55 protein-coding genes and 1 tRNA gene (1 of these 56 running past the window's edge) are annotated in these 55928 nt (G+C 69.5%); 22 read left to right on the top strand and 34 right to left on the bottom strand.

Going from position 1 to position 55928, the window contains the following annotated elements; genetic code table 11:
* Nucleotides 1–454, top strand: the 3' portion of a protein-coding gene (locus tag SREC43747_RS0107120; protein WP_408005221.1) for a DinB family protein. Its footprint begins 134 nt before the window's first position; 454 of the gene's 588 nt are visible here — the last part of the coding sequence; its start codon lies off the left edge, out of view; the stop codon is at nucleotides 452–454.
* A 174-nt stretch (nucleotides 455–628) separates the two neighbouring features.
* Here the strand turns inward: SREC43747_RS0107120 and SREC43747_RS0107115 are convergent, their stop codons facing one another.
* From SREC43747_RS0107115 to iolC, 8 genes are all read right to left on the bottom strand, one after another.
* The gene (locus SREC43747_RS0107115; RefSeq protein ID WP_029720465.1) at nucleotides 629–1654 is read right to left on the bottom strand and encodes a Gfo/Idh/MocA family protein; all 1026 of its coding nucleotides are present in this window, start codon (nucleotides 1652–1654) and stop codon (nucleotides 629–631) included.
* Nucleotides 1655–1726: 72 nt separating this feature from the next.
* Entirely contained in the window at nucleotides 1727–3142 is a 1416-nt protein-coding gene (locus tag SREC43747_RS0107110; protein WP_029720464.1) for a sugar porter family MFS transporter, read from the bottom strand.
* Between the two features lie 62 nt (nucleotides 3143–3204).
* Nucleotides 3205–4155 carry a TIM barrel protein gene (locus SREC43747_RS0107105; RefSeq protein WP_029720463.1) on the bottom strand — a complete coding sequence of 317 codons (951 nt, stop codon included), beginning with the start codon at nucleotides 4153–4155 and terminating at the stop codon, nucleotides 3205–3207.
* Nucleotides 4156–4937: 782 nt separating this feature from the next.
* On the bottom strand, nucleotides 4938–6431 hold the full coding sequence (locus SREC43747_RS0107100; RefSeq protein ID WP_029720462.1) for a CoA-acylating methylmalonate-semialdehyde dehydrogenase: 1494 nt from the start codon (nucleotides 6429–6431) through the stop codon (nucleotides 4938–4940).
* 23 nt (nucleotides 6432–6454) lie between these two features.
* Nucleotides 6455–8320 (bottom strand): 3D-(3,5/4)-trihydroxycyclohexane-1,2-dione acylhydrolase (decyclizing), encoded by a 1866-nt coding sequence (iolD, locus tag SREC43747_RS0107095; protein ID WP_029720461.1) that lies wholly within the window; start codon nucleotides 8318–8320, stop codon nucleotides 6455–6457.
* Complete coding sequence (gene iolB, locus SREC43747_RS0107090) at nucleotides 8317–9216, bottom strand: 5-deoxy-glucuronate isomerase (RefSeq protein ID WP_029720460.1); 900 nt, start codon at nucleotides 9214–9216, stop codon at nucleotides 8317–8319. The genes iolD and iolB overlap by 4 nt, the downstream gene beginning before the upstream one ends.
* Before the next feature lie 17 nt (nucleotides 9217–9233).
* Nucleotides 9234–10115 carry a Cgl0159 family (beta/alpha)8-fold protein gene (locus SREC43747_RS0107085; RefSeq protein ID WP_029720459.1) on the bottom strand — a complete coding sequence of 294 codons (882 nt, stop codon included), beginning with the start codon at nucleotides 10113–10115 and terminating at the stop codon, nucleotides 9234–9236.
* 20 nt (nucleotides 10116–10135) lie between these two features.
* Nucleotides 10136–11104 carry a 5-dehydro-2-deoxygluconokinase gene (gene iolC / locus SREC43747_RS0107080; RefSeq protein WP_029720458.1) on the bottom strand — a complete coding sequence of 323 codons (969 nt, stop codon included), beginning with the start codon at nucleotides 11102–11104 and terminating at the stop codon, nucleotides 10136–10138.
* 148 nt (nucleotides 11105–11252) lie between these two features.
* Here iolC and SREC43747_RS0107075 point away from each other — a divergent pair, with 148 nt between their 5' ends.
* Together SREC43747_RS0107075 and SREC43747_RS0107070 are read left to right on the top strand one after the other, a co-directional pair.
* On the top strand, nucleotides 11253–12035 hold the full coding sequence (locus tag SREC43747_RS0107075) for a GntR family transcriptional regulator (RefSeq protein WP_051387795.1): 783 nt from the start codon (nucleotides 11253–11255) through the stop codon (nucleotides 12033–12035).
* A 282-nt stretch (nucleotides 12036–12317) separates the two neighbouring features.
* Nucleotides 12318–13193, top strand: coding sequence for a sugar phosphate isomerase/epimerase family protein (locus SREC43747_RS0107070; protein ID WP_029720455.1), 876 nt, complete (start codon nucleotides 12318–12320; stop codon nucleotides 13191–13193).
* Nucleotides 13194–13430: 237 nt separating this feature from the next.
* On the opposite strand, the gene SREC43747_RS0107065 is transcribed toward SREC43747_RS0107070, so the two are convergent.
* The 6 genes from SREC43747_RS0107065 to SREC43747_RS0107040 form a co-directional block, all read right to left on the bottom strand.
* The gene (locus SREC43747_RS0107065) at nucleotides 13431–13985 is read right to left on the bottom strand and encodes a hypothetical protein (RefSeq protein WP_037331516.1); all 555 of its coding nucleotides are present in this window, start codon (nucleotides 13983–13985) and stop codon (nucleotides 13431–13433) included.
* The gene (locus tag SREC43747_RS0107060; protein WP_029720453.1) at nucleotides 13985–14632 is read right to left on the bottom strand and encodes a hypothetical protein; all 648 of its coding nucleotides are present in this window, start codon (nucleotides 14630–14632) and stop codon (nucleotides 13985–13987) included. The genes SREC43747_RS0107065 and SREC43747_RS0107060 overlap by 1 nt, the downstream gene beginning before the upstream one ends.
* A 90-nt stretch (nucleotides 14633–14722) precedes the next feature.
* Nucleotides 14723–15571 carry an SAM-dependent methyltransferase gene (locus tag SREC43747_RS0107055; RefSeq protein WP_051387793.1) on the bottom strand — a complete coding sequence of 283 codons (849 nt, stop codon included), beginning with the start codon at nucleotides 15569–15571 and terminating at the stop codon, nucleotides 14723–14725.
* Between the two features lie 264 nt (nucleotides 15572–15835).
* Nucleotides 15836–16525: a GNAT family N-acetyltransferase gene (locus SREC43747_RS0107050; protein ID WP_029720451.1), complete on the bottom strand. Its 690-nt coding sequence runs from the start codon at nucleotides 16523–16525 to the stop codon at nucleotides 15836–15838.
* A gap of 165 nt (nucleotides 16526–16690) precedes the next feature.
* Nucleotides 16691–17473 carry an SAM-dependent methyltransferase gene (locus tag SREC43747_RS0107045; protein WP_029720450.1) on the bottom strand — a complete coding sequence of 261 codons (783 nt, stop codon included), beginning with the start codon at nucleotides 17471–17473 and terminating at the stop codon, nucleotides 16691–16693.
* A 144-nt stretch (nucleotides 17474–17617) separates the two neighbouring features.
* Nucleotides 17618–18613, bottom strand: coding sequence for a LacI family DNA-binding transcriptional regulator (locus SREC43747_RS0107040; RefSeq protein ID WP_029720449.1), 996 nt, complete (start codon nucleotides 18611–18613; stop codon nucleotides 17618–17620).
* A gap of 164 nt (nucleotides 18614–18777) precedes the next feature.
* Here SREC43747_RS0107040 and SREC43747_RS0107035 point away from each other — a divergent pair, with 164 nt between their 5' ends.
* From SREC43747_RS0107035 to SREC43747_RS0107000, 7 genes are all read left to right on the top strand, one after another.
* Nucleotides 18778–20169: a sugar porter family MFS transporter gene (locus SREC43747_RS0107035; RefSeq protein WP_029720447.1), complete on the top strand. Its 1392-nt coding sequence runs from the start codon at nucleotides 18778–18780 to the stop codon at nucleotides 20167–20169.
* Nucleotides 20166–20807, top strand: a complete 642-nt coding sequence (locus SREC43747_RS0107030; protein ID WP_029720446.1) for a nucleoside/nucleotide kinase family protein — start codon at nucleotides 20166–20168, stop codon at nucleotides 20805–20807. The genes SREC43747_RS0107035 and SREC43747_RS0107030 overlap by 4 nt, the downstream gene beginning before the upstream one ends.
* Before the next feature lie 260 nt (nucleotides 20808–21067).
* Entirely contained in the window at nucleotides 21068–22045 is a 978-nt protein-coding gene (locus SREC43747_RS0107025; RefSeq protein ID WP_081722454.1) for an esterase/lipase family protein, read from the top strand.
* 217 nt (nucleotides 22046–22262) lie between these two features.
* Nucleotides 22263–22451, top strand: a complete 189-nt coding sequence (locus SREC43747_RS21890; RefSeq protein ID WP_029720444.1) for a hypothetical protein — start codon at nucleotides 22263–22265, stop codon at nucleotides 22449–22451.
* 7 nt (nucleotides 22452–22458) lie between these two features.
* Complete coding sequence (locus tag SREC43747_RS21885) at nucleotides 22459–22797, top strand: phosphotransferase family protein (protein WP_029720443.1); 339 nt, start codon at nucleotides 22459–22461, stop codon at nucleotides 22795–22797.
* 789 nt (nucleotides 22798–23586) lie between these two features.
* Nucleotides 23587–24255, top strand: a complete 669-nt coding sequence (locus SREC43747_RS0107010; RefSeq protein WP_152528343.1) for a hypothetical protein — start codon at nucleotides 23587–23589, stop codon at nucleotides 24253–24255.
* 876 nt (nucleotides 24256–25131) lie between these two features.
* Nucleotides 25132–27366: a tetratricopeptide repeat protein gene (locus SREC43747_RS0107000; protein ID WP_029720441.1), complete on the top strand. Its 2235-nt coding sequence runs from the start codon at nucleotides 25132–25134 to the stop codon at nucleotides 27364–27366.
* Between the two features lie 327 nt (nucleotides 27367–27693).
* Here SREC43747_RS0107000 and SREC43747_RS0106995 read toward each other — a convergent pair whose 3' ends face one another.
* The 9 genes from SREC43747_RS0106995 to SREC43747_RS0106955 all read right to left on the bottom strand — a co-directional run bounded on the left by SREC43747_RS0106995 (nucleotide 27694) and on the right by SREC43747_RS0106955 (nucleotide 39407).
* On the bottom strand, nucleotides 27694–28419 hold the full coding sequence (locus tag SREC43747_RS0106995) for a sirohydrochlorin chelatase (protein ID WP_037331514.1): 726 nt from the start codon (nucleotides 28417–28419) through the stop codon (nucleotides 27694–27696).
* Entirely contained in the window at nucleotides 28416–29552 is a 1137-nt protein-coding gene (locus tag SREC43747_RS0106990) for a uroporphyrinogen-III synthase (protein WP_029720439.1), read from the bottom strand. Before SREC43747_RS0106990 ends, SREC43747_RS0106995 begins: the two co-directional genes overlap by 4 nt.
* Entirely contained in the window at nucleotides 29549–29875 is a 327-nt protein-coding gene (nirD, locus tag SREC43747_RS0106985; protein ID WP_029720438.1) for a nitrite reductase small subunit NirD, read from the bottom strand. Before nirD ends, SREC43747_RS0106990 begins: the two co-directional genes overlap by 4 nt.
* Complete coding sequence (gene nirB / locus SREC43747_RS0106980) at nucleotides 29872–32385, bottom strand: nitrite reductase large subunit NirB (protein ID WP_029720437.1); 2514 nt, start codon at nucleotides 32383–32385, stop codon at nucleotides 29872–29874. The genes nirD and nirB overlap by 4 nt, the downstream gene beginning before the upstream one ends.
* On the bottom strand, nucleotides 32382–33767 hold the full coding sequence (locus tag SREC43747_RS0106975) for an FAD-dependent oxidoreductase (RefSeq protein WP_029720436.1): 1386 nt from the start codon (nucleotides 33765–33767) through the stop codon (nucleotides 32382–32384). The genes nirB and SREC43747_RS0106975 overlap by 4 nt, the downstream gene beginning before the upstream one ends.
* Entirely contained in the window at nucleotides 33764–35839 is a 2076-nt protein-coding gene (locus SREC43747_RS0106970; RefSeq protein ID WP_029720435.1) for a molybdopterin oxidoreductase family protein, read from the bottom strand. The genes SREC43747_RS0106975 and SREC43747_RS0106970 overlap by 4 nt, the downstream gene beginning before the upstream one ends.
* Nucleotides 35832–37202, bottom strand: coding sequence for a nitrate/nitrite transporter (locus SREC43747_RS0106965; protein ID WP_081722453.1), 1371 nt, complete (start codon nucleotides 37200–37202; stop codon nucleotides 35832–35834). The genes SREC43747_RS0106970 and SREC43747_RS0106965 overlap by 8 nt, the downstream gene beginning before the upstream one ends.
* A 291-nt stretch (nucleotides 37203–37493) precedes the next feature.
* A complete protein-coding gene (locus SREC43747_RS0106960) occupies nucleotides 37494–38678 on the bottom strand; it encodes a cytochrome P450 (RefSeq protein WP_029720432.1) in 1185 nt (394 codons plus the stop codon).
* A 39-nt stretch (nucleotides 38679–38717) separates the two neighbouring features.
* Nucleotides 38718–39407, bottom strand: a complete 690-nt coding sequence (locus SREC43747_RS0106955) for a TetR/AcrR family transcriptional regulator (protein WP_051387797.1) — start codon at nucleotides 39405–39407, stop codon at nucleotides 38718–38720.
* Nucleotides 39408–39652: 245 nt separating this feature from the next.
* Between SREC43747_RS0106955 and SREC43747_RS20200 the strand changes: the two genes are divergently transcribed.
* Nucleotides 39653–40750 (top strand): pentapeptide repeat-containing protein, encoded by a 1098-nt coding sequence (locus SREC43747_RS20200; protein WP_152528342.1) that lies wholly within the window; start codon nucleotides 39653–39655, stop codon nucleotides 40748–40750.
* A 734-nt stretch (nucleotides 40751–41484) separates the two neighbouring features.
* Here the strand turns inward: SREC43747_RS20200 and SREC43747_RS20515 are convergent.
* The gene (locus tag SREC43747_RS20515; RefSeq protein ID WP_236623065.1) at nucleotides 41485–41709 is read right to left on the bottom strand and encodes a hypothetical protein; all 225 of its coding nucleotides are present in this window, start codon (nucleotides 41707–41709) and stop codon (nucleotides 41485–41487) included.
* Between the two features lie 271 nt (nucleotides 41710–41980).
* Here SREC43747_RS20515 and SREC43747_RS0106930 point away from each other — a divergent pair, with 271 nt between their 5' ends.
* Nucleotides 41981–43069 carry a helix-turn-helix domain-containing protein gene (locus tag SREC43747_RS0106930; RefSeq protein ID WP_081722452.1) on the top strand — a complete coding sequence of 363 codons (1089 nt, stop codon included), beginning with the start codon at nucleotides 41981–41983 and terminating at the stop codon, nucleotides 43067–43069.
* A gap of 137 nt (nucleotides 43070–43206) precedes the next feature.
* Here the strand turns inward: SREC43747_RS0106930 and SREC43747_RS0106925 are convergent, their stop codons facing one another.
* Nucleotides 43207–43965, bottom strand: coding sequence for a GIDE domain-containing protein (locus tag SREC43747_RS0106925; RefSeq protein WP_029720426.1), 759 nt, complete (start codon nucleotides 43963–43965; stop codon nucleotides 43207–43209).
* Nucleotides 43966–44168: 203 nt separating this feature from the next.
* Between SREC43747_RS0106925 and SREC43747_RS21670 the strand changes: the two genes are divergently transcribed.
* Nucleotides 44169–44393: a hypothetical protein gene (locus SREC43747_RS21670; RefSeq protein WP_152528341.1), complete on the top strand. Its 225-nt coding sequence runs from the start codon at nucleotides 44169–44171 to the stop codon at nucleotides 44391–44393.
* A 4-nt stretch (nucleotides 44394–44397) separates the two neighbouring features.
* Here SREC43747_RS21670 and SREC43747_RS20970 read toward each other — a convergent pair whose 3' ends face one another.
* From SREC43747_RS20970 to SREC43747_RS0106905, 4 genes are all read right to left on the bottom strand, one after another.
* Nucleotides 44398–44661 carry a hypothetical protein gene (locus SREC43747_RS20970; RefSeq protein ID WP_152528340.1) on the bottom strand — a complete coding sequence of 88 codons (264 nt, stop codon included), beginning with the start codon at nucleotides 44659–44661 and terminating at the stop codon, nucleotides 44398–44400.
* On the bottom strand, nucleotides 44631–44795 hold the full coding sequence (locus SREC43747_RS21275) for a hypothetical protein (RefSeq protein WP_160173038.1): 165 nt from the start codon (nucleotides 44793–44795) through the stop codon (nucleotides 44631–44633). The genes SREC43747_RS20970 and SREC43747_RS21275 overlap by 31 nt, the downstream gene beginning before the upstream one ends.
* 242 nt (nucleotides 44796–45037) lie before the next feature.
* Entirely contained in the window at nucleotides 45038–45265 is a 228-nt protein-coding gene (locus tag SREC43747_RS0106910; RefSeq protein ID WP_029720422.1) for a hypothetical protein, read from the bottom strand.
* 271 nt (nucleotides 45266–45536) lie between these two features.
* Nucleotides 45537–45746: a hypothetical protein gene (locus SREC43747_RS0106905; RefSeq protein WP_029720421.1), complete on the bottom strand. Its 210-nt coding sequence runs from the start codon at nucleotides 45744–45746 to the stop codon at nucleotides 45537–45539.
* 493 nt (nucleotides 45747–46239) lie between these two features.
* Between SREC43747_RS0106905 and SREC43747_RS0106900 the strand changes: the two genes are divergently transcribed.
* From SREC43747_RS0106900 to SREC43747_RS0106885, 4 genes are all read left to right on the top strand, one after another.
* Entirely contained in the window at nucleotides 46240–46473 is a 234-nt protein-coding gene (locus tag SREC43747_RS0106900; protein WP_051387785.1) for a hypothetical protein, read from the top strand.
* Between the two features lie 696 nt (nucleotides 46474–47169).
* Nucleotides 47170–47481: a hypothetical protein gene (locus SREC43747_RS0106895; protein WP_029720419.1), complete on the top strand. Its 312-nt coding sequence runs from the start codon at nucleotides 47170–47172 to the stop codon at nucleotides 47479–47481.
* Nucleotides 47482–47614: 133 nt separating this feature from the next.
* A complete protein-coding gene (locus SREC43747_RS0106890; protein ID WP_029720418.1) occupies nucleotides 47615–47944 on the top strand; it encodes a hypothetical protein in 330 nt (109 codons plus the stop codon).
* Between the two features lie 204 nt (nucleotides 47945–48148).
* A complete protein-coding gene (locus SREC43747_RS0106885) occupies nucleotides 48149–48931 on the top strand; it encodes an SDR family NAD(P)-dependent oxidoreductase (RefSeq protein WP_029720417.1) in 783 nt (260 codons plus the stop codon).
* A gap of 57 nt (nucleotides 48932–48988) precedes the next feature.
* Here the strand turns inward: SREC43747_RS0106885 and SREC43747_RS0106880 are convergent, their stop codons facing one another.
* Nucleotides 48989–49276, bottom strand: coding sequence for a hypothetical protein (locus SREC43747_RS0106880; RefSeq protein WP_029720416.1), 288 nt, complete (start codon nucleotides 49274–49276; stop codon nucleotides 48989–48991).
* Nucleotides 49277–50142: 866 nt separating this feature from the next.
* Entirely contained in the window at nucleotides 50143–51111 is a 969-nt protein-coding gene (locus SREC43747_RS0106875; RefSeq protein WP_029720415.1) for a prephenate dehydrogenase, read from the bottom strand.
* 122 nt (nucleotides 51112–51233) lie between these two features.
* On the opposite strand from SREC43747_RS0106875, the gene SREC43747_RS0106870 reads away from it, so the two are divergent.
* From SREC43747_RS0106870 to SREC43747_RS0106850, 5 genes are all read left to right on the top strand, one after another.
* Nucleotides 51234–51722 (top strand): tRNA adenosine deaminase-associated protein, encoded by a 489-nt coding sequence (locus tag SREC43747_RS0106870; RefSeq protein ID WP_029720414.1) that lies wholly within the window; start codon nucleotides 51234–51236, stop codon nucleotides 51720–51722.
* Nucleotides 51719–52189 carry a nucleoside deaminase gene (locus SREC43747_RS0106865; protein ID WP_269077858.1) on the top strand — a complete coding sequence of 157 codons (471 nt, stop codon included), beginning with the start codon at nucleotides 51719–51721 and terminating at the stop codon, nucleotides 52187–52189. Before SREC43747_RS0106870 ends, SREC43747_RS0106865 begins: the two co-directional genes overlap by 4 nt.
* 75 nt (nucleotides 52190–52264) lie before the next feature.
* Nucleotides 52265–52474, top strand: coding sequence for a CsbD family protein (locus tag SREC43747_RS0106860; RefSeq protein ID WP_029720412.1), 210 nt, complete (start codon nucleotides 52265–52267; stop codon nucleotides 52472–52474).
* 133 nt (nucleotides 52475–52607) lie between these two features.
* Entirely contained in the window at nucleotides 52608–53165 is a 558-nt protein-coding gene (locus SREC43747_RS0106855) for an RNA polymerase sigma factor (RefSeq protein WP_236623064.1), read from the top strand.
* Between the two features lie 45 nt (nucleotides 53166–53210).
* A tRNA-Ser gene (locus tag SREC43747_RS0106850) sits at nucleotides 53211–53296 on the top strand.
* An 88-nt stretch (nucleotides 53297–53384) separates the two neighbouring features.
* Here SREC43747_RS0106850 and SREC43747_RS0106845 read toward each other — a convergent pair.
* The 3 genes from SREC43747_RS0106845 to SREC43747_RS0106835 form a co-directional block, all read right to left on the bottom strand.
* Nucleotides 53385–54773, bottom strand: a complete 1389-nt coding sequence (locus SREC43747_RS0106845) for an FAD-binding oxidoreductase (protein WP_029720410.1) — start codon at nucleotides 54771–54773, stop codon at nucleotides 53385–53387.
* 145 nt (nucleotides 54774–54918) lie between these two features.
* Nucleotides 54919–55185 (bottom strand): SH3 domain-containing protein, encoded by a 267-nt coding sequence (locus SREC43747_RS0106840; RefSeq protein WP_029720409.1) that lies wholly within the window; start codon nucleotides 55183–55185, stop codon nucleotides 54919–54921.
* 253 nt (nucleotides 55186–55438) lie between these two features.
* The coding region (locus SREC43747_RS0106835; protein ID WP_029720408.1) for an SAM-dependent methyltransferase at nucleotides 55439–55928 on the bottom strand (490 nt) is incomplete at its 5' end.

Here is a 55928-nt window from a genome sequence, read left to right as displayed (position 1 = left end):
CGAGGACTTCCTGTGGGAGCCCGCCGCGCACTGCTGGACGGTGCGGCGCGGGGACGACGGCGAGTGGGTGGCCGACTTCGCCGAAGTCGAACCCGACCCGGTGCCGGTGCCCACCATCGCCTGGCTCACCTGGCACCTCGGCTGGTGGTGGACGGTCGCTACCGACCACGTGCGGGGCAGGGCGCCGACCGAGCGCACCGGTGTCCGGTGGCCCGGTGCGGAGTCCGCGGTCGAGTGGCTGCGCGGGCTCCGCGACGAATGGGTGGCGGCGCTGGGCCAGCTCACCGACGCCGACCTGGACGGGCCAGCACCGTTCCCGTGGCAGGGCGACCCGGACAAGACCCTGGCGCACATGCTCGCCTGGGTGAACGGCGAGTTGATGAAGAACATCGCCGAGATCGGCCAGCTCCGCCTGCTGCGCGCCGCCTCGGCGCAGGTTCGGCCCGGGGTTTGACCTCTGCGGTGCGCTTCTCCGGCGATGAGTACTGAGTGGACTCAAAACAGTCCGCTGAGGACAATGGAGTCCGTTGCTGGGTAATTCGGGATCTCAGCATCCGGCGGAGCGTTCCGAAGAGTTCGAGGTGCCAGCCCCGGGAGGGAACTGGCACCTCGTGGTGGTGTCAGGGGGTCAGGACTTGGCGTAGAAGTCCGGGCGGTCGACGAGCTCCACCTCGGTGCGGTCGCCGGTGGCCTGCGCTCGCACGCCGGCTTCGCACGCCACCGCGGCCGCGTAGCCGTCCCACGCGCTCGCGCCCTCGCCATCCACCTCGCCGCGGCGAGCGGCGTCGGCCCAGCGCTGGAACTCGCGGTCGAACGCCGCGCCGAAGCGGTCGCGGAAGTCCGCGGTGACCGCGCCGCCCCACTGCTTGTTCCGGTGGACGAGCGGACCCCCGTCCGCGCCGATGAGCGCGGTGCCGCGCTCCGCCACCGCCTCGCAGCGCACCTGGTAGCCGAAGCCGCAGTTGACGAAGATCTCCACGTCCACCAGCACCCCGCCGGCGGTTTCGATGGTCACCAGCTGCGGGTCCAGCAAGCCCTCCGGCGACTGCTCCGAGGAGCGCGGGGCGCGCACCGACACGGCGGCGATCTCGTCGTCGAGCAGCCACCGGGTGGTGTCGAACTCGTGCACCACCGAGTCGTAGACCATCATCTGGCTGGTGAAGCCGGGCGGGGAGAACGGGTTGCGGTGCGCGCAGTGCAGCAGCAGCGCGCGGCCCAGTTCGCCGGAGCCCAGCAGCCGCTTGAGCTCGACGTACTCCGCGTCGAAGCGGCGCATGAACCCCACCTGGATCAGGCGTTGGCCGCGCTTCTCCTCGGCTTCGAGGACGCGCAGCGACGACTGCGCGTCCGGCGTCAGCGGTTTCTCGCACAGCACCGGCACACCGCGTTCGATCGCGGCCAGCAGCAGCGGTTCGTGGACCGCTCCCGGCGACGCGATCACCAGCGCGTCCACATCGGATGCCGTGATGACGTCGTACGGGTCTTGCGCGGCGCGCGCACCGGTGCCGTCGGCCACCTGCTGCGCCCGCTCCAGATCGGGGTCGGCGACCGCGACCAGCCGGGCGCCGCTGGTCCGCTCGTGGACGCGCACCGCGTGGTCGGCGCCCATCCGCCCGGCGCCGACCAGACCGACGCGGAGATCGTGCTCGGACATGGGATCCTCGCAATCGGGGTGTCGGGATCGCTCACAGCGATCGTCACTGCACTGCTCTCCTGCCGCCAGCGGTCACGAGTACCGGGCGCGCAGTTCGGTCTCCAGCTGCTCCAAGGACCGGCCGCGGGTCTCGGGCACGAACTTCGCGACGAACCCGATCGCCACGACGCCGACCCCGACGAAGACCAGGAAGGTGGGTGAGATGCCCAGGGCGTCGACCAGCACGGGGAAGGTGAGGCCGACCGCGAAGTTGGCGAGCCACAGGGTGAGGCTGGCGATGCCGAAGGCGAACCCGCGCATCCGCAGCGGGAAGATCTCCGACAGCATCAGCCAGGTGACCGGGGAGATGGCGCCCTGCTGGAACGCCAGGAACATGACGGTCAGGCTCAGCACGATCAGCCCGCGGGTGAGGCCCTCCGGCACGGCCCAGGACACGATCGCCACCAGCAGCAGCGCCGTGACCGTGCCCAGCTGGCCGACCAGCAGCATCGGTCGCCGGTTCACCCGGCCCAGCAGGTAGATGCCGACGAAGGTGGCCAGCACCGAGATCACGCCGTTGGCGATGTTGGCGACGATGGCGCCGTTGGCGGTGAACCCCGCGCTCTGCAGGATCTGGGTCCCGTAGTACATGATCGTGTTGACGCCGGTGACCTGCTGCACCACGGCGATCCCGATCCCGACCAGCACCAGCCGCCGGATCCACGGCACCGCCAGGTCCGCCCAGCCGCCGGCTTTCGCCCGCTCGTCCTCCTGCGCCAGCCGCTGCACCTCGGCCAGCTCGGCCTCGGCGCGCTGCGCGGAGCGGACTTGGCGGAGCACGTCGAGCGCTTCGCCGATGCGCCCGTGGGAGGCCAGCCAGCGCGGGCTCTCCGGCACGACCAGCATGCCGAACCACAGGACCACGGCGGGCAGCGAGGCGATCACCAGCATGTAGCGCCAGACGTGCGCGGAGTCGCCGAGGGCGCTGGCGATGCCGGCGTTGAAGGTGAACGCCAGCAGCTGGCCGGTGACGATCATCAGCTCGTTCTGCGTCACCAGCCGTCCGCGCCGCTCGGCCGGTGAGACCTCGGCGAGGTAGGTGGGCACGGTGACCGAGGCACCGCCGACCGCGAGGCCCAGCACGAACCGGGCCACCACCATCACCGCCGCGCTGGGCGCGAAGGTGCAGGCCAGCGTGCCGATCAGGAACACCACCGCGAGCCCCAGGATGGTGCGCCGGCGGCCTCGGGCGTCGGACACCTTGCCGCTGATGGCGGCGCCGAGCGCGGCGCCGAGCAGCAGCGAGCTGGTCACGAGCCCCTCGGTGAGCGGGGTGAGGCCGAGGTCGGACTGCATGAACGGCAGCGCGCCGTTGATGACCCCGGTGTCGTAGCCGAACAGCAGGCCGCCGAAGGTCGCCACCACGGTGATGACCTTCAGCCGGCGCGAGTGGCGCGCGTCCTGCGCGGGCGAGGGAGGTGCCGGCACGTCGGTGTGCGCTTCGGGCATCGGGTCGTTCTCCTTCGTCGGGGGAACCGCGTCGCGGCGCGCGGCTCCTGGCTCCGAGCGGGTCACCGGATCCGGGGCCGTTCGCTGCCGGTCAGCCCGCACCCGTTGAGGTATTCGCGGGTGCGGATGGCGATGGGCAGTGGCACCTCCGGGGCGCAGGGGTAGAGGTCCTGCTCGACGATCACGAACAGCTCTGCGTCCAGTTCGGACAGTGCGTGCACGACTTCGGCCGGGTTGGGCACTCCGGCGGGTGGTTCGACGCACACGCCGCGCTTGACCGCTTCTCCGAACGACAGCCCTTCGGCGGCCACCTGGGCGAGCACGTCCGGATCCATCTGTTTGATGTGGACGTATCCGATGCGTTCGGCGTACCGGCGGATGAGGTCGATGTTGTCGCCGCCGCCGTAGGCGACGTGCCCGGTGTCCAGGCAGAGGTTGGCGTACCGGGAGTCGGTGGAGTTCAGGAACCGCTCGATCTCGGCCTGGGTCTGGATGTGGCTGTCGGCGTGCGGGTGCACGCACAACCGCACGCCGTGCTCCTCCAGCAGGATCTTGCCGAGCTCGTCCGCCGCCTTCCCCAGCGCGTCCCACTGCTCGGCCGACAGCTCCGGGTTCTCGGTGAAGGTGCCGGTCTTCTCGTCCCGGTACATGGACGGGATGAACACCAGGTGGTGGGCGCCGACGGCCGCGGTCAGCGCGGCGACGTTCCGGACGGCGGCCAGCATCTGCTCCCACTCGTGCGGGCGGTGCAGCGCGCCGAACGTGGTGCCGCCGGAGACCTGGAGTCCGCGGGAGCCGACCTCGTCGGCCAGCCGCTGCGGGTCGAGCGGCAGGTAGCCGGGCGGGCCGAGCTCGAGCCACCGGTAGCCGGCCTCGACGAGTTCGTCGAGGAAGCGCGTGTAGGGAACCTGGTGCTCGTCTTCGGGGAACCACACGCCCCACGAATCCGGAGCGGAGCCGAGGCACAGGTTGCCTGCCACGGTGCGGACGTCGGGTTGGGACGTCGTTGTCATCGGGCCCTCCTCGGTCGGTGTGGGCTGCCCGGGCCCACCCTCTGGTCGGTCTTGAGGCTCGTTCGCCCTGGTGGTGTGATCTGGCGCGCTCCAAGTACCGGACACTATGGTGGCCATCACATGAATATGTCAAGACGTTCTATCAAAAATCAGAATTGACCCGATGCAGTCGCGCCACGGGGGTACCCGCCGAGCTCACCCGGCGCATCAGGACGACCGCAGCGGCGGACACGGGCGGGGGAAGGAGGGGCTTCGGGAGCACCGGTGTTCCGCGACCGAGCGGAAGCAGACGAGAGCACCCGACGGCGCGGCCGTCCCGGTGAGTTCTGCGCCGCCGATGCCCGGGACGAACAGAGGAGCCGCGCGTCGTCCGCGTCGGCGGACCAGGGCGCTTGAACGCAGCAGCGCGACGGGTGCGGGCTCGTGACGAAAGCGCGGGATTCCGGCAAGCGCACGCCGAGGAAGGGCAGCGCGCCAGCTGTCGCGGTCCTGGCCGGGACCGGTTCGTGCGCACGTTCGCGCAGGCCGAGGGCGGGCGCGTCTCCGCCGTCGACCAGGGCGCCAGAAGCCCCGGCTCGCTGAACGCTGTGACGTCTCACCCGATCACCTGACCGGGGCGAGGTGGGCGCTCGTACCCGGGTTTGACGTCCGACGGCGGCACCGCCGCCTCGTGCCGGGAAGTCGAGGCAGCACCGCCGCCGGGCATCCCGGCTAGCCCCGCCCACGACCGGCCTTCCTCGGGCGGTTCCCGACCGGTCGTGGGCAGGGAGGTTCCCTTCGGTTCAGCTGTTGCTGGGGAAGCCGAGGTCGATGCCGCCGTCGCTGGGGTCGGGCCAGCGCGTCGTGGTGACCTTGCCCCGGGTGTAGAAGTGGATGCCGTCGGTGCCGTAGATGTGGTGGTCGCCGAACAGCGAGTCCTTCCAGCCGCCGAACGAGTGGTACCCCACCGGCACCGGGATCGGCACGTTCACGCCGACCATGCCCGCTTGGACCTCGAGCTTGAACCGGCGGGCGGCGCCGCCGTCGCGGGTGAAGATCGCCGTGCCGTTGCCCCAGCGCGAGGAGTTGATCAGCTTCAGGCCCTCCTCGTAGCTGGGGACGCGGACGACCGAGAGCACGGGACCGAAGATCTCGTCCTGGTAGGCGTCCATCTCGGGGGTGACCTTGTCCAGCAGGCTCACCCCGATGAAGAACCCGTTCTCGTACCCCTCGACCTTCAGCTCGGTGCCGTCCACGACCACCTCGGCGCCCTGCTCGCGCGCCTTCGGGACGTAGGAGGCGACCTTGTCCCGGTGCTCGCGGGTGATCAGCGGACCCATCTCCGAGGCCGGGTCGGTGCCCGGGCCGACGCGCAGGGCGCGGGCGCGTTCGGCGATCTTGTCGACCAGCTCGTCGCCGATCGGGTCGACCGCGACGACCACCGAGACGGCCATGCAGCGCTCGCCGGCGGAGCCGTAGGCGGCCGACACGGCGGCGTCCGCGGCCTGGTCGAGGTTGGCGTCGGGCAGCACCAGCATGTGGTTCTTCGCCCCGCCCAGCGCCTGCACCCGCTTGCCGTTGGCGCTGGCGGTGCGGTGCACGTGCTCGGCGATCGGGGTGGAGCCGACGAAGCTCACCGCCGCGATGTCGGGGTGCTCCAGCAGCCGGTCCACCGCCTCCTTGTCGCCGTGCACCAGGTTCACCACCCCGTCGGGCACGCCCGCTTCGCTGGCCAGCTCGACCAGCCGCAGCGCGGCCGAGGGGTCCTTCTCGCTGGGCTTGAGGACGAAGGTGTTGCCGCAGGCGATGGCCAGCGGGAACATCCACAGCGGCACCATGGCCGGGAAGTTGAACGGCGTGATCCCGGCGACCACCCCGAGCGGCTGCCGGATCGACTCCACGTCGACCCGGTTGGAGACCTGCGTGGAGGTCTCGCCCTTGAGCAGCTGCGGGATCCCGCACGCCAGTTCCACGATCTCCAGGCCGCGCGCCACTTCGCCCAGCGCGTCGGAGTGCACCTTGCCGTGCTCGGCGGTGATCAGCGAGGCGAGTTCGTCGCGGTGCGCGTTGAGCAGTTCGCGGTAGTTGAACAGCACCTGCGTGCGCTGGGCCAGCGAGGAGTTGCTCCACGAGGGGAACGCCTCGGCAGCCGAGGCCACCGCGCGGTCCACTTCGGCGGTGTTCGCGAGCGCGACCTGGCCCGTTTGCTCGCCGGTGGCCGGGTTGGTCACGACGCCGTAGCGGCCCGACGCCCCTTCGGCGATCCTGCCGTCGATCCAGTGCTGAATGGTCTTCACGGGAATGTCCTCACATCCTCGGGTCACAGGTGGTGGCGCTGTGCTCGCGCCTGGTCCTCGTAGCGCTTGCGCGCCAGCTGGGTGCTCTCGCGGCGGGACACCTCGGCCACCGGCACGTCCCACCACGCCTCGGCCGGTGGCGATGCCTTGGCCGGGTCGGTCTCGACGTGCACCGCGGTCGGGCGTTCGGACGCCCGCGCGGCGCGCAGCGCGTCCCGCAGTTCGTCCACGGTGGACGCCCGAAGCACGTCCACGCCGAGGCTTCCGGCGTTGGTGGCCAGATCGACCGGCAGCGGCTCGCCGGTGAAGGTGCCGTCGTCGGCGCGGTAGCGGTAGGCGGTGCCGAAGCGCTCCCCGCCCACCTGCTCCGAGAGCCCGCCGATCGAGGCGTAGCCGTGGTTCTGCACCAGCACCACGTTGATCTTGATGCCTTCCTGCACCGCGGTGACCAGCTCGGTCGGCATCATCAGGTAGGTGCCGTCGCCGACCAGCGCGAACACCTCGCGCGACGGGTCGGCCAGCCGGGCCCCGATCGCGGCCGGGATCTCGTAGCCCATGCACGAGTACCCGTACTCGACGTGGTACTGCTGCGGGTCCTTGGCCCGCCACAGCTTGTGCAGGTCGCCGGGCATCGACCCGGCCGCGTTGATCACCACGTCCCGGTCGTCGAGGACCTCGTCGAGCACGCCGATCACCTCGGCCTGGCCCGGCCGCTCGTCCCCGGCGGCGCCGCGGGTCGCCCGCTCGACCACCTCGGCCCACCGCTGCGCGCCCGCGCGGTACTCCCGCACGTAGTCCTCGGACACCCGGTGCCCGTCGAGCGCGGCGGCCAGCTGCTCGAGCGCGGCGCGCGCATCACCGATCACCGGGGTGGCCGCCTGCTTGTGGGCGTCCACCGAGGCGATGTTGACGTTGACGAACCGGACGTCCGGGTTGGCGAACAGGGTCTGCGACGCGGTGGTGAAGTCCGAGTAGCGGGTGCCGACGCCGATGACGAGGTCCGCGGCGCGGGCGATGTCGTCGGCGACCGCGGTGCCGGTGTGGCCGATGGCGCCCAGCTCGCACGGGTGGTCGTGGCGCAGCGATCCGCGCCCCGCCTGGGTTTCGGCCACCGGGATGCCGGTGCGCTCGGCGAGTTGGCGCAGCGCGTCTTCCGCGGCGCTGTGGTGCACCCCGCCGCCGGCGATGAGGAGCGGGCGCTTCGCGGCGCGGATCCGCTCGGCGGCCTCGGCGACCGACCGCGGGTCCGGTTGCGGGCGGTGCACCCGCCACACCCGTTCGGCGAAGAACTCCTCCGGCCAGTCGTGGGCCTCGGCCTGCACGTCCTGCGGCAGCGCCAGGGTCACCGCGCCGGTCTCCACCGGGTCGGTGAGCACCCGCATCGCGTCCAGCGCGGACGGGATCAGCGCCTCGGGGCGCCAGATCCGGTCGAAGTAGCGGGACACCGGGCGCAGGCAGTCGTTGACCGAGACGTCGCGCGCGTGCGGCGCTTCGAGCTGCTGGAGCACCGGGTCCGCCGGGCGGGTCGCGAAGACGTCCCCGGGCAGCAGCAGCACGGGCAGGTGGTTGATGGTGGCCAGCGCCGCCCCGGTGACCAAGTTGGTGGCGCCCGGCCCGATCGAGGTCGTGCACGCGAAGGTCGACATGCGGCCGCTCTGCCGGGCGTAGCCGACGGCCGCGTGCACCATCGCCTGCTCGTTGCGGCCCTGCAGGTAGGGCATCGCGCCTTCGGACTCCAGCAGCGCCTGGCCGATGCCGGCGACGTTGCCGTGCCCGAAGATGCCCCAGCAGCCGGCGATCAGCCGCTGCCGCTCCCCGTCGCGCTCGGTGTACTGGTTGGCCAGGAACTGCACCAACGCTTGTGCGACGGTCAACCGCCGGGTGCTCATCGTCCCTCCACTGCGGTCTGCTCGGGCGCCGTGTACAGCGGCAGCCGCGGGTCCACGGGTTGGTCGGCCCAGGTTTCGCGCACCCACGCGTGCGCCGGGTCGTCGCAGATCAACCAGGCGCGCTCCGGGGACGGGCCGGCCATCACGTTGAGGTAGTACATGTCGTAGCCGGGCACCGCCATCGACGGCCCGTGCCACCCGTTCGGGATCAGCACCACGTCACCGCTGCGGACCTCGGCCAGGACGTCGGTGGTGCGGTCCGGGCCGGACGGGTAGACACGCTGGTAGCCGACGCCGGGCGTGCCGTGGGAGTCGGCGATCTCGAAGTAGTAGATCTCCTCCAGCTGCGACTCGCCCTCGCGGTCGACGTCGTGCTTGTGCGGCGGGAACGAGGACCAGTTCCCGGACGGGGTGAGCACTTCGACGGCGATCAGCCGGTCGGCCTCGAAGACGTGCGCCGCGGCGAAGTTGTTGACCTGCCGGCTGGCCTGACCGGCGCCGCGCAGCTCGACCGGCACCCCGGAGGCCGGGCCGTAGCGGGCCGGCAGCCGGTTCTCGCAGCGCGCCCCGGTGAGCGCGAAGCGGCCGCCCGCGGCGCTGCTGATCCGCACCTGGGCGTCGCGCGGCACGTAGGCGAAGTCGGTGACGCCGTGGAACACGCTGGTGCGCCCGGCCAACTCGAACGTCTCGCCGTCGCAGGTGACCGCGCAACCGCCGGACAGCGGCAGCACGATCCACTCGCTGTCTCCTGTGGACAGTTCGTGCGCGCCGCCGGCGCCGAGTTCGAGCACCCGCAGCGACGAGTAGCCCCAACCGGCCGTTTCCGGGTCCACGTAGGTGGTGTACTCGCCCCGAGCCGTCGTCCCGGCGGGGTGGTAGAAGCGGTCGTCGGTCACAGCACTTCCTCCCGAGCTCACAGCAGGTCGACAGCGGCGTCGACGGCGCCGGCGACGTCGTCGTCGTGCGGGTACAGCAGGGTCCGTCCGACGACGAGCCCGCGCACGTTCGGCAGTTGCAGCGCCTTGTACCAGCGCTCGCGGGTGGCCTCCGGGTCGTTGGAGACCTCACCACCCAGCAGCACGGTTGGCAAGGTGGACGCCTCCAGGGCGCGCCCGACCTGGTCGAGGTCGTCGACCACCGGCACCTTCAGCCAGGTGCGGGCCGACGTCCCGCCGAGGCCCGAGGCGATCGCGATGGAGCGCGCGACCGCCTCCACCGACAGGTCGTTGCGCACCTTGCCGTTGACGCGGCGGCACAGGAACGGCTCGACCATCGCCATCAGTCCGCGGTCGGCGAGCTCGTTGATCGCGTTCGCCGCCCCGCACATGGTGTTCAGCGAGCCGGGATCGCTCATGTCGATGCGCAGCAGCAGTTTCCCGCCGTCGAACCGGAGCCGTTCGATGTCGACCGCGCGGTGCCCGGTGAACCGGTCGTCGAGCTCGAAGTCCGCCCCGGCCAGGCCGCCGCGGTTCATCGAGCCGATGACGACCTTGTCCTCCAGGGCGCCGAGCAGCAGCAGGTCTTCCAGGACGTCCGCGGTGCCCAGCACGCCGTCCACGCCGGGGCGCTGCAGCGCGGTGCACAGCCGCTCCAGCAGGTCGGCCCGGTTGGCCATCGCCATCGGGTTGCCGCCGGCCGCGAGCGCACCGCGCGCCGGGTGGTCCGCGGCCACGATCAGCAGGCGGTCGCGTTCGCCCAGCAGCGGCCGCCGGGTCCGGGCGGCCGCTGCTTCCGCGATCGCCTCCGGGTTGGTGGCGCGCACCCGGGTGAGGTCGGTGATGGTCAGTGAAGACAACGGTCCTCGCTCTCTGCCGCTCAGGCGCTGCGCGCCGAGCGGTCGGGGTTCGGGGACAGCAGGGCTTCGACCTCGTGCTCGTAGGGCATCGCTGACGAGCAGGCCAGGCGGGATGCCACGAGCGCCCCGGCCGCGTTGGCGAAGTGCATGGTCCGCTCCAGTTCCCAGCCCTCCAGCAGGCCGTGGCACAGCGCTCCGCCGAAGGCGTCACCGGCGCCGAGCCCGTTGACCACGTCGACCGGCACCGGGGGAGCGACCACCTCGGTGTCGCGGGTGCGGGCGAGGACGCCGTCGGGGCCTTGCTTGACGACGGCGAGCTCCACCCCGGCGGCCAGCAGGCGTTCGGCGGCTTCGCGCGGCTCGCGCACGCCGACCGCGCGCTCGACCTCGTCGAGGTTGCCGACCGCCACCGTGACGTGCGGCAGGGCCTGCTGGTACCAGTGGCGGGCTTCGTCGTGGTCGGACCAGAACACGGGGCGCCAGTCCAGGTCGAAGACCGTGGTGCCGCGCTTGGCCCGGTGCTGCAGCGCGGCCAGGGTCGCCGAACGGCTGGGTTCTTCGCACAGGCCGGTGCCGGTCATCCAGAACACGTGCGCTTCGGCGATCGCGTCCAGGTCCAGCTCGTCGGCGTGGATCTCCAGGTCCGGGGCCTTGGGCTGGCGGTAGAAGTACAGCGGGAAGTCGTCGGGCGGGAACACCTCGCAGAAGGTCACCGGAGTCGGGTACTGCGCGACGGGGGTGACCCACCGGTCGTCGACGCCGAAGTCCCGCAGCGCCTGGCGGACGTACTCGCCGAACGGGTCGGCGCCGGTGCGGCTGATCACCGCGCTGCGGTGGCCGAGCCGGGCGGCCGCGACCGCGACGTTGGTGGCGGTGCCGCCGAGGTACTTGCCGAAGGTCTCGACCTGCGGCAGCGGTACGCCGGTCTGCAGCGGGTAGATGTCCACCCCGATCCGCCCCATCGTGATGACGTCGAACGGGCTGTCCATAGCGGAGACCTCCGGGGGAAGACGCGGGCCGCGGGAGCGGCTGTAGCACCTGACTGCTCTCTGTGTACTCGCTGTGCGGATTCTGTGTCAATACTTTGTCAGTACATACTTACCTATAGACGTCGGGTGGTCCTGATATCGTGTAGAGGTGACCGCGAGTCAGCGCCGCCGAGCACCAGAACCCACCTGGGACCCGGCCACCCAGATCACCGTGGACCACCGCAGCCCGGTCCCGCTCTACTACCAGGTCGCCAGCCAGATCGAGGAGGCCATCGACTCCGGAGCGCTCCCGGTCGGTGCGCGCCTGGACAACGAGATCGAGCTGGCCGCCCGCCTCGGCCTGTCCCGGCCGACCATCCGGCAGGCGATCGGTTCCCTGGTGGACAAGGGGCTGGTGGTGCGCAAGCGCGGCGCCGGCACCCAGGTGGTGTTCAACCGGGTCAAGCGCTCGCTGGAGCTGAGCAGCCTCTTCGACGACCTCAGTCGGGCCGACCAGCAGCCCAGCACGAAGGTCCTGGTCAACGAGGTGATCACGCCCTCCCCCGAGGTCGCGCACCTCCTCGGGATCGCGGAGGAAGGCCAGGTGCTGCACCTGGAGCGGGTCCGCTTCGCCCGCGGCGAACCGATCGCCCGGATGCGCAACTACCTGCCCGCCGGCCTGATCGAACCGACCAGCGAGCAGCTCGAGGAGCGCGGGCTCTACCAGCTGCTGCGCTCCGCGGGGGTGCAGCTGCACGCGGCGCAGCAGTCGATCGGCGCGCGGGTCGCCGAGGAGGACGACGCCGAACTGCTCGACGAGCCGGTGGGGGCGCCGCTGCTGACCATGCAGCGCACCACCTACGACCAGTCCGGCACGGTCGTCGAGTACGGCACCCACGTCTACCGCGCCTCCCGCTACACCTTCGACCTCTCCCTCCGCGGCGACGCCTGATCGCCCCGGGGCGTTCGGCCGGAGGGGCCGCGAGCACATCAGCGGATGGTGCTGCCCTCGAGCGCCCTCCGCTGCCTGATTGACCGCTTCCGGTGACGGGAGCGCATCGCTACCCAGTGCGAGTTCGTGCTTGACTCCGCATTTTTGTCCGTACAAACTGACAAAGCTGTCGCGTCGATGGAGCGTCCCGCCAGCACCACCCCGCCAGGGGAGCGGTGGTGCTCGAGCCGAAGACCGGCGCTCCCGCGACGACACCGCCGGACCGCGCCCAGGAGGAACGCGATGGTGAAGATCGCCCTCGACCCCACCCCGTACCACGCCACCCACGACTTCCTCGACTTCTTCGACGCCGCTGCTGCCGCCGGCTACGAGTGGATCCAGCTGACCCCGCACCCGGACTTCATCCCGTTCTTCTCCCACCCGCGCGTCGACGCCGCGTACCTGGCCAAGGTCAAGAAGCGGGCCGCGGACGCCGGGGTGGGGATCTGCTCGCTGCTCCCGGTGCAGCGCGTGTCCTGGCCGGACGAGCTGCCCCGCGAGGCCGCGGTGCGCAACTGGAAACGCATCATCGAGATCGCCCAAGAGCTGGACGTTCCGATGATCAACACCGAGTTCTCCGGCCGCCCGGAACGGGCCGAGGAATCCGAGGCCGGTTTCTACCGCTCGATGGAGGAACTGCTGCCGCTCATCGAGCGGGCGGGCGTCCAGGTGAACTTCGACCCGCACCCGGACGACTTCGTCGAGGACGCGCTGGAGGCCTGGCGCATCATCCGCGGCCTGGACAACCCCGCGATCGGTTTCGTGTACGTGGCCAGCCACACCTTCCACTACGGCGACCGCGCCACCACGCTGCTGCCCGAGCTGGGGGGTCGATTGGGCGCCGTCTACACCGCGGACACCATGGACCACCGCCGGTCCCACGGGTTGCGCTACATCACCAACCCGCCCGGCAGTCCGGCCCGCGTGCACCAGCACCTCAAGATCGGCGACGGCGACGTGGACTGGGCCGAACTGTTCACCGCGCTCGCGAAAACCGGCTTCCTGGCGCGAGAAGACGCGATCATCTGCTCGAACGTCTTCGCTGAGAACGAGTCCGCCGACGAGACCTCCCGGTACCAGCTGGCCAAGATCCGCGAGCTCATCGCCGCCGCGAGCTGAGCTCCCGACGGCACCAGCGCGGAACCGCTGCGCCAACGACGATTAGGTCCTCAGTGGACATGAAGATGCGGCGCGGGTGTTCGACGTCCTGTTGGTGCGGAAAACCCTGTGCCGCAATCACTTTCCTTTTGGTCGAGTCAATCTTTCTCTCACTCAGTATTTTCGGACGGATCTACGTCGAAAACCTTTGTGGTTCCGCGAAAACTTCCATCTTCGATGCTGTGAGAACTCAGCGGATCAATCCGCTGGTTTCGGAGTCCAGACGGTGGCCTCGCCGCGGAAGGTCGGCGCGTAGGTCGGCGGGTCGATGTCGTCGATGCGAGCGCGGACGACACGGCCTTGATCGGTGACCACGCACACCGCGGTCCCCGGCCGCAGCACGTCTTCGATGTCCACTCCGATCTCGTCGTGCAGCACGCCCGGTATCTCGGGGTGCGTTGCAGCGCGGTGGCATTCGGTCGGGGTGAGGAACGCGCCTGGTTCCACCACCGCCACGGCGCTCCCTGCACGGCCGCTGAACCAGTCCTCTATGCAATGGTCTCCGTAGTAGGCGAGGTCCGGCAGACCCGGCGCGGTCTGCGGATGCGCCCCGGTGTTGTCCCAGTCGATCTCGTGCGGCTCGCAGTGGAGCGCGTTGACGCCCCAGGGCACGATCTCCGGCGGGTAGTAGGCGGCGGCCGGTGCCCGCAAGTGCGCAGGGGTGGTGTCCTCCGGCTCCGGCTCGCTCGAGCAACCCAGGGCAAGTGCGGCCAGGACCAGGAAGCCGAGCACCGCGGCTGAAAGTCGCGACATCACTTCGGGATCCAGATCTTGGCCGTGCCGCGGAACGACGGGGAGCCGATGTTGGAGAGCGTGATCACCTCGTCGATCTCCGCTCTCACCACGCGTCCCTGGTCGGTCACGATGCAGATCGCGGCGCCGGGAACGAGTCCGAGTTCTTCGAGGTCCCTGTTGTTGACCCATATGGGCAGTGCCCCGGCCATCGCCGCGCTGCGGCAGGTCATCACGTCCGTGGCGGTGCCTGGTGGCACGAGGCTGCCGTGCGTCGCGTGGAACGACGGGGGCGAGCAATCGCTCGTGCCGTACGAGAAGTCTGCTTCACCCGGATCTGCCGCGGGGGAGCTGCCGAGGGCGTCCCAGTTGATCTTGTGGGTCTGGAAGCACGCCGTGTCGCTCACGCTCCACAGGACTTCTTCCGGCTCGCCGAACTGGAGCTGCGCGGCAGGGGCGGTGGAGGCCGAGGGTTGCGCGACCATCGCGGGGTCCTCGGACGGTGGCGCCGTCAGCTCAGGGGACGGTGCGGCGGGACTGGCCTTCTGATCAGCGCTGCCGGTGATGCGGTCCAGCACGCTGAACCCGTCGGCCAGGAAGCCGACGACCCCGACTGCCACGACGCAGACCGTTCCGACCACGCTCGCGACCTTGCTCTTGTTTTCCATCCGACATCCTGTGCCGCGATGTTGTCACCTGATGTGCACATATTGCCACGCAGAGATCATCGCGAGGATCTTTTCCGGAAGATCACCCGCTCAGGGTTTCCGGCCGACGCCGCCGATGTGCATGGAGTGCACCGGGTTGTCCGGCTCGGGCAGGTCCGGCCCCGGCCGCCACTGGTTGTGCGGTACGAGTCCGGGTTCGACCAGTTCAAGGCCGTCGAAGTAGCGGATCTGCTCGTCCCAGGTGCGGAAGCACCGGCTGCCCAGGCCCTGCTCGGCGAACACCCGGTTCAGGGCTTTGGCGCGCGGTTCGCCGTCGTCGCAGGTGTTGGACACCAGCAGGTACCCGCCGGAGGGCAGTCGGTCGCGGATGTCGGCGGCCACGCCCTCGGGGTCCTCCTCGTCCTCCAGGTGCATCAGGACGCCGCCCAGCAGCACGGCGAACGGCTCCGACCGGTCGATCAGCCGCTCGGTTTCCGGGTGCGAGAAGATCACGTCCGGTTCGCGCAGGTCAGCGCGCAGGAACGCGGTCCGGTCGTTGGTCGCCAGCAGGGCGCGGCCGTGGGCGAGCACGATCGGGTCGTTGTCCACGTAGACGACGCGCGTCTCGGGGGCGATCTCCTGCGCGATCTCGTGCACGTTGCCGGCGGTGGGCAGTCCGGACCCGATGTCGATGATCTGCCGGATGCCCGCTTCGCCCACCAGGTAGCGCACGGCCTGCCGCAGGAAGTGCCGGTTCGCCTTGGCCAGTAGCATGGTTTCCGGAACCACCGCCATCATCTCCTCGGCCGCGGCCCGGTCCACCGCGAAGTTGTCCTTGCCGCCGAGGGCGAAGTCGTAGATGCGGGCGATGGAAACCGTCTCGGTGTCGATCTCCACGGGCGCGTGGTCCTCTCCGGCATCGGAGCTGATCGAACGTTCCGGCTCCGGGAGTTCCGCCATGGTGCCGTCCCTTCGCGCACGGTTCCAAGATCGCCCCAACGTACAACACGAACCCGACGGCGATCGCCCTTTTCGATGGGATCGCTCCCGGTGGTCCACCCGTTCTCCGCAGCGGAATCCGCCGTGGGAAGCAGGGAGTGCGGAGAACTCGCCAGCGAGGCCAGGACGAGTTGGGCATCGACCTGTCCCCGGGAACGCCTTGTTCGGCGCCCGGTGCGAACGATGTCCTCAGTGGACGAAGAATCCGCCGGTGCTCCTGCCGCGCTAGGGAATGCGGAACCCCCGGAAGGTCACCGTCGTGCGGATCTTGAAGCCCAGCTTCTCGTAGAGCTCGAGAGCCCCGGTGTTGGACTCGATCACGTGCAGGAAGGGCTGGTCACCGCGGTCGAGGACGCGCTTGACGAGCGCGCGGATCAGCCGGGAGGCGTGCCCCCGCCCGCGCGCCTCGGGGGCGGTGCACACCGCGCTGATCTCGGTCCACCCCGGCGGCCGCAGCCGTTCACCCGCCATCGCCACCAGCGCACCGCCCTCCCGAACACCGAGGTAGGTGCCGAGCTCGTGGGTGCGCGACCAGAACGGGCCCGGGCGGGTCCGCTCGGCGAGGTCGAGCATCTCCGGGGCGCTGTCCGCGCCGAGTTCGACCACGCCGTCCTCGGGGTCGGCGGGCCGGTCTCCGCACCAGACCATCTGGTACCCGTCGATGGTGAAGACCGGCTCCCAATCCGGCGGCGGGGTCGCCGGGTTGCTGAACATGTCGGCGAGCGCGCCCCGACCGAGCAGCCGGGCGAGGTCGGCCCACTCCTGCGGTCCCGGATCGAGGGTGACCGCGGAGAACGTCGCCACCTCCGGCTGGTAGGTGGCGACCCGGCCCAGCCGGCGAGCCAGGTGCGCGTGGTGACCGCGCAGCGACGCCCCCACCGGGTCGTCGAGCGGGCTGGTGTCGCGGTCGATCATCGTCTGGGCCTCTCCTGCTGCTCGGATCCGGCTGCCATTCTCCAGGCCGGCGCCGCAGCTGCTTCGACGCGGGGCCGGCACGCTGTGGAGCACGTGCCGATCCGCGCACTGGTGTTCAGCGAGCGGAACTCCGGGGCCGCCGGTGTGGTCAGCTGATGCGAGGAATCACTCCGGAGCTCCGTTCTTCCGGGCGGTGACGAGCGCGAAGGTCAGGAGTTCGCCGCGGTCGGCGTCGAGCATGGGGATCGTGTCCCGAGACCCTCGTCTGACGAGCTCGTCCGAGGAGTGCTCGGCGCAGACCTCGCACCACAGCTTCCAGTCGAGCCAACCATCGGGTTGTGCCCGGCTCGCAGCGACCTCGACCAGTCCGGTCTGCTCCCACTGGAAACGCCACCACTCGGGCGTGTGGAAGGACAGGGCCTCCCACCCCACCCCGGATCGCAGATGCGCCGGGATGCCACCGAGCTCGCGCAGCTCGCGGTGCAGCGACGGCACGGCGATCGCCAGCTGACCACCTGTTTTGAGGAACTTGCTGAGGTATCCGAGGTAGAGGTCGTCGGTGCCGAAGTAGTGGTAGCTGTCCACGGACACGATCGCGTCGAATTGCTCCGGCTCGAACGGCAAGTCGTGCGCTTCGGCGCGCACGGCGTGGACCTGGTGGCCGACGCCTGCCCGATCGAATCGCGCGGCGTTGTCCTCGGCCGGGATCCACAGCTCCGAGGCCCACACTTCGACGTCGTAATCGCGCGCGAGGAAGATCGAGGTCATGCCCAGGCCGCACCCGAGATCGAGGACCTTCATCCCGGGGCGGAAGGTGCAGTCCTGGCTGAGGTCTTCGAGCAGCCACAGCGGGTTCGGACCCATGCAGTTGTCGACCATCCACTGCGGATCGTACTTCGACGAACGCGGGTACTTGTCGGGTCTGACGAGGGCGTCCAGCGAAATCACGGCACCTCTGTACCAATCCGCCCCACGAGTCGCCAACGGAATTTCTCCGGCAGGGCTGCGGAAACTCGTGGGCGAACGACCTGCGGTGCATTCACCGGCCGCAGCGGAACCCCGCTGAACGCGACCGGGCTGTCGAAGTGAGCCTCAGGCGCAGCCGCAGGAGTTGCGGTGCACCAGCCGGGAGGGCAGCCGGTGGGTTTCGGGTTCGGCGTCCCGGTCGGCCAGGCGGCGCAGCAGCAGTCGTGCCGCGGTCCGGCCGATCTCCTCGCAGGGCTGGGCGATGACGGTCAGGCGCGGGGAGAAGCAGTCCGCCCACGGGAAGTCGTCGAAGCCGACCAGCGCGATGTCGTCGGGGACGCGGAGCCCGGCGGTGTGCAGCGCCTGCATCACGCCGATCGTCATGCTGTTGTTGGCCGCGATGATCGCGGTCGGCCGCTCGGGGAGCTCGAGCAGGCGTTCCGCTGCGCAGGCGGCGGACTCGGTTTCGGAGCGGCCTTCCACGAGCAGCTCGGGGTCGAAGTCGAGCCCGTTGCGCTGCAGGGCTTCCCGGTATCCCTGCAGCCGTTCCTCGGTGGTCGACAGGCCGCTGAGCCCGGAGACCATCGCGATGCGCGTGTGCCCGAGCTCGGCGAAGTGGTCGACCAGGCGGGCGGTGGGCTCGGCGTTCTCGGGACCGACCTGGTCGTAGCGGTCGTCGATGAGGCGGTCGGCGAGCACCACGGGAACCGACTGGTCCCGCAGGTACTTCAGCGCCTCGCCGGCGTCGGCCGAGGGCGCCAGGACCATGCCGTCGACCCGGCGTTCGTGCATGTTCCGCACGACGGTGAGCTCGTGCTCGGCGTCGTCGCGGGAGTCGGCCAGCAGCAGCGTGTACCCGGCGCGCACCGCCTCGGACTCGATGCCCTGCAGCACCTGGCCGAAGTAGGGGTTGGAGATGGCGGACATCACCACCGCGATCGTGCGGGTGCTGGCGGTGGCCAGGGAGCGGGCGAGGGTGTTCGGGCTGTAGTTGGTGGCCTTGATGGCGGCTTCGACCGCTCTGCGGGTTTCCTCGCGCACCGCCCGGGTGCCGTTGATGACGTGCGAGACCGTCGCCGTGGACACCCCGGCCAACCGCGCCACGTCGGCAAGCGTTGCCATCGCCGTCACACCCCTTTGTGCTGATCGGTTGCCGAAACGATATCAGGCAAGCGCTTGCGCAAGCGCTTAACCGCGTTTTACGGTGCCGACCACTCAAAGACGAGTTCGCGCCCGCGGGCGCACGGCACCGACCCGGTGACGGGTCTGGAAAGGCACACGCAGTCATGAGCACATCGCACTCGGGCACCGCCCCGGAGGAAGCGGCCGTGAAGACCCGCGGCCGCAGCGGCGCGATCTTCGGCGCCTCGGCCATCGCCGCGCTCGGAGGTCTCCTCTTCGGCTACGACACCGGCGTCATCTCCGCGGCCCTGCTCTACATCGCCCCGGAGTTCGCGCTGTCCGACGGCATGAAGCAGATCGTCGTCGCCTCCCTGCTGCTGGGGGCGATCGCCGGTTCGATCGGCGCCGGTCCGGTGGTGGACCGCATCGGCCGCAAGGTCACCCTCGTCCTGCTGTCAGCGGTGTTCACCCTCGGGGCGCTGCTGTCGGCCGCCGCGCCCAACACCGAGGTCCTCATCGGCGCACGCGTGCTGCTCGGCCTGGCCATCGGTGGGTCCTCGCTGGTCGTGCCCACCTACATCGCCGAGATCGCACCCCCTGCGCTGCGCGGGCGACTGGTGTCGATGAACCAGCTGATGATCACCATCGGCATCTTCGCCTCCTACATCGTCGGCTACGCCTTCTCCTCCAGCGGCGGCTGGCGCTGGATGGTCGGCTTGGCCGTGCTGCCCTCGCTGCTGATGCTCGCGGGCCTGTTCGCGCTCGGGGAGAGCCCGCGGTGGCTGCTGGCGCGCGGCCGGACCGAAGACGCCCGCAAGGCCCTGCTGCGGACGCACTCGCCGGAAGACGCCGATGCGGCGCTGGACGAGCTCTCCACGGCCATGCGGGAGGAGAGCCGCTTCAGCTACCGCGACCTGCTCAGCCCGAAGCTGCGGCCCGCGGTGCTGCTCGGCTTCGCCGTCGCCGCCACCAACCAGCTCGTCGGCGTCAACGCCGTCATCTACTACGCGCCCACCATCCTCCAGCAGGCGGGCATGGGAGATTCCGCGGCGATCCTGTCCTCGGTCGGCATCGGCGCCGTCAACATGATCTTCACCGTGATCGCGCTGCTGTTCATCGACAAGGTCGGCCGCCGGCCGCTGCTGCTGGGCGGCACCAGCGTGGTCATCGCGGTGCTGTTCGGCCTGGGCGCGCTCTACCTGCTGCCCAGCGTCGAAGGGCTCGGCCTGCTGCTCACCCTCGGCCTGATGCTCTACGAGGCCGCGTTCGCCGCCAGCCTCGGCCTGGCCATCTGGTTGATCAACAGCGAGGTGTTCCCGACCGCGGTGCGCGGCAAGGCCTCCAGCGTCGGCACCGTCACGCACTGGGGTCTGGACTTCCTCATCTCGATCTCCGTGCTGACGCTGATCAACGCCCTGACCCCCACCGGGCTGTTCTGGCTCTACGGCGTGTTCGGCGTGATCGGCCTGGTCTACCTGTACCGGAAGCTGCCGGAGACCAAGAACCGGACCCTGGAGGACATCGAGTCCTCCCTGCGCGGTGAGGTCAAGGCATGAGCCCGGTGGAGCACTCCGGAGACTTCGCGGACCTGGTCCGGCGGGCCAAGTCCCTGGCCGAGTCGGGACGCCGGCGCATCCTCGGCATCGCCGGCGCCCCCGGGGCCGGCAAGGGCACCGTGGCGGAGAAGCTGCTCAGCGAGCTGGGGTCGTCGGCGGTCGTGGTGCCCATGGACGGCTTCCACCTCGCCGGGGCCGAACTGCGCCGCCTCGGCCGGCAGGACCGCAAGGGAGCCCCGGACACCTTCGACGCCGCCGGGTACGTGGCGCTGCTGCGCCGGCTCCGCGACCCCGACGAGCACACGGTCTACGCGCCGCAGTTCCACCGCGAGGTCGAGGAGTCCTACGCCGCCGAGATCCCGGTCCCGCCCGAGGTGCCGCTGGTGATCACCGAAGGCAACTACCTGCTGCTCGACCAGGGGCCGTGGCGGCACGTGCGCGGGCTGCTCGACGAGGCGTGGTTCCTCGCCCCGCCCGAGGACGACCGCGAAGCCCGCTTGGTCCAGCGCCACATCGACTACGGCAAAACCCCCGAGCAGGCGCGGGAGTGGGTGCGGCGCAGCGACGCCCGCAACGCCGAGCTCGTCGCCCCGACCCGGGCCCGCGCCGACCTCGTCATCACCGCCGATCCGGCGTGAGACGAGGAAGTCCACTGCGGACCGTGGTGCTGGCTGCGCGGTGAGCGGGCCGTTGGAGCATCGATGAGTCGTCGGCTGGCCGGTTCTGCTGGACTGGCCAGCCGAACTTGTTTGGGAGCCGCACGCCCGGTGTCATCCGGTCGAGGGAACGCGCTGCTCCATGCGAGCGGGAGATCACTTGTTCGGCCCCGGGCGGAGGTGGCGCGCGCCCAGGGTCGCCAGACCGCAGGAGCCGGATACCACCAACGGGGGTGCGTTCGATGAGGAATCGACGATGGTGCGCAGTGGCCGCCGCGATCGCCACCGCGGGGCTCGCGCTGAGCACGCCGACGACCGCCCAGGCGGCCCCGGCGGATTCGAAGCCGATGCTGCTGGTGCACGGCTACAACTCCGAGCCACCGACCCACTGCAACAGCTCGACGTGGGACGAAGCCCTGGAGTACTACCAGGAAGCCGGGGGCAGGGACCGCTCCTCGATGCGCACGATCGGCTACTACGCCGGCGATGCGGAGCACTGCGACGACGTGATCGGTGACGGCAAGGCCACCCCGAACCGGCCCATCCAGGACATCGCCCGGGACTTCGCCTGGTACATCTACGAGAACTACACCCGCAAGGGGCAGGAGGTGGACATCGTCGCCCACTCGATGGGCGGCCTGATCACCCGCGTCGCGGTGCTGGGCACCCGGGAGGGCTGGAGCGAGTTCCCGCCCATCGTGGCCGTGGACGACATCGTCACGCTCGGCACCCCGCACCAGGGCGTGGACAACGGGTGCAGCGACCCCGACGCCGACCCGGAGGACCGGTGCACCACGCAGCTGCACCAGATGACCCCGGCCCGCGAAGGCGGATCGGGGTTCATCGAGAAGCTGCACGAGTCCGCCCCGGGCCGCGCTGACCGCGGGCTCGACGACCCGTGGGCGGCCGGGATCGACTGGAGCCTCGTCGGGTCCACACAGGACACAACGGTGTCCTACGAATCCGCCATCGACAAGGGCTACTTCGCCCACCAGAAGTACGGGTTCGACGAGGACCTCAACGGAAACGGCACCGCCGACTGCTCGCAACCCGCCGAGGTCGACCACAGAAAGCTGCGCCAGCTCACCGGCGGCGGTTTCTGCCTGCGCTACTGGCACCACGGCCCCGACGGGGGACCCTACACCACCGAGAACGGCTGGTCACCGCTGAAGGTCGCCTTCAAAGCCGTCACTCACAAGGGCGATGACCTGCCCCGATGATCCGGAGAACGGTTCGAGCCCCGCGGCCGCTCCGTCGTGGTGGCGCCCCCGGTCGTGGGGCTCGGGCTGGTCACTCGACCAGCCCGGGGGAGGGGTCGAAGTTGACCGCGAACACCGCGCTGACCGAACGACCAGCGCGCGACATCTTGGTGCGGCCTGCGAGGAAGCAGGGCTGGATCCTGCTGGGGCGGTTCTCGTCCGGCTGGGTTCCAACGCCGTGTTCCGGCTGGCGGATCCCGTGATCGCCCGCATCTCCCGCGATGGTGGGACGCTCGAGAACGCTCGCTTGCAGATCGAGGTGGCGCGCTGGCTCGACGACGTCGAGTACCTCCGCGCGCGGATCGATTCGCTGCGAACGGCTTGTGCGGACCTCGGGTTCGCTCTCGAGCCGGAGGTCGTGCGGTGACGCGAACGTGGGCAACGTGGTCCTGGATCGGGAGGGAAACCTCGTTCTCATCGACCTCGACAGCTTCTGCGCAGGGCCGCGGGAGTGGGACTTGGTGCAAACCGCCCCGTTCCACGAGCGCTTCGGCTGGCGCACGGACGAAGAGCATCGGGAGTTCGTCGATGCGTACGGCTTCGACATCATGACCTGGAGCGGGTACCCCGTGTTCGCTGATCACCGCGAGATCGCCATGACGCTGTGGCTCTGCGGGAATCCGGGAGCGACCACCGGGCAGCTGCCGAAGTCCGCAAGCGGGTGGAGTCGCTCAGGACGGGGAGCAGCCGCCGGAATTGGAGCCCCTTTCTAGAACCCCTGCGCCCGACATCGAACTCAACACCAACGCGGGCAACCTGGTGCTGCTGCGCCGTGGTGGGGATTGGTTCGAAGGGAACTCCACCGGGGGCGAGCCGCGGGTGAACCGGGATGGTCCCGCCTCGGCGTGACCGTCACCCCGGGCGGGCAGTGGGGGTGGCTCGACGACCCGCACAGCGAGCACCGGTGGCGCCTGTCGTGATCCAACGGCCCTGCTGCGGTCGATCCGGGAGCGTTCCACGATGACCGTCTCCCGGGGATGTTTTGCTGCGCAGAACGACGCTTTCGCTTCGGGCGACCAGGGGTGGAGGCGGCCTGTTCGCCGTGGGGTCTTCGGCCCGGTTCCGGTGGGAATCAACCGAGGTTCGAGCGAAATCGACCGACAGTTTTCCGTGGAGCTGCGGTGGTTCGTTCGGAGAACCAGGACTCCTTTCCGATTCTTTCCGCGATCAATTCAATCCCCGTTCTAGTCCGGTCGAGTGGCGTGTTCGCCAATGCGTCGCAATGCTGTCGACATCGAGCGTGATCGAGTGGTGCGGCGGGCATGGGAATGCGTGGTTCAGCGCCGGTTCTCCACGTTCGTGGACTCACCGTCGAGTACACGACGATGTCTGATCCTGCCAGGTCAGGAGGGGTTTCTCGGTGTCGTGCAACGTGATTCGGCCGCTCGGCGCGCTCGATCATGATTCGTTACGAACATTTTTGTTTTTGGAATCGGGAAAGATCGATTGGCGGTACAGCTGATGCTCTGAATAGCTAGCCTCGACCTATGAAGTTGCCCGGTTTGGAGGCGGTCAGCTGGATCGCTGCGATCGTCGGCCTTCCCTTGACCACCTGGCTCGGGCTGCGGCAATTGAAGGTGTCGCAGTCCACGGCGACTTTTGCCTCGCTATCCGTCTTCCTCTTGGTCGTGTTGCTGAGTTACGCCTTTCCCAGCACCGAAGAGGAAGAGAACCCCGAAGACCCGTCTGCGCCGCCGAGCGGGCAAGCTTTGCCACCGGGTGAGCAGGACACGCAGACGCGCGATCCGGGCACGCCGACGAGCGACCAGGACGCGCCGTCGACTCCCCTGTGCCGGAGCGACTACGTGGCGACCCCGCACGCCCCGGTCGAGGTGAAGCCGTGCATCGCCTTGGTCGATGACCAGTTGGAGATCAGCACCGAGGTCGTCTCCGAGGAACCGGCCGAGGTGGTGGTGTGGGTGTGGCTCTACGACCCCGGTGCGCAATACCGGTCCGACCAGTCGCTGCGCCGCTGTGAGATCACCTTCACCGCTGCCAACCAGACCAAGTGGTGCAGGGATGTGGTGACTCCAGATCAACCCGGCCGGTACGTGACCGCGACGACCACCCAATACGCCGATCGAGCTGGGGAGGAGCCCCGAGAGTGGGACAAGCCGCCGACCGAGTTCACCGGCACCCAGAGCGGCACCGCCATCCGCTGGCCCTCGTAGTGGGGGAGTGATCCAGGAGGCGCGGAGAAGTGCTGACGCCGAGCCGGGCATCAGCGCGCTTGCCGATGGGCGTGGCCGCGAGCCCGCCTGGTTCGGGTGAATCGCCTTCCACGACAGGATCCCCACGGGTTCGGGCGGGCGGCGAGGCAGTGGCGGAATTCGTCGTGCCGGTTGGAGTGCCGTTGTCCCAGGCATCGCGAACGCGCATCTGGAGCGTGGAGCGCGTCCAGGGTTGGTGAGCACGACGACATCGCGCGCGCTTTCCGCTTTCCGGGCAGCAATCCTGGAGTTGGCAGGAGGCCGCGGATACCGTTGCGGAATCTCTTGCCGTCTACTTCGGACTAATTCGGGTGAGTGGTATCCACCCCGCGTGTTTCGGGAGGTCGCCTTCCACAGCGGATCGACTCCGCTGATCGGGGCGGATGGCAGAACTGCGGTGGAATCCGTTGCGCCTGCCGGGAAACGTCCCACGGGGTGTGGTGAGTGACGGCTGAGCGGTGGCAGCGGCGGGTGAGCACCTCCACGACGCCTGGGTGGTCGCCGATGGGGTCTGCGACTCCGGCTACCGGTAGTTCCGCCAGGCGCCGGTGGAAAACCCCGGAGCCAGCAGGTGGGGCGCGATGACGTCGCCGGGACGGCAGATCTCAGCGGTGTTCGGGCTCGCGGTGCTGACGTAGCTCGGGACCATTCGCTGCCCGCAGTGGAGGGGATTTTGGCGTCGACTCCTTACTTCACGCGGTAGGCGGAAAATCGCATCCCCTTTACGGAGGAATGCTCGATCAAACGGTTAGTATGTTGTTAGCTTTCTTTTTCGTTCATTCCGACTTCTAGCTGAATCTTCAGACACTGGCAGCGCGGTTCGCGATCATCGTTCACGTGACGAAGGGGATGCGGGCGGTGATCGCCATGGGATGTCTGCTGACGACAGGTGTTGGCTTGATCATGTTCGTCAGCGGACTCGACAACGCTGACAAGCTTGGGAGCTCGATCGGTGGAGCTCTCAGCTTGCTGGGGCCCACTTTCTCAATCGTGGCGATCCTCCAAGCCCGGAAGGAGCAGTCGGAGACGCCGTCGAAGGCCGCATCGGATTCGAACTCCGCAGCTACCTCAGTCGAGGCTGGTGGGGCTTCTGGGGTTACGAACGCTACGGGCTTTGGTGCCACGGTCCACAGGTCGGCCGTGCAAAGCGGAACGGTCGGGGACGTCGCGATCGATCAAAGCATCATCGCCAGGGACAACGCGCGGGTCTACCTTCCATCGCCGCGTGAGGATTCCCTTCCACTGCCTCCCCCGAACGTTGAGCTGTGCCTAGGCCGCGATCAAGAGGTCACCGAGATCGTGTGCGCCTGGGCGGCTGGTCGGGCCGTAGCTGCGGTCGGTGGGCCAGGAATGGGCAAGTCGACGGTGCTCGGGTATGCGCTCAACCGCGACGCTATCAAGGACCGGTATGGAGAGCGTCGTTTCGTCGTCTCGTGCGATGGTGCGCGCTCGGCTGATGCCGTCATCGACAAGTTGGCGCAGACGCTCGGCATCGACTCGACTGGCGTTGACCTTCGGAATCGAGTGTTGAGGTTCGTGCACGAGAAGCCGTGCGTGCTCGTGCTGGACAACTTCGAAACCGTGCTCGACAACGACTACTCCGGTGCAGTCGAGCTGCTCCGGCAGGTTCGATCGGCCCCAGATCGGGTCGCAGTCGGAATCGGCTACCGGGGTAGTCAGCTTCCTCATGGCATCCCCAACATCGCGTCGGTCGTGCTCGGCCGGTTGCCCGATGACAGCGCGGCGGAGCTGTTTCAGACCACCGCAGGGAAGATGTTCGAGGAGAGCGAACTGACACCGCTGCTGCGGGAGTTGGACGGTGTTCCGCTGGCCATCGTGTTGTTGGCCTCGCTGGCAGGATCCGAGGACAACCTGGGCACGCTGCGCAAGGCATGGCAGGCCAAGCGCACGGACCTGCTCCAGCACGGAACGGATCGCGTGTCGAGCCTGCCGGTTTCGCTGGAGTTGTCATGGGACGCACTCAGCACCGATGCACAGGCCACACTGTCATTGGCGGCGGAACTACCCGACGGCTGGCCAGCGGGTGATTCAGGCGCGTACCTACCTGACGAGTTGACCTCCGGGGTGCCTGAACTGAGTCGCCGAGCGCTCCTGCACTTGGAGAACGATCGGCAGCGCTGCCTGGCGCCTGTGCGGCAGCACGTACGGACCCACCACCCAGCAGATGGAGAACACCTCCAACACCTCTACGAACGCGTTCGCGCGCTTTCCATGCGAGCCGGAAATGTGGGCGGGAGCGACGGCGCCGCTGCCGTCAGCGAGGTGATGCCGGAATTCACCAACGTGGTCGAGGTCGTGCGGAACCACCTCAACCAGGACCAGAGCTTCCTCGGCGTGATTCCCAGCCTGCTGGAGTTCCAACGCTTCAGCAGCATGGGAGACACCGAACTCGCGCACGTCGCGCTGGAATCAGCAGCGGAAACAGCGCTGAAGGCAGAAATCACCCTTGGGCTGGCCGACGTATACCGGGCTCGATCCGACAATCAGCAAGCGCGGGAACTATTTGAACAAGCGCAACCACTTTGCCAAATGGTTGGTGATGTGCTGGGGGAAGCACACTGCCTCCTCGATCTCGGCAGGATCTCGTTCCTCGAGTCGGACAATCAGCAGGCGCGAGAGCTGTTCGAACAGTCTCAGCGACTTTACCAAGGGGCTGGTGATGTGCTGGGCGAAGCACATTGCCTCCGCAATCTCGGCGAAATCGCGTTTCGTGAGTCGGATCATCGGCGAGCGCGGGAGTTGTTCGAACAGGCTCAGCGGTTTTACCAGCGAGTTGGCAGTGTGCTGGGTGAAGCCAATTGCCTTTTCGACCTCGGCAGGGTGGCGTTTCGCGAGTCGGACCACCGGCAGGCGCGGGAGCTATTTCAACAAGCCCAACCGCTCTACGAACGAAGTGGTGATCTCCATGCCCAAGCGATTAACCATGCGTGGTTAGCACTAGTGACCACGGGTGAGGAGCGGCTCGAGCACCGTTCGAGGATGGATGAGCTCGCCGACGCGCTTGGGATGGACGGCTTCCGAGAACACCTTCATGACATTGTGGATGACTGAATCCGCTCCTAGCAGCCACGAAACGCGGCCTGTGGGACACATCGATCACCGCCGATGTTGTTGCGGACCGTTGGTCCGTGCTCACGCATCCCTGTTCCGGAAGCCGCGATTTTGCCCGAGCCGGGCCAGTTTTCTCATTGCTCTTCAGCAGTGGGTGAGTTCGGGGCTGACGAGTCCCCCGGCGCGGGTCCATGGCTCCGCTTGTCGCGGATGAGCTGAACCGCTAGCAGAGCAGCATCGATTCGGCGTTCCCCCGAGTCGGACTTCGCCCGACTTCCGTGCAGTGCGCGGACAGCACCATCGATGCTGGTCCTCGCTGGCAGCGCGCTATCGGACCCCGCCTCGGCGTGAATGCCCGACCGGTGCCAGCGAAACCGCACGACTTCCGTGCTCGATCGCCTCGTCGCGGGCTTCCCGGTAGCGGCGGGCGAGCACGTCCACGACAGCTGGGTGGTCGCCGATGGGGGCGGCGACCCCGGCCGCCGGTAGTTCCGCCAGGCGCCGGTGGAACAGCCCCGGGGCCAGCAGGTAGGGCGCGATGACATCGCCGGGGCGGCAGACCTCGGCGGTGTTCGGGCTCGCGGTGCTGACGTAGCTCGGGACCAGCCGCTGCCCGCAGTGTCGGCCCAGCAGCCGCGCCGCGATGCGCACATCGGCCAGCGCGCGCTCGTCCGAAGAACCGGCGGCGGCGAACACCACCCTCGCCCCGGGCCGCCACCCGGCGGCGCGCAACCGCTTCAGCATCACCGCGGCCAGCTCCGGCGCCGGCCCGAGCGACCGGCCGACGACGACGTCCCGCCGCCCACTGGCGGCGACTTGCTCCGGGAGATCAGTGCGCACGTGGTACCCGGCGGCCAAGAACGCGGGCAGGGCGACCACCGGGCCGTCCAGCCCGCGCAGCGCCTCCACCACGGTCGGGCCGATGACGTCCACATAGGCCACGCGCACCGGCACCTCGAGCCGCGCGGCCGCCGCGGCGGCCAGCCGATCGATCACCCGGGGACCGCCCGGGTCGCGGGTGCCGTGCGCGACCAGCAGCAGCGACGGGCTCATGACCGCACGCACCTGGGAGCGTCCCGGACCGGTTCCAGCGGGAGCCGGTAGCCGCGCTTGATCACCGTCTGCACCAGCTCGGGAGCCCCCAACGCCGCCCGCAGCCGCGCCACCGCCTGCTCCACGGCGTGCTCGTCCCCCGAGCCCCCGGCGCGGCGCAGCGCCCGGCCCAGCTCCCGCCGCGGCACCACCCGCCCCGGCCGTTCGGCCAGCACACCCAGCAGCGTCCGGGCCTGCGGGGAAAGCGGTTTGAGCTCCCCGTCCACCACGGCCGCGTGCCCCCGCACCTGCAGCTCCCGACCCGCCACCGGCAGCGTCGGGGCGCGGCGGGGCAGCTCGTCGCACAACGTGTGCACCAGCGCGCCGAGCCGGAACCGCCGGGGAACCACCGCGGGCACCCCGTGGTCGGCCAGCGGCGCGTGCGCCACCGGACCGACGCAGGCGGCCAGCACCGGGCCGCGCAGCGCCGCCAACAGCTCCTCCCGGCACCGCAGCTCGTCAGCCAGGGACAACAACCCGACGGCTGCGGGCGCGCTGGTGAAGGTCACCGCGTCGACCTCCCGCGCGCACACCGACCGCACCAGGTCCTCCAGGGCGCTGGCGTCGGCGGGTGCGGTCCACCGGTAGACCGGCACCTCGACGACCTCGGCACCGGCGCAGCGCAGCGCGTCGACGAAGTCCGGCAGCGGCCGGCCGTGCAGCTGCACCGCCACCCGCACCCCGGTGAGGTCCTGCTCGAGCAGGTGCTCCAGCAGTTCCGCGGAGGACTCCGACCCGGGCGACCACGGGTCGGGCAGCCCGGCGGCGCGCACCGCCCCGCGCGCTTTCGGCCCGCGCGCGAGCAGCCGGGCCGGGCGCAGCGCGTCCAGCAGTTCCGCGCTGATGCCCCACCCGTCGGCGGCGTCGATCCAACCGCGGAAACCGATACCGGTGGTGGCCACCACCACGTCCGGGGGCTCCTCCAGGAAGCGGAGGCTGACGCGGTGCAGTTCGGCGTCGTCGGCCAGCGGCAGGATCCGCAGCGCCGGGCCGTGCACGACCCGCGCGCCGCGGTTGGCCAGCAGGGACCCGAGCTCGTCGGCCCGCCGGGCCGCGGTGACCGCGACGGTGTACCCAGCGAGTGCGTCGGTCACGGGAGGGCGACCTCCACCACGCCGTCCTCGCGGCGGCGGATCGGGTAGACCGGCAGCCGCACCGACGGGTCGTCCAGGCACTGCCCGGTGCGCAGCGAGAAGACCTGCTTGAGCATCGGCGAAGCGACCGTGGGTTCGCCGCCGCGGTCGCCGACGATGCCGCGGCTGATCACGCTCGCCCCGCAGAACGGGTCGATGTTGCCCACCGCGTGCAGCTGGTCGTCGTGGGTGCGGAACACCGCCACCGGCTGGTCCTTGACCAGCGCGGGCACCCCGTACTCGGGCGGCAGCGCGTCGAACTCGCAGATCGGTTCCCAGCTCATGAGGACACCTCCTGGGTCGCGAAGGTGGGCATCGGCAGCACCACCGGTTCGGGCCGGATCTGGCCGCGCTCCTCGACGAAGCGGATGGTCGGGTCCGGTGCCTCGGGGGCGTTGACGAAGGACACGAAGCGGGCCAGCTTGTCCGGGTCGTCCAGAACCGCGGCCCACTCGTCGGTGTAGCTGTCGACGTGGCGCTGCATGGCTTCTTCCAGCTCCGCGGCGATGCCGAGGGAGTCCTCGACGATGACCTCGCGCAGGTGGTCGAGGCCGCCGTCCAGCGACTCCAGCCACGCGGAGGTGCGCTGCAGCCGGTCCGCGGTGCGCACGTAGAACATCAGGAACCGGTCGATGAGCTGGATGAGCCGCTCGTCGTCCAAATCGGACGCCAGCAGTTCGGCGTGCCGCGGGTTGAACCCGCCGTTGCCGCCGACGTAGAGGTTCCAGCCCTTCTCGGTGGCGATCACGCCGAAGTCCTTGCCGCGCGCCTCGGCGCACTCGCGGGCGCACCCGGACACCCCGGCTTTGATCTTGTGCGGGGCCCGCAGGCCCCGGTAGCGGAGTTCCAGGCGGATGGCCATGCTGACCGAGTCCTGCACGCCGTAGCGGCACCAGTCGTTGCCGACGCAGGACTTCACGGTGCGCACCGCTTTGCCGTAGGCGTGTCCGGATTCGAACCCGGCGTCCACCAGGCGCCGCCAGATGCGCGGCAGCTGCTCCACCCGCGCGCCGAACAGGTCGATGCGCTGCCCACCGGTGATCTTGGTGTAGAGGCCGAACTCCTTGGCGACCTCGCCGAGCACGATCAGCTTGTCCGGGGTGATCTCGCCGCCGGGCACCCGGGGCACCACCGAGTAGGTGCCGTTGCGCTGCATGTTGGCCAGGAACCGGTCGTTGGTGTCCTGCAGCCCCGCCTGCTCGCCGTCGAGGACGTGCCCGTTGCCGAGGCTGGCGAGGATGGAGGCGACGGCGGGTTTGCAGATGTCGCAGCCGCGCCCGGTGCCGTGCTTGCCGATCAGTTCGGAGAACGAGCTGATCCCGGTGGCCCGCACGATCTCGAAGAGCTCGCTGCGCGAGTGCGGGAAGTGCTCGCACAGCGCCTTCGAGGTGGTCACCCCGCACTCGCCGAGCAGGGTTTTCAGCATCGGCACGCACGAGCCGCAGCTGGTGCCGGCCCGCGTGCAGGCCTTGATCCCCGGCACGTCGGTGAGCTGCTGCTCGGTGATCGCGGTGGTGATGTCCTGTTTGGTCACGTTGTTGCAGGAGCACACCGTGGCGTCGTCGGGCAGCGCCCCCGTGTCCACACCGGACCCCGCGGGCAGCAGCAGCTGCTCGGGAGGCGCGGGCAGTTCGCGGCCCACCAGCGGCCGCAGCGTCGAGTAGGCGCTGGCGTCGCCGACGAGGACCCCGCCGAGCAGCACCCGCGCGTCGTCGCTGAGCACGAGCTTGGCGTAGGTGCCGGCCGCGTTGTTGGCGTAGACGACCTCCAGCGCGCCCGGGGTCCGCCCGTGCGCGTCGCCGAAGCTGGCCACGTCGACGCCGATCAGCTTCAGCTTGGTGGACAGGTCGGCGCCGGGGAACGCTCCGTCGCCCAGCTCCAGCAGCTGGTCGGCGACCCCTTCGGCCATGCTGTAGCCGGGGGCGACCAGCCCGTAGCAGCGCCCGTTCACCGCGGCGCACTCGCCGACGGCCCAGATGCGTTCGTCGCTGGTGCGGCAGAACTCGTCGACCAGGAACCCGCCGCGTTCGCCGCGTTCCAGCCCGGCGATCTCGGCGAGCTCGTCGCGCGGCCGCACGCCCGCGGAGAACACCACCAGCTCGGTGTCGAGGACGGTGCCGTCGGCCAGCGCGATCGAGCGGACCCGGTCGTCGCCGTCGATGGATTCGATCGCCGCGCCGCAGTGCACGGTCAACCCGAGGTCGGTGACCAGCCGGTTGAGCACCTGGCCGCCGCCCTCGTCGACCTGCAGCGGCATCAGCCGCGGTGCCATCTCCACGACGTGGGTGCGCATCCCCAGCCGCCGCAGCGCCCCGGCCGCTTCCAGGCCGAGCAGCCCGCCGCCGATGACCACGCCCGGTGCGCCTTCGGTGGCGGCGGCGCGGATGGCGTCGAGGTCCTCGATGGTGCGGTAGACGAAGCAGCCGTCGAGGTCGCGGCCCGGCACCGGCGGCACGAACGGCCGCGACCCGGTGGCGAGCACCAGCGCGTCGTAGCCCACCGCGGTCCCGTCCGCTGCGGACACGATGCGGTTGGTGCGGTCGATGCCGGTCACCGCGGTGCCCAACCGCAGCTCGACCATCGGATCGTCCTGGAGGTCCTGACTTGTCAAGCTCAGGTCCTCGGCGCTCTTGCCGTCCAGATAGGACGAGAGCGCCACCCGGTCGTAGGCGGGGCGGGGTTCTTCGCCGAACACGACGATGCGCCACGCGTCGCTCGTGTCGCGCTGCCGGAGCACCTCGACCAACCGGTGCCCGACCATCCCGTGGCCGATGACGATGAGCGTGCGAGTCATGCCGCGCCCTCCTCCTCGTGTGCGGTTCGCTCGGCCAGGGCCGCGCAGAGGCGGGCGACGTCGTCGGAGCAGCCACCGCAGCCGGTGGTCGCCCGCGTCGCCAGGGCCAGTTCGCGGACCGAGCGCGCACCGCTCTCCCACGCGGTGCGCAGGGACTTCTTCGTGACGTTGTTGCAGCGGCAGATCACCGCGTCCTCGGGCAGCTCCACCGGCGCCCCGGGCACGGCCGCCGGGGTGCCCAGCAGCAGCGCGAGCCGGTCGCCGGGCAGCGGCCGGTCGCCGTCGTAGAGCTGGGTGACCGAGGCGGTGGCTTCCGGGAGCCCGAACAGCACCGCGCTGGTGATCCGCTCGTCCCGCAGCGCGACCTTCGCGTAGCGGCCCCGCGCCGGGTCGGACAGCGTGACGACCTCGGCGTCGGCGCTGTCCAGCTCGTCCGGTGCGCCGATCGACACCAGTTCGATGTCGCGCGCCTTGAGCCGGGTGACGGCCCGGGCCCCGGGGTACCGGGTGTCGGCGCCGCAGAGCAGCCCGGCGAGGGCGTCGGCCTGCTCCCAGGCGGGCCCGATGAGCCCCGGGGTGCGGCCGTGGTGCTCGGCGCAGTCGCCGATCGCGTGGATGCGCGGATCGCCGGTGCGCAGCCGGTCGTCGACCACGATCCCCCGCCGCACCCGCAGCCCGGCCCGCTCGGCGAGCGCGGTTTCCGGCACCACACCGGTGCAGGCGACCACCAGCTGCGCCGGCACCTCCGCGCCGTCGTCCAGCACCAGCGCCCCCGACCGGTAGGCGACCGCCTTGCGCCCCTGGTGCAGCGCGACACCGAGCTCGGTGAGCCGTTCGGCCAGCAGCCGCCCGCCGGTGGCGTCCAGCTGGCGGTCCATCGGGTGCGGCCGCGGGTGCACCACCGCCACCTGGCGGCCGCGCGACCGCAGCGCCAGCGCCGCCTCCACGCCGAGCACCCCGCCGCCCAGCACCACCACCGGGCCGGGAACCCGGGCGATGTGCTCGCAGTCGGCCACCGTGCGCAGCGGTCGGAGGCGGTCCGCCGGCAGGCCGGTGATCTCGGGCAGCCGCGCGCGGGCCCCGGTGGCCAGCACCAGGACGTCGTAGCCGACCTCCTCGCCGGTGCTGGTGCGCACCACCCGCCGGTCCCGGTCGATCCCGGTGGCGGCGACCCCCAGCCGCACCTCGGCGTCCACATCGGGCAGTCGCAGCGCCTCGGCGGGCAGCGACCGCGACAGCACCGACCCCAGCAGCACCCGGTTGTAGGCGGGGTGCGGCTCGTCGCCCAGCACCACGACGGGTCCGGTGTGGCCGCGCGCCCGCAGCCGCTCGACCAGCCGGTGGGCCGCGGGACCGTTGCCGACGATGACGACGCGCTTCACCGGGCCACCTCCTCCTGGGCGGGTTCGATCCGCACCGCGCTGACCTTGAACTCGGGCATCCGGCTGCGCGGGTCGAGCGCGCCACCGGTGAGCAGGTTCGCCCGGCCTTCACCGGGGAAGTGGAACGGCAGGAACACCGTGTCGGTGCGCATGGTGGCCACCACCCGCACCCGCGCCAGCGCGCTCCCGCGCGGCGAGGTCACCCGGGCCAGCGCACCGTCGGCGAGTCCCGCGCGTTCCGCGGTGTCCGGGTGGACCTCGACGAACACCTCGGGTGCGGCCTCGTTGAGCTCCTCGACCCGCCGGGTTTGCGCCCCCGACTGGTACTGCGCCAGCACGCGGCCGGTGGTGGCGGTCAGCGGGAACGCCGCCCGCGGGGTTTCGGCCGGCTCGCGGTGCTCCACCGGGGCGAACCGGGCGCGCCCGTCGGGGTGCGCGAAGGAGTCCAGGAACAGCCGCGGGGTGCCGGGGTGCGCGGTGTCCGGGCAAGGCCAGTGCAGGGCCTCGCCGGCGTCGAGCCGCTCGTAGCTGATCCCGGCGTAGTCCGCCCTGCCGCCGGCCGAAGCCCGGCGCAGCTCGTCGAACACCTCCCGCGGCCCGGTGGGGTAGCGGTGGCCGGGTTCGCCCAACCGCACCGCCAGGTCGTGCAGCACCTCCAGGTCGCTGCGCGCGTGCCCGGGCGGCACCCGCAGCCGGCGCCGCCGCAGCACCCGGCCTTCGAGGTTGGTCATGGTGCCTTCTTCTTCGGCCCACTGCGTGACCGGCAGCACCACGTCCGCCAGCTGCGCGGTCTCCGACGGCACGAAATCAGCCACCACCAGCAAGTCCAAACTGGACAACCGTTCGGTGGTGTGCGCGGCGTTGGGTGCGGAAACCACCGGGTTGGAGCCGAAAACGAGCAGCGCGCGCGGACCGTTCGGGGTGCCCAGCGCGTCCAGCAACTCGTACGCGCTGCGGCCCGGGCCGGGCAGCGATTCGGGCGCAACACCCCACACCCGGGCCACGTGCTCCCGCGCCGCCGGGTCCGTGATGGACCGGTACCCGGGCAGCTGGTCCGCCTTCTGGCCGTGCTCGCGCCCGCCCTGGCCGTTGCCCTGCCCGGTCAAGCAGCCGTAGCCGCGCCCCAACCGGCCCGGCAAGCCCAGGGCGAGCGCCAGGTTGATGAAACCCGCGACGGTGTCGGTGCCCTTGCTGTGCTGCTCGGCGCCGCGCCCGGTGAGCACGTACGCGCTGCCGGCCTCGGCGAGCATCCGCACCGCCCGGCGCTGCGCCGCCACCGGCACCCCGGTGACGCGCTCGACCCGCTCCGGCCACCAGGTCGCCGCCCGCTGCCAAGCCGCCTCGAAACCCGTGGTGCGGGCGGCGATGTAGTCGCCGTCGGTCCAGCCCTCCACCACCGCGATGTGCAGCAACCCCAGCGCCAGCGCCAGATCGGTGCCGGGCGCGGGCTGCAGGTGCAGCGCGGCGCGCTCGGCGGTGGCGCTGCGGCGCGGATCGACCACGACCAACTGCGCGCCCTGCAGGTGCTGCATCAGCGGCGGCATGGTCTCCGCCGGGTTGGCCCCGGCCAGCAGCACCGCGTCGGCGCCGTCGAGATCCGTGACCGGGAACGGCAACCCCCGGTCCAGGCCGAAAGCGGCGGTGCCGGCGGCCGCGGCCGAGGACATGCAGAACCGGCCGTTGTAGTCGATCTGGCTGGTGCCCAACGCGACCCGGGCGAACTTGCCCAGCAGGTAGGCCTTCTCGTTGGTCAACCCGCCGCCGCCGAACACGCCGACCGCGTCCGGCCCGTGCTCGTCGATGATGCGCTGGAGCCCGTCGGCCACGGTGCGCAGCGCGGTGTCCCAATCGACCGGCACGAGCTCCCCGCCCCGGCGCACCAGCGGGTGCCGCAACCGGTCCGGCACGTCCAGCAGGGTCGGTGCGGTCCAGCCCTTCTGGCACAACCCGCCCCGGTTGACCGGGAAATCCGTGGGCCGCACCGAGGTCCCGCGCCGCTCGCGGGTCAACCGGGTGCCGCACTGCAGAGCGCAATAAGGGCAGTGGGTGGTGACGGTCCGCAGCTCAGGCATTGACGACCTCCGGCTCGGCCGGGGCCGCGGCGGGCCTGCCCCGCAGGTAGATCGCCCAGGTGGCGATCGCGCAGAGCAGGTAGTAGCAGAGGAACACCACCAGCGCCGCGTCACCGCTGGCCGCCTCACCGCTGTAGGAGGCGCGGAAGGCCACGTTGATCCCCACCCCGCCGAGCGCACCGACCGCGCCCGCGATGCCGATCACCGCGCCCGACATCCGGCGGGCCCAGGCGAACACCGCAGTCGCCTCGACGCCGGCGGCCACCTCGCGCTCGGCCTCCCGGGTGAAGACCGCCGGGATCATCTTGTAGGTCGAGCCGTTGCCGACACCGGTCAGCACGAACAGCGCGATGAACACCGCGACATAGCCCGCGAAGGACCCCTGCGACGAGGCCAGCAGCAGCGCCGCGGTCCCGACCGCCATGCCCGCGAACGTCCACAGCGTCACCCGGCCACCGCCCCACCGGTCGGCCAACCAGCCGCCCAGCGGGCGGGCGAGCGAACCCAGCAGCGGGCCGAGGAAGGTCCAGGAGGCCGCCTGCAGCGGGGTGAAACCGAACTCGGTCTGCAGCACCAGGCCGAAGGCGAAGCTGTAGCCGATGAACGACCCGAAGGTGCCCACGTAGAGGGCCGACAGCCACCAGGTGTGCTTGTTCGCGGCGGCCTCGCGCAGCGCCCCGGGCCGGGTGCGCACCGCCGCCACGTTGTCCATGAACAGCGCCGCGCACAGCGCGGCCAGCACGATCAGCGGCAGGTAGAACCCGGCCACCAGGGCCGGGTGGGTGCCGCCCGCGAAAGCGATCACCAGCAGGCCGACGACCTGCACCGCAGCCACCCCGAGGTTGCCGCCGCCGGCGTTGAGCCCCAGCGCCCAACCCTGGTGGCGCTGCGGGAAGAAGGTGGTGATGTTGGTCATCGACGAGGAGAAGTTCCCGCCGCCGACGCCCGCGGTGGCGCCGATGAGCGCGAACACCCACAGCGGGGTGCCCGGCTGCTGCACGAACCAGCAGGCCAGCGCGGCGGGCACCAGCAGCACCGCGGTGCTGAAGATCGTCCAGTTCCGGCCGCCGAACCGGGTCACCGCTGCCGCGTACGGCAGCCGCAGCACCGAGCCCACCAGGTTCGGCGTGATCACCAGCAGGAACTTCTCGGCGGCGGTGAACGGCAGGCCGATCTCCGGTGACATGAACAGCACCAGGACCGACCAGATGCTCCACACCGAGAATCCGATGTGCTCGGAGAGGATCGAAACGACGAGGTTGCGCCGTGCCACCCGCTTGCCGGTGGACTCCCAGAACGCCGCGTCCTCGGGGTCCCAGTGCTCGATCCAGCGGGTTCTGCCTGCCGGTGCTCTCACGATCAACTCGGCTCCCTCCGTCGGCTGACCCGAACGTAGGGGCGAGGTGTTGCACCTGAGGTCACGTCGCGTTACCGCGGTGAGAACCAGCCTTCACGCGCCCGGTTCCCGCGGTGTGAGCGGGCGGTTGCGCCGCGGTTCGGGGGGACGGGGGAGTGGTCGAGCCACCGGCCGTTTCAGCGCGGGACGCGGCACCGCCGGCTCGCTGCTCGCGCGCGGTTCGCGGGTGGACACGCGAGGCCGTGCGCACGGATCGGGGCCAGCAGACCCGAGGTCCGCTGGCCCCGGTGGGCCGCTTCAGAGCAGCAGCGGGAGTTCGCGCACCCCGGTCATGGTCGGGGTGGGCATGAACTTCGGCGGCGCGCCCGGATCGGTCCGCAGGTTCGGGAACCGGTCCAGCAGGATGTTCAGGGCCACGCGGCCTTCCAGTCGCGCCAGCGGGGCGCCGAGGCAGAAGTGGATGCCCCGGCCGAAAGCGATGTGCGGGTTCGGTTTGCGGGTGATGTCGAAGATGTCCGGGTTCTGGAACTGCCGGGGATCGCGGTTGCCCGCCGCCACCCACACCAGCAGGAGCTGGTCGGCGGGGATGACGCGACCGCCCACTTCGGACTCCTTCCAGGTGGCCCGGGACACGGTGGCGAAGGGGCTCAGGAAGCGCAGCGATTCCTCGATGGCCTGGGGAACCAGGGACCGGTCCGCGCGCACCGCCGCTAACTGATCGGGGTGCGCGTCCAGGCACAGCACCGTGTTGCCCAGCAGCATCGTGGTGGTGATGTGCCCGGCGATGAGCAGCACCATCGCGAAGTTGACCACTTGGTCGTCGGTGAGCCGCTCTCCGTCCACTTCGGCCTCGACCAGCTTGGTCAGCAGGTCCTGCCGGGGCTGCTGCCGCCGCTCCTGGACGTGTTCCAGCAGGTAGTCGCGCAGGTGCTGGACCTGCTCCATCGCCCGCGCGATGTAGTCCTCCTGCTCCTCCGTGCGCTCCTTCAGCGAGAAGCCGCTGGAGGTGTCGAACATCGCGTCCACCCACTGCTTGAACAAATCCCGGTCGCTGCTCGGCACGCCCAGCAGCTCGGCGATCACGGTGACCGGCAGCGGGTAGGCGAGGTCCGCGACCAGCTCGGTCCGGTCGGTGACCGCGTCGAGCAGTTCGTGGGTCAGCTCGGCGATGCGCGGTTCGAGATCGGCGACGACCTTGGGCGTGAAGGCGTGGCTGACCAGCTTGCGGAGCTTGTTGTGCTCCGGCGGGTCCATCTGCACCAGGTTGCCCTCGGAGAGGACCTGCGGTGCCATGTCCGGGACCAGGCGCTGGGTGGCGGAGGAGAAGGTGGCGTGGTCGCTGAGGACCTGGACGATCTCGGGGTAGCCGTAGACGTTCCAGATCCCGCTCTTCTCGTCGTACTGCACGGGTTCGTCCGGGCGGATCCCGCGCAGCCAGAATTGAGCCTCGTTGATTCCCCAGGTGTCGGCGAGGGTTGTCATGTGCCGTCCCTTCCTCGTGGTGGTGGTGGAGCGGTGGGATCAGCCCCGCTCGTTCTCCGGGGCGGAGTAGATCCGCTCCCGGAAGACCGCGTTGAGCTCGTCGAACAGGTCCGCGATCTCGTTCGCCGCTGCGGTCAGCGATTCCGGATCGGGCTCGCCCTCCGGTTCGAAGGCGTGCCGGATGGTGTAGGCCAGGACGTCCGCCACCGACTCGTCGTCCAGCTGCGGCGTGCCGGCGTCGAGGGAATCGAGGGTGAAGAAGCCGAGGCTGGCCGCGTTGAGCGCGTACTCCAGGTGCGGGATGTCGTCGCGCACCAGGCCGTGCTCGGTGATCAGCGCGACGTACCGCTCGTGGATCTCCTGCTCCTTGGCGCGCACCGGCGAGTGCGCGAGGTTGCCGAGCAGTTCCGCGTCCGCGGTGACCGCCGCGCGCAGCAGCGGGTTGCGCTGGATGATGAAGAACGCGGTGCGCAGGTAGCGGTGCGGCTGGATCTCGCGCGGGTCCTGCCGCAGGCGCTCGGCCACCTCGGTGAGCATGCTCGTCGACGCGCGCAGCATGAGCGCTTCGAACAGCTCGGCCTTGGTGCGCCAGTGCAGGTAGACGGTGCCCTTGCCGACGCCCGCCCGGCGGGCGATGTCCTCGATCGTCACCTTGCGGTAGCCCAACCGGAGCATGAGCTCACCGGCTGCGTCGAGGATGCGGTCGGCTCGGTCGATGGGCTGCGGCACGGACACCTCCTGACTCTGTGACCAGATTTGAAATCTGGTCAAACGGTCACGGCAGACGGTAGACCTCCACTAACGCGGACGCAAGACCTCCGAAGGGGGCACGGGGGCGCTGCGAGCCGACCTTCACGTCGAAGCGGACTCGCGGTGGTGCGTGGGAGCCGCAGGGTGCCGAGGGCGGTGCTCCGCGCGGCGGAACCTCTCCGGATTCCGCTGTCGCGGTGATGGCGGTGGCATAGGAAGTGATCATGGGGTTGTTCCGCCGTTCGACTGGTGCGCCGCCGCCTGTGCGCATGCCGCTCGGGCTCAACGTCCTCCTGGTGCTCAGCGCGGCAGGGGGCTTCGCCGTCGTCTTCGGCTTGCTGCTGTGGTTGGGGCTCGGCCGGCCGAGCCTGCCCACGAGCGAGCAGTGGACGGTCAAGGACAGCTTCGACTTCGTCAAGATCGTGCTCGCCGTCGTCGGCGGCATCGGCGGTGTGGTGGCGCTAGTCGTGTCCTACCGCAAGCAGCGGCTCGGGGAGGCCGCTGAGGAGCGGGAAGATGCCCAGCTCTTCAACGAGACCTTCAACCAAGCTGCTGAGCAGCTCGGTTCGGCGGAGGCGCCGGTGCGGTTGGCCGGTATGTACACCTTGGAGCGGTTGGGGCAGAACACGCCTGAGCAGCAGCAAACCATCGCCAACGTGCTGTGCGCGTACCTGCGGATGCCCTACACCCCGCCCGTGGACGATCCTGCTGAAGAAGACCGGGAGGAGAACGAGCGGCGCAAGCAGGAACGCGAAGTCCGGCTGACCGCCCAGCGCATCTTGGCCAACAACCTCAGGCCCAAGAAGGGACAGGAGGATCGGCACTGGAAGGACATTCACCTCGATCTCACCGGTGCCACTCTGCTGGACTTCGACTTCAGCAGTTGCCAAGTTGACACCGCCCTCTTCAACGGGGCGCAGTTCAGCGGAGACGCTTTGTTCAATGAGGCGCTGTTTGGCGGCAATGCTCGGTTTGACAAGGCGCGGTTTGGTGGAAATACCTGGTTCGGTGAGGCGCGGTTCAACGGGGACGCCTGGTTTGGTGAGGCGCGGTTCAACGGGGGCGCCTGGTTTGGTGGGGTGCGGTTTAACGGAGACGTTTCGTTCGTCAGAAGTCAGGTGCGGATCGATGTTTCCGAGGATGTACTGAGCAAGCGAGTATGGCCTCGGGGCTATGTCGTCGAAGAGCTCTTGAGCGCGGAAGAAGAGCGGTTGGTGGAAGAAGAGTGGGTGTCTGACCGTGAAGGGGCATGGGGTTATTTGACACCCGTTGAGAGTGAAGAGAGTGACGATTTCGTGATTGACAGCCGCGAAGAACGGTGAGAAGAGCAGGAACTTCCGCGGTCCGTGGAACAACCAGGTTTGCGGTTTTGAATTCCTGCGGACGCGCCGGAGTTCCAGGGCGCATGGCCCGGACTTTGCTTGTCGGGTTGATTGCCGGCTGTTGCCCGTGGGTGTCTGGCTTCAGCGCCTTGTGCGCTGTCATTCCTCCTGGCGCCCTCAGGCGGCAAATTGTCCGGCCGCATCGTTGAGGGCTGCCCGTGGGTTGTGGTTCGCAAATGACCGCGCGCAGCTGATGATCACCATAGCCGTGAAGTCATTGCTAATGCGGAAAACGCGAACATAAGTCCACATTGGGCAAATGAGGATTATCGCGACGACTCCGCGGTCTCGGTCGAGGCCCTGCACCAGGTGATCAACCAGGTGTTGGACGGCCTGCGGGAACGCGCGCCCGCCACCATCCACCTGGACGAGGACTTCTTCTGAGTCCATCCCGCCGGACGCGGCTCACGACGCCCACGAGCAGCGGGAGTCGGAGCAGACGACGATTGGGCAGCTCTCCGGATCGTGGGGCAACCTCGTCCGGCTGCGCGAGAGCGGAGACGCCATCCTGCCCTGCGCGCTGGTGCGGATGCTGATCTCCTCGAAGCCCTGGGGCACCAAGTGAATTGACCCCAACACCTCGAGGGCTTTTCGCCGCAAAACCCTCCGGGCCACCGGGGGGGGGCGACGAACTCGAGGCGGCCCGCGGCTTCCGCGGTGGAGTTGTTGCGCGCTCACCACCGGCGCTGCGGCTTGTTCGTCGATGCTTCGCCTTCTTCGGCGAGGTTCTTCCAGCACGTCATGCAGGTGGGGTACAGGATCCAGTCCATCTCGTCCGGCCTGGTGATCGACACGTGCTGGCCGCACACGGTGATGTCCTGCTTCCTCCCGTCCCAGTGGCGCCCGTAGAAGGCGTGTCTCGCTCCTCTTCCTTCGGCGATCGGCATCCAGTAATGCACTTTTCCCCCAGTGAAACGCTTCCAACCGCTGTATCGGTGTCGTTCCGGGCGTCTGTTGCGCGCACCGCGGTCATTCGCCCGTGCTGCACCCGATTGGAGCAGGCGTTTCGGCTGCCGTTGACGGATTCGCCCAGCGGCGGGAAGCCCCGCACGACGGGGTGATCCCGTGGCCGGGCATTGATCCGGATGGTTGCTCCCAGTAGCTTCTCCGTCTCACATAGTGATCGCTAGACTTCGGCCGTTCACAGGTGTTCACAGCTGGGGGCCGCTGATGACATCCGGGGCAGACCTGCGGGCCGCGCGGGAAGGTGCCGGGCTGAGCCTCGCCCAAATGGCGCGGCGCACCCACTTCACCCGGTCGTACCTGAGCATGATCGAAACCGGCAAGCGCCCGGTCAGCGATGAAGTCGTGGCCGTCTACGAGCGGGTGCTCGGGGTTCCCCTGTCCGCCCCGGGCGACCCGGTGCGGGTGGCGCACGAGTGGCTGCTCGCGGACTCACCCGCCGCGGTGCACACCCGCGCCGGCAGGCAGATCGGCACGTCGCTGGTGGAAGAGCTGGGGCGGCGCGCTGTCGAGCTGCGCCGCCTCGACGACGTGGTCAGCAGCAGCGTGCTGCTACCGGTGGTGGCGGCGGAGCTGCGGCGGGCCGAGGAGCTCGTGCGGGACGCCCGCTTCTCCGAACCCGTCGGGCGGCAGCTGTGCGCGGTGCTCGGCGAGCTGGCCCAGCTCGCCGGCTGGGTCGCCGGGGACACCGGGCGTCTCGCCGAGGCGCAGCGGTACTACCTGAGGGGGGTGGAGGCCGCGCAAGCAGCCGGGGACCGGGTGCTCGGGGCCCAGCTGATCTCCACGCTCAGCTACCAGTTGGCCAACACCGGGAAAGTCGAGGACGCGGTGCTGTTGGCGCGCACAGCCGTTCGCGGGGCCGATGGAGCCACCCCGGTGGTGCGGGCTCTCCTGCTGGAGCGGGTGGCGTGGGCGTGCGCCAAAGCAGGTGACGCGGGTGGCGCGCTGCGGGCGTTGGACGCGGTGGACGACGCCTACGCGGACCGCGGGGTGGCGGAGCCGGAGTGGGTGTACTGGCTCGACCGGAACGAGATCGATGTGATGGCGGGCCGCTGCCTCGTCGAACTCGGGCGGCCCGGTGAGGCGATCCCCCTGCTGTCGCGGGCCCTCGAGAACTACCCGGAGGAGCGCTCCCGGGAAGTGGCGCTCTACCTGACCTGGTTGGCCGAATCCTGCGCGCGGCTGGGGGAGCTGGACGCGGCCGAGGAGATCCTCGAGCGGGCCGGGGAACACGCGGCCCGCATGCCGTCGGCCCGGGTCGACGTGCGGTTGGAGGAGCTGCGGAAACTGCTGTGACCCGGTGCGGAGTTCCGCGCCGCGCAATCTTTGACCACAATGGACGATCGTTTTCCGCTGCACCCGGAATAGTCCACAGTGGAAAACAAGGGTGCCGCAGCGGGCCGGGAACTCCTCCGGAGCAGCTGCCGCCGGTTTCAGAGCACGACACCCGCGGCGATCAGCGCGACCCCCACCGCCACGAGCACCACGAAGCAGCCGATGCTGGCCCTCCGCTCCCCGGCCCGCTTCTCCTGCAGGTCCTCCCGGGTGCCGATGGCGACCAGGAACTTGCTGCCGTCCGACGGTTTCCCGATGACCAGGGCCCCGTCGCGGCCGCGGGCCTCGCCCAGGACGTGGACCCGCTGCCCGGGGTGCACGACCCATTCCCGGTACTCGTACCCGCACCGCTCCCCGTCGTGGGTGGCGGGGCGGGCCTGGATCCCGTAGGTGGCCGGCGGCTCGGTCTCCTCCTGCCGGTAGGCCAGCTCAGCGCCCTCCGGGCGGGAGTCGGCGAGCCCGTCCAGCTCGACGGTGATGCGGCCGTTGTGGTCGTCGCGGATGGTGATCCGGTCGGACGACGAGTGCTCGGCCACCAGCTCGGTGAACATGTTCTTGTAGGAGGGGCCGGGCACCTTCTTGAGGTACCTCTCGTGCACCTCGAACCGGTACCACGCGCACGGCACTTCGCTCAGGTGCGAGACCAGCGGGGACGGGGGCGGCTCCACCACCCCGGAAACCGCAGTGCGCTGGCGGAACGCGGCGTCACCGGTCGTCCTGCGCAGCGCGTCGAGCCTGGGCACCGGTGTCGTTCCCGTCCGCTGGAGGGCTTCCGCGTCCTTGCCGGCCTTCCGGGAGAACCCGAGCAGCACCGGCGAGCTCAGCAGGAGCAAACAACCGACGATGATCAGGAACATGCGCGTCTCCGTTCGCCGTTGTGCTGGCGGAACGGTCGGGTGATCCGTTCGGCGAAAGCCTACGGCGCGCGACCTCCCGGTTGAACCGGTGTTCGACCCAGCTGAACGATGAAACTTCCTTCATCGTGACTTCACGGTCGACTCACCAGTGGCGCCGAACGTGGTTCCAGATCAACAGACCACTGCGGATCTCGGAGGTTGCGGTGCGCACTTTCCAGGTGCTGGTGTTCCTCGCGGTTTTCGGCGGTGTCGTTTCGGCGCTGCTGGTGTGGTCGCACGACCACCCGCATCCCGTGGAATCCCTGTGGACCTTCAGCGACCTGCTGGCGGTGGTGCTGATGGGGGTGGCGTTCCGGGTGGCGAACCGGGTGGTGCAGGCCGAGGCGCTGGAGGAGCGGATGGCGCCGTTCTGGGCTGTGCGGGGCTGAGCGCTCACCGCGCGGCGGCCACCGCGTCGTGGCTGCGGATCCGCTGCAGCAGTGCGGAAACCACCCGCGAGCTGCGCTGCCCCCACCGGGTGCGGGCTCGGCGCAAGGCCGCGTAGCGGCGCAGCGCCGTCTCCGGCGGGCTGGCAGGTGGTGGAGCTGTGGCGTCTTGCCGGTGGCGCGGGAGCATCGCGTGCGCTGCACCGCCGAGCAGCACGGTCCGGCCGCGGTGCCAGCGGTTCAGCGGCCGCTGCCCGAACAGGCCCAGCACTGGTGCAGCTCGGTGGCGGTGACCGCGTGCTGCACCGCGGGGTGCCAGCACTGGAAGGCCCGGGCGATCTCGTCCGGTGCGGCGTCCCGGACCCGCGTCTTGTCCGTCCACCACCGCCAGGAAATCGATCGCACTGCCCTCACCGGTGGGGGTGGTGCAGCAGGTGCCCGCCGGGGTCGTCCAGAACTGGAGCGCACCGGGATCGGGCAGGTCGTGCAGCTGTTCGGTGAGAACCAGCCGCGGAATCCGCTGGTCCCGGAGCACTCGGTGGTGTCGCGGTCGGTCCGCCCGCTGGCACAGCGGAGGACCGTGGTCGGCGGGCTGGGCGGGTTGCGGAGGAGTTGCCGCGGTGCGGTTGTCGGCCGTGGTGCGTTGGTCAGCCCAGGCCTTTGCCGCCACCGGTGAGGTTGGCGAGCAGTTCGTGGCACCGCTGCGCGCGCCAGGCGTCCTGCTTCGCCACTTCTTCGAAGAATTCCCGGACTTCGGCGTGGTCGTGCGCGTCCTCGCGGTACTTGTCGTTGTTCTCGGCGCCTTGCAAGGCGTGGTACTGCACGCTCACCAGGTCGTAGACGATGTCGTCGGCCGGGGAGTGCTGGGTCGCCATGGTTCCTCCTCCGGATGCGTTCCGTTCAGCGCGGTGTTCCCGGCTGCATCCGGTGTCCCGGCCACGGGTGCTGCCGGGACACCGGCAGCGGAGGGAGCGCTCACGACCGACGGTAATCCGGGGTGTTCACCCCAGCGAGTGCGAGAATTGTTCGCCTTCGCTGCTGTGGGCGCGCTCGACCGCGGCAGATCCCAACACCGGCGCCGGACAGCGGCCTGGAACCGCTCCGGAGCCGGTGTTGCGCTGATGCCCCGGCGGAGAACGCAGTTCCCTATCGGGACCTCTGGGCGAGGCGTTCGGCGGTGACCTTCCACGGATCGCGGTGTTCGGCTCCGCCTTCGATCTCCGCCAGCGTCACCAGCAAGGCCTCCCAGGCCTCGCCGTCAGGAACACCTAGCTCGCTCATGCGCTGCCAGAACTGGGCTTCGTAGTCCTCGGAGGAAGAGGACTGCTGGGAGTGCTCGGATTCGGGGTTGCTCACGAGAAGAATGGTTCAGCAAAGCGCGGTGGAGCTCTAGCGCGACACGACGCCTCGCCAGGTGATTGCTCCGGGTGGGTGCGAGATGTGCGTCACATCGATCTGCTGTCGTGGCGCCCGAGCGGTCGCGAACGGCTCGTTCCCGCGGTGCGCGCTTCGAGGAGCGGTGCGGGGGCGCTCGATGCTCGTGAGGTCCCGCGGGCGGCGGAGCAGGTGGGCGCGCGAATTCTCGTTCGTCCTCAGGTCGAGTGCGCGGCCGCGAACGCCAGTTCGCCGCGGGAGTTCCGGTGCCGGCGAGGTGTGCGGTCGAGGTCGGCCGGGTAAGCCTGACCTGCCAGAGGCCAACAAGTGTCCTAAATAGATGAATGAAGCCGTGCGTTCGCCGCTTCCGGGGGAGCTGTCGGAGGAGCCGGCGATCGCGAAGTGCGCTCGGCGATACCGGTGGGTGGACGCTTGCTGGCCTGATTGGACACTTCGTTCAACTCGAGGAGCTGACATGACCAAGGAATTGGGCGTGCTACCCACCATCCGCAGTTGGGGAATCCCCTCCGACCACATGTTCATAGCTGGTTTCGCCTCCATCGGTCTGACCCTGATCTCCTGGATGACGTCGATCAACGCCGAGGACACACCGCGTGCCGACCGGTGGGGGATCTTCATCGGCGAATGGGCGCCCACCTTCTTCGCGCTGGGAGTCGCGCTCCGCATCGACGAGACCACCAAGAGATGAGGTGGTCGTGGGGTCGGGCGTCCGCGTTCGGGTGCGGCGGGCTGCGAGCGCGCGGCCCCCTTCGCCGGTGCTGCCCGTGCGGTCGGGCTCGTTGGGAAGGTCCAGGACTTGGAACTCGCGCCGCTCTCGCGGGGCGGTGCTCGCGAGCACGTCGGTCGGCCGCGGGTGACCAGCTGAGCTGTCAGCCGTCGTCCGTCGGGCCACCGACTTCCGCGCGATCTGAACTTCTTTTCGGTTTTTGCGTTGGTGGGCAGCTGAACCAGCCGCTGCTGTCCGCAGTGCACCGCTGCGAACGGGTGGCGCGCTGAACGCCGACGGGGGAGCACCGCGGCGACCTGGGGGCGGAGCATTTGCTTGGAAAATTCCGGTCAGCGCGTTCCGGCTGGTCGCGTGAAATGGAAACCGTTTTGTTCTGCGCTGTTCTCGCGAGCAAGTGGAATATTCAATGAGTCACGAACGCAAGCCAGACATCCTCTCCCGAGTTAGCGAGATCGGCACGCTGAGAACATCAAAATCACCGCAGAGTGGATAGTGGTGTCCACTTTGGTGGTACTGGAGTGGAGCCGATCAAGGCTGCGTGGGAGTGTTCTCGTTGCTGGCCGGTGAAGAGCTCGAACGAAATCGCTTCCGGGTCAGCACGGCATTCAAGTAATGGGAGAGATTGGGTGCACTATGCTCATTAAGCGCGTTCTTGGCGTGACCGCCGCTACCGCGGCTGCTGCTCTGGTCTTCGCCAGCCCGGCTGTCGCGATGGACAAGGGTGGCCACAAGCACAAGGACACGGACATCACGGCCTCCTTCGAGAGCACCGGCGGTGCCGGTGGGGCCGGCGGCGCGGCTGACGACGCCGACGCCGAGGCCAACTGCCTGATCCCGATCGGCGCCAGCGTGGGCGCGATCCTCGCCGGCAGCGGTGACGTCAGCCAGTGCCAGGCCGAGGCCGACAGCGAGGGTGGCAACGGCGGCGACGGCGGCGACGCCGAAACCGCTGTGGGCAACCGCGGCTGACGACCAGCCATTCGGCAATTCGAGCTCCTTCAGCGATCTCGGGGGAATGCCGGGCTCGGGATGACGGGTCCGGCATTCCACCCGTTCAGCAAGCGTGGGCAAGCAAACGGCATGAGGAGAGTATTGATTCGGCATGCGTATTAAGCGCGTTATCGGCGTCACCGCGGCTTCCGCTCTCGCGGCGCTGGCCTTCGCCAGCCCGGCTGTTGCGGCGGACAAGGGTGGCCACCACCACAAGAAGGACAAGGACGTCGATGTCACCTTCGAGAGCACCGGTGGTGACGGTGGTTCCGGCGGCGCGGCTGGGGACGCCGACGCCGAGGCCAACTGCCTGATCCCGATCGGCATCAGCCTGGGTCTGCTCGGCCAGGGCGGCGACGTCAACCAGTGCAACGCCGAGGCCGACAGCGAGGGCGGCGACGGCGGCGACGGTGGCGACGCTGCCACCGCCGTGGGCAACTGAAAGGGCTGAGCCCAGCGATTCAGCACTTCGTGCCTCTCTGGTGATTGCGGGATGAGTGCCGGCCCCTGCTCCGGGGCCGGCACTTTCTTGTTCCCGATGAATGCCGAGCACCCGATCGCGCGCCATCCGGTCGGAGTCTTGCCGTGCTGGGCTGAGCGGCACATGATCCGGCTACGTTCCAACAGCTGTGGCCGGAGGTTCCAAATGACGCAGCCGGGAAGTTCGTTCCGACTGGATGGCCGGAAAGCGGTGGTCGTGGGCGGTGCCAGCGGGCTCGGCCGGGCCGCGGCGGCCGGTCTGGCCGAGCACGGGGCCCATGTCGTCATCGCCGACGCGGACGCCTCCGGTGCGGAGAAGGCAGCCGACCGGATCGGTGGACCGGGGGCGGAAGCGACCTGGTGCGAACTGGACGTGCGATCGGCCGGCCAGGTCCAGCAGCTGGCCGCGGAGCACTCCGACGCCGCGGTGCTGGTGGTGACCCCGGGCATCAACGTGCGCAAACGGCTGCTGGACACCACCGACGAGGAATTCGATCGCGTCGTCGACGTCAACCTGCGAGGAACTTACCGGCTGCTCCGGGAGTTCGGCAGCTGCATGGCCGCGGCGGGACGGGGCAGCATCATCGCTTTCACCAGCTTCCGCGCGCAGATCGTCGAACCCGGGCAAGGCCTCTACGCCGCGACGAAGGCCGGGATCGTGCAGTTGTGCCGCGCACTGGCCGCGGAACTCGGGCCCGCCGGGGTGCGGGTGAACGCCATAGCTCCCGGGCCGTTCGAAACTCCTCTCACCGAGCAGATCAAGGCCGACCAGCGGTGGTACGACGCCTACGCGGAGGCGACCGCGTTGAAGCGCTGGGCGCGTCCGGAGGAGATCGCAGGCACCGTGGTGTACCTGGCGTCGGACGCCGCCTCCTACGTGACGGGAACCGTGCAGTTCGTCGAAGGCGGCTGGACCGCTGTGGACGGGCGCTACGATCCCGAGCTGTGAGCACGTGGGAAACCGGGCCCGCCGGCAGCGGCGGGCCCGGTTCGCGCTAGGAGCGTGTCACTTCTCGATGATGCCCGTGTTGATGGCCACCTGGTTGTAGTCCCAGTCCCACTTCCAGTCGAAGTTGACCTTGTTGTGGGACCAGGAGTCCTCGTGGACCTTCTTGTTCCCCTTGACCAGTTCGTTCTCGAACTCCGCCTCGATCTCCTTGTGGATCACCTTGTACGGGTCCTTGTGGTGGTGGTGGCCGTTCGGGGCCTCAGCAGCGGAGGCCAGGCCAGCACCGGCCAGGGCCAGCGGCAGGGTGACGGCACCAACGACGAAGGCACGAGACAACGAGCGCATTAGTTTTCCTTTCTGATTTCTGCGATCCTTGCCGGATCTTTTCCGATCCGGAAGATTGCGCGTCTATTTTTACCTCCGCCGCTTTCCCGGCGCGAGTTGAAACTCTTTTGTCACCGCAGTGGGTGTCCAATGGAGATCATTGTTTATTCCACCGGAATTCGACTGTCTACAGTGTCCACAAAAGGGTTAAGCAGCTGGTGGCGCGCTGATCGATCATTGCGGTTCGATGTTGCGCTGCCCGCGCGCACTTCCCCTCGTGGTGCGAGTTTTCCTGTGCTGCAAAGCGAATCCGCGAGCGCGGCGAGGCGAGGAGGGGTGGTGCGCGCGGCTGCTCCGGAAAGCGGGATTCCGGCGCCGGGTCGGAGTGTCGCCTTGTGATCTTGAGGAAGAATGGCTAACGGGGGAGATCGATTTTTTCAACCGCGAATTTCGGGTTAATTGCCGTTGATCGAATTCGAGATCCCGTCAGGGGAGTTCCAGCCAGAAATGCCCGAATTCTGAGAATGAGTCGGTCCAGCGAAAAGCACCGGTTGCGCTGCTGGCGGTTCTCCGACAATCCCACCGAACCCGGGAACTGCGAATGATCACCGGGCGAGGCACTGCCGTCCTGGGGAGAGGAAGGTTCCCTTCCTGCATCCCACGAACGTGTCGCTCGGGAGGCGAACCAGGTTTGGCCGAGGTAGTTTCCGGGTTACCAGGCGAGTACCTGGCCTGGTGGCCTGCGGCTCAGCAAAACACCACCGCCCGGCCCAGGCTGACGAGCAGCGGATCGTTCGAGGAAAAGGGAGTGCTGCCGTCAGTGGCCGGAGCGGAACATCGAGGGGTCGCCCCTGCTCTGGCTGGCGACCCCTCCTTCTCCTCCACCGCTACACCGGAACGACCACGGTGGCCGACTCCTCGTCCAGCGCGACCACCCGGGCCCCTTGATCACCCAGCTCCCGGAGCTGCAGCAGCGCACCGGCATCCGGGATGCGCACCACCTGCTCGGTCCGCTTGCCGGCGGCCATCGCGGCGTACGACTCCCGAGCCGAATACCCACTGTCGATGGTGCTCTTCAGGGAACCGGTGGAGGCCAGCGAACCCCGCGCCGCCCCGATCCGGCCCAGCGCGTCGTCCAACGCGTCCAACAAGGCCGCCCGGTTGCCCTCGGTCATGGCCCGCACCAGCTCCGGGGGACTGCCGGCCACTCGCGTGCTGTCGCGGAACGAACCGGCGGCCAGCGACATCGCCAGCGGGCCCCCGTCCGCCCCGGTGGCCGCCAGCACCGCGGCGAACACGTGCGGCAGGTGCGACACCCGGGCCACCGCGTCGTCGTGCGCGGCCGCCGAAGTGGGAACCACCTCGGCCCCGCAGTCCAGCGCCAACTGGCACGCCTCCCGCCACGCCACCAGCTCGGTCTCGTTCTCGATGGTGACCGCCCAAGCCGCCCCGTCGAACAGTTCTGCGGAGCCGGCCGCCCAACCCGACTCGGCCGTCCCGGCCATCGGATGACCACCCGCGAACCTGACCTGCGGCAGCCGACCGCGGATCTCCGCGTCCACCGGGGCCTTCACACTGGTCACATCGGTCAACAACACCTGCGGCGCGTGCTGCTTGACCTCCCGCAGCACCTCGTGCAGCGCCGGCAGCGGCACCGCCAACACCACCAGGGCGTCCTGCGAAGACGCCCGGCGCAGCGCCCGGTCGACGCTGAGCACTTCGAACCCGTCAGCTGCCGCGGCCTCGGCGTCCTGCGCCGAGGCCGTCGCTCCCCAGCACTGCCGCCCGGCCCGCGCCGCTGCCCGCAGCACGGAGCCACCTATCAGTCCCAATCCGATAACGCACACGGCACGCATTCGTCCATCCTGCCCGAGAACGCCGGCGCCCACATACCCGGTTGAGCGGCAATCCGTCCCCGGAGGGCTGCCGTGACCGCATAGTGCTTTCGGGTGGCATCAACACGCTCTACGGTGTTCTCATGACGGTCCAGGCGCCGGTACCAGGCTTCGCCGTGGCCGTGGTGCGCGAAGACGGCAAATGGCGCTGCAGCCTCATGGACAGCTCGGTGCTGGCCAGTCTCGACGAGGCCATCACAGCACTGCGCGAGTTGCGGTCCACCGGAGCCGTGTTCGGCATGTGCAATGTAGACGACGAGTTCTTCGTGCTGATCCGGCCCATCCCCGGTGGTGTGGACCTGTTGCTGTCGGACTCGGCGGCCGCACTGGACTACGACATCGCCGCCGATGTGCTGGACCTGCTGCGGGTCGACGCCCCGGACGAGGACGACGAGGAGATCTGGCCGGCCGGCGACCTGGCCATCCTGGAGGACCTCGGCCTCCCGGAAGGCGAAATGCTGGTGATCATCGAAGAGATCGACCTGTACCCGGACGAACAGCTGGAGATGATCGCCCAGCGCTGCGGGTTCGGTCCCCAGTTCGCCGGGATGCTGGAGAAAATCAACGGGTGATCACGCACAGCCGTCTCACCCGCGACACCGAACTCGTCCGCGTTGCGCTGCAGGAAGCCGTGGAGGCCGATCGGGACGTCCCCATCGGAGCCGTGGTCGCCGACGAGCGCGGCAGGATCCTCGCCAAGGCGCACAACCAGCGCGAAGAGCTCGGCGACCCCACCGCCCACGCCGAAATCCTCGCCCTGCGGCGGGCCGCCGCCGTGCACGGGGACGGCTGGCGGCTGACCGGTTGCACCCTCGCGGTCACCGTGGAGCCGTGCACGATGTGCGCGGGCGCGCTCGTGCTCGCCCGGGTGGCCCGGGTGGTGTTCGGGGTGTGGGAGCCCCGCACCGGCGCGGTCGGGTCCCTGTGGGACGTGGTGCGCGACCAGCGGAACAACCACCGCCCCGAAGTGGTCGGCGGGGTCCTGGCCGAGGAGTGCGCTGCCGTGCTCGAGGACTTCTTCACCCAGCACCGGGAGTGACCGGGCCGCGGCGGGTGTACCAGCTCCGGGCAGCGGGTAGGCGACGGGGAGAGCACCCGAGGAACGGAGCGATCGATGAGCGTGTTCGACAAGGCCAAGCAGCAAGCCCAGCAATGGGTGGGCAAGGCCAAGGAAGCCGCTGGCCAAGCTGCTGACAAGGACGAGATGAAGGACGCCGGCAAGCGGGACCAGTTCGAAGGCAAGGCCAAGGAGACCGGCCAGGACATCAAGGACCGGGCCGAGGGCAAGGCCGAGGACGTGCAGAACCGCTTCCGCGACCAGTAGCGCCGGTCCTCTCCCGATGCAGCGATCAAGATCACCGGGGTGGGCGCCTCGACCAGCGCCGGGCTTGAAGAGCTGTGACGATGAACTCCGCCTCACCGCCATGGGGTGGGGTTCTTCGTATTCGGGGAGGGTCGTGGAGCTGACCGATGCCGTGCTCGCGCAGCGGGTCGCCGCTGGTGACGCCAACGCCTTCGAACACCTGGTCCGCCGGTATTCGCGAGAGCTGCTCGGGTTGGCGGTGCGCATGCTGGAGGACCGCGCCGAAGCCGAGGACGTGGTGCAGGACGTGCTGCTGACCGCGTGGCAGCGGTCTGCGGAACTGTCCGATCCGGCCGCGCTGCGCGCCTGGCTGTTCCAGGTGGCGCGGCGGCGCTGCCTCATGGTGCTCCGGAGCCGCCGGAGTCGGCGCACCGAGCTGGTGGCGGTGCTGCCGGAACGCTCGACCACCCTGGGTGAGTCCCGTCACATCGACCCGCAGCGCGCTGCCGAGGCGGGAGCCGGGGTGCGAGCTCTGGGGCGAGCGCTGGCCGGGCTGCCGGCCCGGCAGCGGGACGTGTGGCTGCTCGCCGAAGTGGCGGGCTTGTCCAGCGACGAGATCAGTGTTCGCATCGGTGCAGGTGAGAGCGTTGTTCGCGGCCGGCTCTGCCGGGCCCGCACCAAGCTGGCGGGAGCCATGCGCAGCTGGCGGTGACCCCCCCTTGTTCGGCTTCGGGGTAAAACCGGTACCCTTGCGGGCGGTAGCGTGTCCGAGCGGCCGAAGGAGCGCGCCTCGAAAGCGCGTGAGGTTAACAGCCTCCGTGGGTTCAAATCCCACCGCTACCGCTGACGAAGCCGGTCCCCGCAGCAGCGGGGGCCGGCTTTTCGCACACCTGGGCGCGGTTTCCGCGGAGCCGTGGTGTTCCGCCCGCCCTCAGGGGTGGATGTTCTGGTTGAGGTGGAAGAGGTTGTCCGGGTCGTACCGCCGCTTGATCTGGACGAGCCGGTCGTAGTTGCCCCGGTAGTTCGCTCGGATGCGGTCCTGGTCGTCCCCGGCCATGAAGTTGATGTAGCCCCCTTCCGCGCTGTGCGGAGCGGTGGCGGCGTAGTAGTCGCGGACCCAAGCGGTGTTGGCCTCGTTGTCGGCCGGGTCCGGCCACATCCCGGCGATCACGGTCGCGAAGTTCGCATCCCGGTAGGCGAACGCCGTCTCGTCCGGCGCCACCCGGTGGCAGGCCCCGTTGATCGGGTAGATGTGCACGGTGGAGTTGACCGTCGGCACCTCCGGCCCGTACCGCAGGTGGGCGTCGATCATCTCGTCGGTCAGCTCGGTGACGAAGTTCGCCTTCCAGTAGTGCTGCAGACCCGGTGGGACCAGGGCGTCGAAAGCGCTGTTGAGCGCCGGGTACGGCATCGGCCCGAGGTGTTCGGCGACCACCGGGGCGATGTCGCGCAGCGGTTGCAGGGCCGCTGGCCCTTCTTCGAGCGGCCCGGCCCAGCAGGCGATGATCGCCACCATCGGGTCTCCGTGCCGGTCCTCCGGGATGAACGGCACGGGCGGGGCGATCTGGAAGGCGGGGAAAGCCCCCAATTGCTCGGGCGCGTCGGCGATGTGCTCGCGGTACGCCCGCAGCACGCGCTCCGCGTGCTCGAGCTCGAAGAACACCGGGCCGCCGTAGATCTGGTCGACCGGGCTGAGCCGGTACTCGAACGAGGTGACGGCCCCGAAGTTGCCGCCCCCGCCGCGCAGGGCCCAGAACAGGTCCGCGTTCTGCTCCTCGTCGGCGGTGACCAGCTGCCCGGAGGCGGTGACGACGTCCGCCGAGATCACGTTGTCGCAGGAGAGCCCCAGCCCTCGGGCCAGGTACCCGATGCCGCCGCCGAGCGTGAGCCCGCCGATCCCGGTGGTGGAGATGATGCCGCCGGTGGTCGCCAACCCGAACGCGTGCGTGGCCGCGTTGAAGTCGCCCCAGGTGGCCCCGCCTTCGGCGCGGGCGGTGCGCGCGGCCGGATCGACCCGGACGTGGTTCATCGGCGACAGGTCGGCGACCACACCGCCCTCGGTGGTGCCGAACCCGGGAACGCTGTGCCCGCCGCCGCGCACGGCCAGCTCCAGGCCGTTGTCCCGGGCGTGGTTCACCGCGGCGATGACGTCCCCGGCGGTTGCGCACCGCACGATGACCTTCGGGTGCCGGTCGAACATCGCGTTCTGGACTTTGCGGGCTTCGTCGTACCCCTCGTCCTGCTCGGTGAGCACCCGTCCCCAGGCTTGCTCCCGCAGCTCGCTGATCGTGGCTGCCGTTCTCGTGGCCGTGACTGCCATTGGTGCCACCCCGTTGTCGACGAGAAGTCGTACTCGGAAAAGATGCGCCGGACCGGCGGCCGCGCCCAGGGGAGTAAGACCTGGTTGCCGTCCCGGAACGCGGCCGAGCGCTCCCGGCTTCGCCGGGGTGGCTGCGGGAACTCGTTCAGACCCGTTCCAGGCAGGTCATGATGACGTAGCGGGTCTGGCCCCCGCGGTCGACCGGGTACCACTGGTCGCTGGGGCGGCTGTCGCAGTGGGCGCCGTAGGCGCCTCCTGACACGGAGAGGCCCGTGACCAGGACGCGGTCGTCGTACTGCAGCTGGCCCACGGAAGTCGCTCCCGCATCGGGGGCGGTGCGGATGTTCACGCCGTTGCCGCAGCAGCGGTACCAGGCGGGGAAGCCGTCCTCGGCGGTGCGCTCTTCGTCCACGGCGGTGCTCCTCTCGGTGGCCGGTGGTTGCCCGGACGCGGTCCCGCGCAGCGATCCGCGATGTGGTGCTGACCGGTCATCTTCCCTCGCTCAGCGCAGTGGTTCCCGGCTCTCGTTCCGCCCGTGGCACGAGGTGGTCGAAAGGAAGCAGGGGAACTTCCCCGCCGGGTTCGGCGGGGAAGTTCCCCTGCTGGCCCTCGTGGGGGCGTCGGCTTCCCGGTCCTCCCCGATCAGCGGAGGGGACCAGGGCGGTTCAGTTCTTGGTCGCGGTGATGAAGGAGGTCCGCTCCAGAATCGGGATGAGCTGGCCCTTGAGGGGGAATTCCCGGGAGCTGGCGAACTCCTCCGGGGACTCGGACTTGACCGTCCACTTGCGATCGGAAAGCCAATCGCTGCAGTCGACGTTCTCGCCTTCGTAGAAGAGGTCCTCTATGGACGACGGTGTGCCGGTCATCTTGGCCAGTTCGTCGACGTCGATGCCCAAGTCGGAGATGTCCAGGTTCGAGGGGTGGGCGAAGGCTTCCACGGCCAGGGCGCTGCCCGGGGCGGAGAGCTCGTCGATCGAGCTGAGCAGTTCTTCTTGGCTCTTCGTGGGCAGGTAGGGCAGCAGGCCTTCGGCGATCCACGCGGTCGGCAGTTGCGGGGAGAAGCCGTTCTCGACCAGGGCTTTCGGCCAGTCCTGCCGCAGGTCGATGCTGATCTGGGTGTGGTGTTCGGGGATCGGGGCGCCGGCGGCTCGCAGG

The sequence above is a fragment of the Saccharopolyspora rectivirgula DSM 43747 genome (assembly GCF_000497205.1).
In the GTDB taxonomy this organism is placed as follows: Bacteria; Actinomycetota; Actinomycetes; order Mycobacteriales; family Pseudonocardiaceae; genus Saccharopolyspora; species Saccharopolyspora rectivirgula.
The sequence above is the reverse complement of the archived record's forward strand: the minus strand, read 5'-3'. Positions and strand labels throughout refer to the sequence as shown.

What these genes read in the sequence shown, in the direction of transcription:
- SREC43747_RS0107115 (WP_029720465.1), bottom strand. Translation starts at nt 1,654, where the DNA reads ATGTCCGAGCACGATCTCCGCGTCGGTCTGGTCGGCGCCGGGCGGATG.
- SREC43747_RS0107110 (WP_029720464.1), bottom strand. Translation starts at nt 3,142, where the DNA reads ATGCCCGAAGCGCACACCGACGTGCCGGCACCTCCCTCGCCCGCGCAG.
- SREC43747_RS0107105 (WP_029720463.1), bottom strand. Translation starts at nt 4,155, where the DNA reads ATGACAACGACGTCCCAACCCGACGTCCGCACCGTGGCAGGCAACCTG.
- iolD (WP_029720461.1), bottom strand. Translation starts at nt 8,320, where the DNA reads ATGAGCACCCGGCGGTTGACCGTCGCACAAGCGTTGGTGCAGTTCCTG.
- iolC (WP_029720458.1), bottom strand. Translation starts at nt 11,104, where the DNA reads ATGGACAGCCCGTTCGACGTCATCACGATGGGGCGGATCGGGGTGGAC.
- SREC43747_RS0107070 (WP_029720455.1), top strand. Translation starts at nt 12,318, where the DNA reads ATGGTGAAGATCGCCCTCGACCCCACCCCGTACCACGCCACCCACGAC.
- SREC43747_RS0107065 (WP_037331516.1), bottom strand. Translation starts at nt 13,985, where the DNA reads ATGTCGCGACTTTCAGCCGCGGTGCTCGGCTTCCTGGTCCTGGCCGCA.
- SREC43747_RS0107060 (WP_029720453.1), bottom strand. Translation starts at nt 14,632, where the DNA reads ATGGAAAACAAGAGCAAGGTCGCGAGCGTGGTCGGAACGGTCTGCGTC.
- SREC43747_RS0107055 (WP_051387793.1), bottom strand. Translation starts at nt 15,571, where the DNA reads ATGGCGGAACTCCCGGAGCCGGAACGTTCGATCAGCTCCGATGCCGGA.
- SREC43747_RS0107050 (WP_029720451.1), bottom strand. Translation starts at nt 16,525, where the DNA reads ATGATCGACCGCGACACCAGCCCGCTCGACGACCCGGTGGGGGCGTCG.
- SREC43747_RS0107040 (WP_029720449.1), bottom strand. Translation starts at nt 18,613, where the DNA reads ATGGCAACGCTTGCCGACGTGGCGCGGTTGGCCGGGGTGTCCACGGCG.
- SREC43747_RS0107035 (WP_029720447.1), top strand. Translation starts at nt 18,778, where the DNA reads ATGAGCACATCGCACTCGGGCACCGCCCCGGAGGAAGCGGCCGTGAAG.
- SREC43747_RS0107030 (WP_029720446.1), top strand. Translation starts at nt 20,166, where the DNA reads ATGAGCCCGGTGGAGCACTCCGGAGACTTCGCGGACCTGGTCCGGCGG.
- SREC43747_RS0107025 (WP_081722454.1), top strand. Translation starts at nt 21,068, where the DNA reads ATGAGGAATCGACGATGGTGCGCAGTGGCCGCCGCGATCGCCACCGCG.
- SREC43747_RS0106995 (WP_037331514.1), bottom strand. Translation starts at nt 28,419, where the DNA reads ATGAGCCCGTCGCTGCTGCTGGTCGCGCACGGCACCCGCGACCCGGGC.
- nirD (WP_029720438.1), bottom strand. Translation starts at nt 29,875, where the DNA reads ATGAGCTGGGAACCGATCTGCGAGTTCGACGCGCTGCCGCCCGAGTAC.
- nirB (WP_029720437.1), bottom strand. Translation starts at nt 32,385, where the DNA reads ATGACTCGCACGCTCATCGTCATCGGCCACGGGATGGTCGGGCACCGG.
- SREC43747_RS0106970 (WP_029720435.1), bottom strand. Translation starts at nt 35,839, where the DNA reads ATGCCTGAGCTGCGGACCGTCACCACCCACTGCCCTTATTGCGCTCTG.
- SREC43747_RS0106960 (WP_029720432.1), bottom strand. Translation starts at nt 38,678, where the DNA reads ATGACAACCCTCGCCGACACCTGGGGAATCAACGAGGCTCAATTCTGG.
- SREC43747_RS20200 (WP_152528342.1), top strand. Translation starts at nt 39,653, where the DNA reads ATGGGGTTGTTCCGCCGTTCGACTGGTGCGCCGCCGCCTGTGCGCATG.
- SREC43747_RS0106930 (WP_081722452.1), top strand. Translation starts at nt 41,981, where the DNA reads ATGACATCCGGGGCAGACCTGCGGGCCGCGCGGGAAGGTGCCGGGCTG.
- SREC43747_RS0106925 (WP_029720426.1), bottom strand. Translation starts at nt 43,965, where the DNA reads ATGTTCCTGATCATCGTCGGTTGTTTGCTCCTGCTGAGCTCGCCGGTG.
- SREC43747_RS0106910 (WP_029720422.1), bottom strand. Translation starts at nt 45,265, where the DNA reads ATGGCGACCCAGCACTCCCCGGCCGACGACATCGTCTACGACCTGGTG.
- SREC43747_RS0106900 (WP_051387785.1), top strand. Translation starts at nt 46,240, where the DNA reads ATGACCAAGGAATTGGGCGTGCTACCCACCATCCGCAGTTGGGGAATC.
- SREC43747_RS0106890 (WP_029720418.1), top strand. Translation starts at nt 47,615, where the DNA reads ATGCGTATTAAGCGCGTTATCGGCGTCACCGCGGCTTCCGCTCTCGCG.
- SREC43747_RS0106885 (WP_029720417.1), top strand. Translation starts at nt 48,149, where the DNA reads ATGACGCAGCCGGGAAGTTCGTTCCGACTGGATGGCCGGAAAGCGGTG.
- SREC43747_RS0106880 (WP_029720416.1), bottom strand. Translation starts at nt 49,276, where the DNA reads ATGCGCTCGTTGTCTCGTGCCTTCGTCGTTGGTGCCGTCACCCTGCCG.
- SREC43747_RS0106875 (WP_029720415.1), bottom strand. Translation starts at nt 51,111, where the DNA reads ATGCGTGCCGTGTGCGTTATCGGATTGGGACTGATAGGTGGCTCCGTG.
- SREC43747_RS0106870 (WP_029720414.1), top strand. Translation starts at nt 51,234, where the DNA reads ATGACGGTCCAGGCGCCGGTACCAGGCTTCGCCGTGGCCGTGGTGCGC.
- SREC43747_RS0106860 (WP_029720412.1), top strand. Translation starts at nt 52,265, where the DNA reads ATGAGCGTGTTCGACAAGGCCAAGCAGCAAGCCCAGCAATGGGTGGGC.
- SREC43747_RS0106845 (WP_029720410.1), bottom strand. Translation starts at nt 54,773, where the DNA reads ATGGCAGTCACGGCCACGAGAACGGCAGCCACGATCAGCGAGCTGCGG.